The organism is Variovorax sp. 05L425 (assembly GCF_056397705.1).
Genome location: NZ_JBFTNY010000032.1, coordinates 1 through 55,754, shown reverse-complemented (window position 1 = coordinate 55,754; position 55,754 = coordinate 1). Strand labels below are relative to the sequence as shown.

Below are 55,754 nucleotides of genomic sequence, written 5' to 3'. Positions count from 1 at the left end.
GTTGGAGCGCAGGCCCAGGTCGAAGTCGAGCTCGCATTCGCCCGAGACGGCCGAGGCCAGGTGGAAGACGCCGTCGAAGGGCTCGTCGCGCAGCGCATCGGTCTGCGCGAGCAGCGGACCGGTGCGGGCCTCGACGCGCGCATCCGCGAGCAGGTCGGCGGGCGGCGGCGCGATGTCGGTCAATACGAGGCGCTCGATGCGCTCGCCGGCCAGCGTCCCTCGGGCGAGCAGCGCCCGCGCGAGGCGTGCGCCGACGAATCCACCGCCTCCGGTGATCATGAGTTTCATGCGGTCTCCTTCATTGTTTTGCCTTTCGGGCGGTCGTGGGGTCCGCGGCGCGCACGGTCTTGACCGCGGCCTGTCGACGGCGGCCGTCGATGATGCCGCCCTCGATCAGCCGCTGTTCGCCGCGGATCAGATGTTCGTTCGCGCGAAGCCGTGCCGCGACGGGATCGTGCGCCGCGATGGCCTCGAAGATGGCGCGATGCTCGCGCTGTACCTCGGTCATGAAGTCGGCGCGCCGGGCTTCGTTGCCGCGCGTGATGCGCATGCCCTCGCGCAGATACTGCTCCAGGAATCCGAGCAGAAGACGGAATTGCGGGTTACCGGTCGATTCGCCGATGACCTGATGAAAGGCGAGATCCTCGGCGACGCCGTCGCGCCCCTCGGCGACGGCCGTGTCGATCGCCGTGAGCGCCCGGCGCAAGGCGGCGATCTGGCTGCGGGTCGCGCGCTCGGCCGCGAGCGCGGCGATCTCGCCCTCGAGCACGCGCCGCACCTCGACGACGTGGACAACCGACTGCACGGAGGTCAGGACGGTGGGATCGAAGGCCAGGGGCTGGTTGACGGGCCGCGGCGCCACATAGACGCCCGAGCCTTGCCGTGACTGCACCATGCCCTTCGACTTGAGTTGGTGCACGGCCTCGCGCACGACCGTGCGCGACACGCCGTGCGCCGCAGCGATCTGCTGCTCGGTCGGGAGACGGTCGCCGGCCTGGAGGGTGCCCGATTCGATCTGTTCGCTCAGCAGCACGGCCAGCCGGTCCGACAGCCGATCGACGGTCAGCGGAAGGGGCTGGGATGGGGGAGGCGCCGGAGCCCGCCCGGCGGTGGGAGAGGTTTGCACGGTGATACGGTGATCATACAAATTTACAGGGGTAAATGCGTAACGGTTTGCCCTGATGCGCTGAGGTGGCCCAATGCCAATACTGCGCGGTTGCGATGCAGGGCGTTCATGCCTTGCGTCGTTCAGCGAACTCCGAGGACTCCAGTGCATGGCAAGTGTCACGATCCAGGCGGTCAAGAAGAATTTCGGCGATGTGCCCATCCTGCATGGCGTGGACATCGACATCCGCGACGGCTCCTTTACCGTGCTGGTGGGTCCTTCGGGCTGCGGCAAGTCGACGCTGCTGCGCATGATCGCCGGGCTGGAGGAAATCAACGCCGGTGAAATCCGCATTGGCGACCGCCGGGTCAATGACCTGCCGCCGAAGGAGCGCGACATCGCGATGGTCTTCCAGAACTACGCGCTCTATCCGCACATGACCGTGCGCGACAACATGGCCTTCGCGCTTGCGCTGGCCAAGATGGACAAGGCGACCATCGAGCAGAAGGTCGGGCGCGCGGCCGAAATCCTGGCGCTGACGCCGCTGCTCGGACGCTATCCGCGCCAGCTTTCCGGCGGACAGCGCCAGCGCGTCGCGATGGGGCGGGCGATCGTGCGCGATCCGCAGGTGTTCCTGTTCGACGAACCCTTGTCGAATCTCGACGCCAAGCTGCGCGTGGCGATGCGCAGCGAGATCAAGGAACTTCACCAGCGCCTGAAGACGACCTCCATCTACGTCACGCACGACCAGATCGAGGCAATGACCATGGGCGACAAGATCGTCGTGATGCGCGATGGTCGCATCGAGCAGACGGGTAGCCCGCTGGACCTGTACGACGATCCGGCCAACCAGTTCGTCGCCGGCTTCATCGGTTCGCCGGCGATGAACTTTCTTCCCGGCACCTTGCGTCGCAGCGGCGGCATGGCACGGGTGGAACTGACCGACGGCACGCAACTCGATGCGCCGCTGCGTTCCGGCGGCACCGACGGGCAGGCCGTGATCTACGGAACCCGACCGGAGCACCTGAGCCTGTCGGACAACGGCGGCATTCCTTCGCGCGTGGTCGTGATGGAGCCGACCGGCATGGACACCTTCGTCGCTTGCCGCCACGAAGGCAACGAGATTTCCGCCGTGTTCCGCGAGCGCTACGACTTTGCGCCGGGCACGACCATCCGTCTGCAACCCGATTTGCAGCGCGCGCACCTTTTCGATGCAGGCACCGGCCAGCGGCTGGTGGCTTGAGGTTCTTTTCTGGCCCGTTCAACACAGGAGACATGAATGAGTGACTTCAATCGCCGCGAGATTCTCAAGAGCTCGGCAGGCATCGCCGCCGCCGCTTCGCTCGGCGTCGGCACCGCGATCTTCTCACCGCTCGCGAATGCCCAATCGATCACGTTCAAGCCGGAGAAGGGCGCCAAGCTGCGGGTCTTGCGCTGGAGTCGCTTCGTCCAGGGTGACATCGACGCCTACATGGCCAACGTCAAGAGATTCAGCGACACGACCGGCATCGAAGTGCGCGTCGACAACGAAGGCTGGGAAGACGTTCGCCCCAAGGCCGCGGTGGCGGCCAACACCGGCGCCGGCCCCGACATCATCCTGTCGACCAACGACGACGCGAACCTCTATCCGGACAAGCTGCTCGACGTCACCGATCTGGCGGAGTACCTCGGCAAGAAATACGGTGGCTGGTATCCGGCCGGTGAACTCTTCATGCGGCCTGATGGCAAGAAGTGGATCGGCCTGCCGCTCGGCGCGGCCGGTTCGCTGATGGTCTACCGCGAAAGCATGCTCAAGGCGGCCGGCTTCAACACCTTCCCGAAGACCACTGACGATTTCCTGAAGCTCTACAAGGCGCTGAAGGACAAGGGCACCCCCGGCGGAATGGCGCTTGGCAATGCGACCGGCGATAGCACCTGGACCAACTGGCTGGTCTGGTCCTTCGGCGGCAAGCTGGTCGACAAGAGCAACAAGGTGGTGCTCGACAGTCCCGAGACGCTCAAGGCACTGGAGTACGCCAAGGAGCTGTATGCCAACTTCATCCCGGGCACGCTGTCGTGGCTGGATCCGAACAACAACAAGGCCTTCCTCGACGGGCAGATCAGTGTCACCAACAACGGCATCTCGATCTACTACGCGGCCAAGAACTCCCCTGATCCCAAGCTCAAGGAGATGGCGGCGGACATCAACCATGCCGTGTTCCCGATCGGGCCTGTGGGCGTGCCGACGGAGTCGCACCTGTTCTTCAATCAGATGATCATGAAGTACACCAAGTACCCGCAGGCCTCGAAAGAGTTCCTGCGCTTCATGATGGAGCGGCCACAGTTCGACGACTGGCTGACCGGCGCCGGCGGCTATGTCGCGCAGCCGTTGCGCGCCTACGAGGCCAATCCGATCTGGACCTCCGACCCGAAGAACACGCCGTACCGCGATTCCGTCAAGAACCTGCGGCCGGCCGGCTACGAAGGCAAGCTGGGCTACGCGTCGGCCGGCGTCGCGGCGGACTTCATCATTCCGAACATGGTGGCGGAAGCGGCGAGCGGTTCGAAGTCGCCGAAGGAAGCGATGGAAAGAGCCCAGAAGCGCGCCGAACGCTACTACAAAGTTTGAAGCGCGCGCCGGCTCGATGACGACGCGACTGGCCCGGCTGCAGAACAGCCGCAACGCCCTCGGCTTCATGTTCATGTTGCCCGCGGCGGTGCTGCTGCTGCTGTTCCTGACCTATCCGCTCGGGCTGGGCACCTGGCTGGGCTTCACCGACACCAAGGTCGGCCGGCCAGGGGAGTGGATCGGACTGGAGAACTACATTTTTCTCTGGAACGATGCCGTCACCCGGCTGGCGCTCTTCAACACGCTCTTCTACACGACGGTGGCGAGCGTGTTCAAGTTCTTCCTGGGGCTGTGGCTGGCGGTGCTGCTGAACAAGAACATCCGCTTCAAGACCTTCTTCCGCGCCGTCATCCTGCTGCCCTACATCGTGCCGACGGCGTTGTCGGCCATCGCGTTCTGGTGGATCTACGACTCCCAGTTCTCGATCATCAGCTGGGCGCTGGTGAAGATGGGGCTGATCGACCATTACATCGACTTCCTCGGCGACCCCTGGAACGCACGCTTTGCGGTGATCGCCGCCAACGTCTGGCGCGGCGTGCCTTTCGTGGCGATCACGCTGCTGGCGGGGCTGCAGACCATTTCGCCTTCGTACTACGAGGCGTCGGCCATCGACGGCGCGACGCCTTGGCAGCAGTTCAGGCATGTCACGATGCCGCTGCTCACGCCGATCATCGCGGTGGTCATGACGTTCTCGGTGCTGTTCACTTTCACCGATTTCCAGCTGATCTACGTCATCACCCGCGGCGGCCCGCTCAATGCGACGCACCTGATGGCGACCCTGTCCTTCCAGCGTGCGATTTCGGGCGGCGCGCTCGGCGAAGGTGCGGCGATCGCGATCGCCATGGTGCCCTTCCTGCTGGCCTGCATCATGTTCAGCTTCTTCGGCCTCCAAAGACGTGCGTGGCAACAGGGAGGTTCCGATAAATGAGCGCAAAGGCCGGTCAGATCGACGTCGTGGGCATGGGCTACCTGGAGTCGGTCCCGCGCAAGATGGTCACGGTGTATCTACCGCTGCTCGTCTTCCTCATCGTCCTGCTGTTTCCGTTCTACTGGATGGCGATCACGTCGGTGAAGCCGGACGCCGAACTGCTGTCGCGCGAAGGCAATCCGTTCTGGGTCATCGCGCCGACGATCGGGCACTTTCACAAACTGCTCTTCGAAACGTCGTACCCGCAATGGCTGTGGAACACGCTGCTGGTGTCGGTGGTTTCCACCTTCTTCTCGCTCGCCGCGTCGGTGTTCGCGGCCTACGCCATCGAACGCCTGCGCTTCCGCGGCGCGCGGCATACGGGGCTGGCGATCTTCCTGGCCTACCTGGTGCCGCCGTCGATCCTCTTCATTCCGCTGGCGAGCGTCGTCTTCAACCTCGGGCTCTTCGACACGCGCTGGGCGCTGATCCTGACCTACCCGACCTTCCTGATCCCGTTCTCCACCTGGTTGCTGATGGGCTACTTTCGCTCGATCCCGGCCGAGCTGGAGGAATGCGCGCTGATCGACGGCGCCACTCGCTGGCAGATCCTTGTCAAGATCGTGTTGCCGCTCGCGGTGCCGGGGTTGATCTCGGCGGGGATCTTCGCCTTCACGCTGTCCTGGAACGAGTTCATCTACGCGCTGACCTTCGTTTCGTCGTCCGAGATCAAGACGCTGCCGGTCGGCGTGGTGACAGAGTTGGTTCAGGGCGATGTCTACCAGTGGGGGCCGCTGATGGCGGGAGCGCTGCTGGGCTCGCTGCCGGTGGCTTTCATCTACTCATTCTTCGTCGAGTACTACGTTTCGGGGCTCACCGGTTCGGTCAAGGAATAAGTCAGATCCATCGTCGTGAGTGGTGGAATCCCGGGCTGGAAGGAATCGGAGGAAACTCCAGACTTGCTTCCGGCAGGAGGACGCCATGTTTCGTCCCTTGAATTTCGTCGTCGCCGCGACGCTCGCCCTGGGCGCATCACCGGCCATGTCGGCTGCGGATCTGACGGTTGTCTTCATTGATCCGGCGCACTACACGGACGCTGCGTACTCGAATCGGTACGGCAATGAAAAGGAACGCGCCGAGGTCATGCGCGATGTGCAGCGACACCTCCAGGGTCTGGCGGATCGCGGCCTTGCACCGGGTGAGTCGCTGCGCATCGAGGTGCTGGACATCGACTTGGCCGGATGGTTCGAGCCTTTCCCTCGTTTTCGCACCGGGGACTATTCGCGCCTCCGTATCATGCGTGACATCACCTGGCCGCGCATCCAGCTCAGGTTCGAGTTGAGCCACAACGGAGAGGTGGTGGCTCGCGGCGAAGAGCAGGCGAAGAGCATGAACTACCTCATGATCGTCAACCCCTATGGGAGCACCGACCGCCTCCGCTACGAAAAGGCGATGCTGGACGACTGGTTCGCCAGGCGCATCGTCGGGGCCCGGGAGCGCGGCTGAAGCCGTTCGAGCATCCAGAGGGAAAGCTGATCCTGAGTGACGTATGGAGTTCGTTCAGGCATTTTTTTTCGCTCCGCGGCGCGACGCAACTTGAATTTCGCTTTCCAACGCCACAAGGTCGTGCTGTGGCGCGGCCAATGTGGCGAGAGCGTCCTGACGCTGAATCAACCAGAGCGCCGTGCCATAGACCCCGACGGACACCGTCGGATCGCCTTTTTCCATCTTGGCAAGCGTGGGGACGGAGACATTCAGGCGCGTCGCCCAACTTCTCAGCGACTGCTTGCGCCGCTTGCGCGCAAGCGCCAGATCAGCGCCGAGCCGAGTCAATGCGACAGCGATAGCTGAAGGAAGTGTTTCGACAGCGTCCGATTTCCTTGGCATGAAACTATTCTTTCACAAATGCCTTCATTTCATCAACAATAAATTCCTTCTCATCGAATCATAGGCGCATCATCGGGGCCAGGGAACACGGCTGAATCCGCCTGATCCAACGTCTTGCCGGCCGGTGTTTTTCATGCTGGCAGCCGGTAGGAGGTGTGTGATGAAGCGACTCAAGCATTGGCAGGACGTGGTGAATGCGCTGCTTGGCGTTTGGCTGGTCTTGTCCCCCTGGATCGTGGGCTTCCAGGACGCAAGAACACCCACCGCGAACGCCGTCCTGGTGGGCGTGGCGCTGATTGCGGCCGCGCTGGGCGCCATGATCGTGCCGCGCGCCTGGGAAGAATGGACCGAGTGCGCGCTCGGCGCCTGGCTGGTGATATCGCCGTGGCTGCTGGGCTTCAGCACCCTGCGCGATCCGATGCTTTGCGCGGTGATCAGCGGCCTCGTGATTGCGGCCCTGGCGCTCTGGACGCTGACGACCGACAAGGACTACAGCGGCTGGCTGCACCGCGCGGCGCATTGAACTGAATGAGGCGGGCGGTCCGCGCTCAGGCTTGTTCGCAGAGCCGGCGGATCTCCGGCGGAATCGGCACCGCGCGGATGCCTCCGCCCTCGCGCTTTGCCGCGAAGATGCGCACCTCGTCGCATTCCAGGATCAAGTCTTCGCCGCGCGTCACGCGGTAGCGCTGCACGAAGCTCTTCTCCCGCCACTCCGGGATCGTGACCGCGATGCCGAGCGTGTCGCCATAGCTGGCGCTCTTGACGAAGCGCGTGTGCGTGTCGACCAGCGGCGTGCCGATGACGCCGAGCGTCCGCGCCGTTTCTTCCCAGCGCGGCACGCCGCGTTCCGCAAAGAAGTGGCGCGACGCCGCATCGATCCAGCGAAAGAAGTTCGGAAACCAGACGATGCCGGCGGGGTCGCAATCGCCGAATTCGACGCGGACGGTGTAGGTGATCTCAAGACTCATAAGCTGTCAGATTTATTTCAAGGAATACCGCGGAACCGGCTTTGCCGGGCCGCCGGTATTGCCCCCGGTAGGGGGCGGGCGGCTACACGAAGTGAGCCAACCTGGGGGCGAGTCACATCATTCTCGTGGGAAGCCACAGGGCGATGATCGGGAAGGCAATCAGGATCACCAACCGCACGATGTCCGTCAGGATGAACGGCAGCACCCCCTTGAAGATCGTCGTGAAGCTTACGTCCTTCACCACGCTCTTGATGACGAAGACATTCATCCCCACGGGTGGATGGATCAGGCCGAGTTCCACCGTCATCACGATGATCACGCCGAACCAGATCGGATCGAAGCCCAGGTGCACGATCACCGGGAAGATGATCGGCACCGTCAGGATGATCATCGCCATCGCGTCCATCAGGCAGCCGAGCACGAGATACATCAGCATGATGAGCGCCAGCACACCGTAGCGGCCGATGCCGAGGCTGGTGAGGAACTCGGTGAGCTTCTGCGGACTTTGCGTGATCGTCAGGAAGTAGCCGAACAGCAGTGCGCCGATCAGCACCGTGAAAACCGCCGCCGCCGTGCGCGTGGCCGAGAGCAGCGCTTCGCGGATCTTCGGTCCGTCGAGCTTGCGCCGCAGCACGCCGAGGATGAAGGCGCCGCTGGCGCCCACGCCGCCAGCCTCGGTCGGCGTGAAGAAGCCGCCGTAGAGTCCGCCGATCACGAAAATGAAAAGCACCAGCGGCGCCCACACGTTCTTGAGATCAGCGACGCGTTCCGGCCACGGCTTGACCTCGCCGCCCGGCAGCCATGTCGGCCTGAGGCGCACGATGAGCGCGATGGTCAGCACGTACATGGCCATCGCCAAGATGCCGGGGATGATCCCCGCCATGAACAGCTTGCCGATGTCCTGCTGCGTCAGGATGGCGTAGACCGCCAGCACCGTCGAGGGCGGCAGGATCGCGCCCAGCGTGCCGCCCGCGGCGATCACGCCGGTGGAAAACGACTGCGGATAGTTGAAGCGCCGCATCTCCGGATAGGCCACCGCCGAGAACGTGGCCGCCGTCGCCACCGACGAACCGCAGATGGCCGCGAAGCCGCCGCAGGCCAGCACGGTGGCCACGCCGAGACCGCCGCGCAGGTGGCCGATCATCGAATTGGCGGCCTTGAAGAGCTCGCGGCTCACACCGGACACCGACACGAGCGAACCCATCAGCATGAACATGGGGATCACGCCGAAGGTGTAGTCGGTCACCGTGCGCATCGAGGTCTGGCCGACCAGTTTGAGCGCCGGCCCGGGGCCGACGATCCAGGCGTAGCCCGTGACACCCACCAATCCCATCGCCATGCCGACCGGCACCCGCAACAACATCAAGCCAAAAAGAACGAAGAAGCCGAGAACGGCAATCGCGTCTGTGCTCATTCGTCCGCTTTCATTTCAGGCTTCTCGTCATGCAGCAACTCGGGATGGAAGATCAATCGGTAAGTTCGGATCGCGATCAGCACGACCGCCGAGACGTCGCCGAGCCAGGCCACCGCATAGAAGGGCCAAGTCGGGATGTTCATGTCGTAGGTCAGCACATGGTCGACATAGGTGCCGCGCACCTTGTCGAACAGCGTGCCGGTCTGCACTGCGACCACGAAAAGCAGCACCACGGTGGCAAAGATGTCGATCCAGCGCTTCATGCGCGGGCTCGCGGCCGTCCACACGAGGTCGACCGTGATGTGGCCGCCCCGGTAGCTCGTCGCCGCGATGCCCCAGAAGATCAGGATGCCCAACAGCATGCGACCGAAGTCGTAGGCGTCGGGGATCGAGGTGTCGAAGAACTTGCGCAACACCACCGCCACGAAGATGTTCAGCGCGACGATCCCCACGAACATGGCGGCCAGCCATTCGATGGCGTTGATCATCTTGTCGCTCGCCGTCCCCTTCGGCGGGGGCGGCGAGGCGATGTCGTCCCGACCCGCCATCACAACGCTGAGTTCTGTTTCGCCAGGTTGGCCTTCAAGGCGTCGAGGACTGCCTTCGGATCCTGGCCGACCTTCTTCACGCCTTCCGCCCATTGCGCCTCGACCGGTGCGACGGCCTTGCGCCACGCGTCGAGTTGCTCCGGCGTCAGCTTGTAGATCTCATGGCCCGGTTGCGAGGCAATCTTGGCGCGGCCACCGTATTCGAAGTCGGCCCACGGCGCGGCGACCTTCTCGGCCCACTCGCTGGTGCAGTGGTCGTCGATCACCTTCTTCTGCGCGGGCGACATGCTGTCGTACTTGCTCTGGTTCATGGCCCAGACGAAGGGCGTGACGTACAGCGCCACATCCATGTGATAGGTCACCACCTTGTCGATGCCGAAGAGTCCGATCGAACCCCACGGGAAGGTGATCGCATCGGCCACACCGCGCTCCAGCATGTCGCGCGATTCCGGCGCCGAGGCCTGCACGTTGGTGCCGCCGAGCGAGGTCACCATCTGGCCGATGGTGCTCGTCGCGGGGCGGATCTTCATGCCCTTGATGTCGGTCGGCAAAAGAATCTTCTTGCGCGCATGGAAGGTGCCCGGGTCGTGCACGAAGGCGAAGCAGAACTTCACGTCCTTCATTTCCTTGGCGGCGTACTGGCGGTACCACGCATCGATGGCGGCCGAGCCGCCCTTGCCGTTGGAGAACAGGAAGGGCAGCGAGGCGCCGGCCATGATCGGGAACCGGCCCGGTTGGTAGCCCGGGTTGATGTAGGCGAAGTCGGCGATGCCGTCGCGCGCCATGTCGTAGTGGTCGAAAGCCTTGCCGAGCTGCTCGGAAGGGAACAACGTGGCGGTGATCGTGCCGTTCGATGCCTTCTTGATGTCATCGGCCCATGCCTGCAGCGAAGGGTTCAGCGGATGCTGCTGCGGAACCCAACTGGACATCTTCAGGTTGACGGGCTTGTCCTGGGCCTGGACCGGCGCGGCGCCGAGCGCCAGCACGGCCGATAGCGCCAGGATCGCGCGCGTGGCGGCCGAGGTCATGAAGCGGGATGTCGACATGGATGTCTCCTTGCAGGTGTTGTTGAATCTGTCGCGGCGGGCACTGTGCTGTGCTTGTCTTTGTGCAGTGCGCAATCGGTTATTTTTTATAAGAGTCCCCGCCGACGTAAATCGGCGTTTACCTTGAGTGACCCGAGTCAGTGTGCACGAGGCGCGGTATTCGGCGTGCGCTTCATCCACCGGATCGGCTGCGCCTTGACCGGACGCGGCGCAGCGCCGTGGCGCACCAGCGTTGCATCGAGCGCGGTGCCCGCATCGTCGGCCAGTGCCGCCTCGCGGGCCGCCGCGATGGCCGTTGCTCGCGCGGGCGGAGAGCCGTCGGGCAGCGGCGCAATCGCGAGGTGCTCGATCACGTGCAGCAGGTTGTGCTTGCCGCGTTCGTTCGTGCTGCCATAGCCCTTGATGAGGCGTCCGCAGAGCGCGATCTCGTGGCCCAGGCGCCAATGCGTGCGCGTGCCGTCGGCCACGGCGCCGAGCCAGCGTTCGATGAGCGTCTGTTCTTGCGTGAATCGCTGGCCGAGTTTGCGCAGCCAACGCAGCGACGCCAGCAGTCGCAGCGAGGCCATGCCGAAGACGGAATGGCTGCCCACTTTGAGCGGCAACGCCCAAGGTGTCGACCGCCGCCGGTCCCATGCGGTCACACGATCGGCCAGCGAGGCGGGCAGCAGGGCTGCGAACTCGGGCGCGCCCGGCTTGAAGTGGTCGTAGACCTTGACGATGTCGTCCTCGCCCGCCTTGACTTCATCGCGCACGCGGCGCGAGCGGCTTGCGCGGCTCTTGAGTTCGGCCACGCGGACGATGTCGTCGAAGGCCATCCATAACGCGAGCCAGCGCGCCATCTCGCGGGTGACGGCGAACCCTTGTGCACCCGCGGGGTCGGCAACGCGCTCGGCGGAGAGAACTCGCTGAAGACGCTCGACGTACACGTCGGCGTAAGCGGCGTCCTGGTAGTCGAGCACGCGCGCATGGCCAAGGGTCAGCATGTCGTGCACGGGCGGAGGAAACAGGGCCGCCACCGCCTGAGGCAATGCTTTTACGCCGGGCGTGTCGTCGGCCGTCGAGGCCAGCAGACTCGTGACCATCGCGGCTTGCTGGCGCGGCGCGTTGATGACATCGAAAGCCTTCGCGAAGCCGCGCAGGCTGGCCGACGCCATCTTGCCGACCTTCTCGGGCGCGCTCGTGTCGCCGCCGCGCACCACGCGCTCATAGGCTTCACGCGGGAAGGGAAAGAGCCCGCTGCCTGCGATGGCGCCCAGCATCACGGCGCTCACGATGGTGCCGGCGTCGCGTGCGGCCGCTCCCATGTCGAACACGTGGTGCTCGCGGCTGAAGGCCTTCACGACATCCAGCAGGCGCTGCGCGTCGGCGCGGCCGTCGCCGGGCTGCATGCGCTCCGCGGTGGTGAGCGTGCGGCTCGACGAGGTGATGACGATGGTGCGTTCCGGCGCGCTCATGGCGTTGCTGATCTGACGCGTGGTTTCCAGCAACTCGGAAGAAATGATGGCGTCCAGCGCGCCCGGCACCGGGCTCAGGCTGAAGACCGGCCGGCGTCCTCCGAGTTCGGCCAGGGGCACCGGAAAGACTTCGACGTAGTAGGTGGTGGCGCCCGTGCGCTGCGCCACGCCGGGGATCGAGGTGCTCTGCGCGGCGTAGCCGGCATGGCGCGCCGTGTCGACCAGCCATTCGGTCAGCACGCCGCCGCCTTCGCCGCCGAGGGCGCAGATCAGGAGGGTGATGGGTTGGGTGCGGTTCATCGTGTTCATGCCGGTTGCAGTGCACGGACAACGGCGCCGCGCAATGAATGCAGCAGTCGTTCGTGCCACTTGGGGTTCTGCACCACTTCGGCGCGATAGAAGCTTGGGCACAGCGTGGCCGCGTGCGCATTGGCGCCGCACAGGCCGCAGCCCACGCAGCCGTCGATGACAACGGCGACCGGGTCGACCTTCAGCGGATCGGGGTTGTCCTTGATCGTGAGCGTCGGGCAGCCCGACAGCCGGATGCAGGCGTGATCGCCGTTGCACACATCCTCGTCGACGCCGTATTTCACGCGCACCACGCGTTCGCCCTTATTGAGCAGGCTGGCAATCCACGGCTTGATGCGCCGCTGGCGCTCCAGCTGGCATTCGCCCTCGGCGATGATGACCTTCAGCCCGTTGAAGTCGCTTGTGAAGGCGTCGTTGAGCGTCTTGCGCATCTTGTCGACGTCGTAGGTGTGGACGGTGCGCATCCACTGCACGCCGAGGCCCTTGAGCGTCGACTCGATGGTCTGGTTCTTGTCGACCAGGCTCTGCTGCTTGTCGACGGCGCGGTCTTTCACCTCGTCGTCGGGCGTGGAGATGATGTCCTGCGTGCCGGTGGCCGAGGTGTAGCCGTTCTTGAAGATCAGCAGCACCGCGTCGTCGCCGTTGAAGAGCGCGCTCTGCACGCCGGTGAGCAGCCCGTTGTGCCAGAAGCCGCCGTCTCCCATGATCGAAAGCGCCCGGCGCTGCATCATCGGCGACACCCCTGCGCGACTGGCGAGGCTCATGCCATAGCCGAGGATCGAGTGGCCCATCGAGAAAGGCTCGAAGGTGCCGAAGGCATGGCAGCCGATGTCGGCGGCGATGTGCACCGGCCCGTTGTCCTGCTGCGCCAGCTTGAGTGCGGCGAAGACGGGCCGTTCGGGGCAGCCGATGCAGAAGCTCGGCGGGCGGATGGGCAGCGGTGCGTCCAGCTTCGTCGCCACGGCCGCGCGGCGGTCGCGGTTGCCGCTGAGCCATCCCTTGGCCGACTCCTGCATGTGCTCCGGCAGGTAGCGCGCCGCGAACTGGCTCGCACCGGTCGCCAGCACTTCGACGCCGTATTCGCCGGCGGCCGGGAGCATGTCGCAGCCGTGCAGGGGCGTCTGGATGTCGCGGCGGCGAAGCAGGGTGGCGATCTCCTGTTCGATGTATTCGGGCTGGCCTTCCTCGACCACCAGCACGGCCCGCTTGCCCGCGCAGAAATCCGCGACTTCCTCGGGCACCAGCGGGTAGGCGACGTTGAGCACCAGCAAGGGAATGTCGGTCGCACCGAAGGCATCCGCCAGGCCTAGCTGCTGCAGGCTGCGGATGAGGGCGTTGTAGAGCCCACCCTGCACGACGATGCCGAGGTCGGCGTGCGTGCCGGGGATCAGCTCGTTGAGCTTGTGCTCGGCGATATAGCGGCGTGCAGCCGGCAGCCGTTCTTCGCCCTTGAGCTTCTCGTGGCGGAAGGTCACGGGCGGATGCGCGAGCCGCATGTAGTCGAAGCCGGCCGGCTCCTCGATCAGCGCGCGCGTCGAGACAGCCGGCGGCAGGTTGTCCTTGCATTCGAAGCTGCCGCGCACGTGGCAGGTGCGGATGCGCAATTCCATCATGCAGGGCATGTTGGAGTGTTCGGACAGCCGGAAGCCGTGTTCGACCATGTTCACCATCACGCCCAGATCGGGCCGCGGGTCGAGCAGGCACATGCTGGACTTGAGCGCGTAGGCATGCGTGCGCTCCTGGATGACGGAGGCGCCCTCGCCGTAGTCCTCTCCGACCACGATCAGCACGCCGCCCTTCACGCCCGGCGACGAGAGGTTGGACAGCGCATCGGCCGCCACGTTGGTGCCGACGATCGACTTCCACGTCACCGCGCCGCGCAGGGGGTAGTGGATCGATGCGCCGAGCATCGCCGCTGCCGAAGCCTCGTTGGAGCAGGCCTCCACGTGCACGCCGAGTTCGTCCATGTACGGCTTGGCCTGCACCATCACGTCGAGCAGGTGCGAAACCGGCGCGCCCTGGTAGCCGCCGACGTAGGCCACGCCCGATTGCAGGAGACCCTTGGTGATGGCGAGGATGCCCTCGCCGTGAAAGGTGTCGCCCGCACCGAGGCGCAAGGCCTCGATTTCCTTGCTGAATGAAACTTCCAAGAGACTTGACTCCGATCGCTTTGCTATTTGCTGGCCGGTTGCGTCGGCGCGCCGGGAAAGCGCGCGATGTAATAGGCGAGGGTGTCCAGGTCCTCAGGCGGAATCCGGCTGACCGCTTCGCCCATGGCCTGCGTGTAACCCGGGCGCTTGCCCGATTGGTATTCGTGAAGCGTCAGCTTCAGGTAGTCCTCGCGCTGCTGCGAGATCCGCGCCACCTGCTGGCCGCCGCTGAGATCCGCGCCGTGGCACATCACGCAGCGAAACTCCTGCGCGAGCGCTTTGCCGCGGGCCATGCGCGCCGGATCGGGCGGCGTGGCCGGCGGCGGCGCAGGCACCGGCGGCAGCGTGCCGATGAAGTCCGAGAAGCCTCGCAGGTCCTGGTCCGTCATGGTCTTCGCAATGGCCGTCATGGCTTCGTTGCCGCGCCGGCCCTCACGGAACAGGAAGAGCTGCGTGATGGCATAGAACGAATGCTGGCCCGCGAGCGCCGGCGTGCCCGGCAGGTCGCTGCGGCCGTTGGCGCCGTGGCAGGCCGCGCACACCGTCGCGAAGCGCTGTGCGTAGCTGTCCTGCGTGGCTGGTGCGCCTTTTGTGCCTTGGGCGCTCGCGGTCAGCGTCGCGAGCCCCAGGAGTGCCGCCGCCGCTGCCGTGATCGTCTGTCCCGTCAGCCTCCTCATCGGCCGCCGTAGCTGATGCGGTAGATCGCACCCGCGTGATCGTCGCTCACGAGCATCGACCCATCCTTGAGCACGAGGAAGTCCACCGGGCGACCGAGGTACTGGTTGTTCTCGACGAAGCCGGTCATGAAGGGCTCGACCTTGGCGCCGCCCTTGCCGTCAGGCCATGCCACGGCGATGTCGGCGTACTTCTTGGAACGGTTCCACGGGCCGTGGCGTGCGATGAACATCGCGCCCTGGTACTTCTGCGGGAACATCTTGCCGTTGTAGAACACCAGCCCCAGGCCGGCCGCATGCGGGCCCAGCAGCGCCGCAGGCTTCACGTAGTCGTCGCAGCTCTTGCCCCAGCCAAATTCGGCATCGAGGATGTTGCCCTGGTGGCAGTACGGGTAGCCGAAGTGCTGGCCCACCTTCGTCACATGGTTGAGCTCGTCGTTCGGCAGGTCTTCGCTGAACCAGTCGCGTCCGTTGTCGGTGAACCAGAGGTCCCCGGTCTTGGGATCGAAATCGAAGCCGACCGTGTTGCGTACGCCTTGCGCAATGGTCTCGATGTTGCTGCCGTCGAGGTTCATGCGGAAGATCCGGCCATGCTGGTCGTCGGGCTCGCAGAGATTGCAGGGCGCGCCGACCGCGTAGTAGAGCTTGTCGTTGTGCACGCGCAGGAAGCGCCAGCTGTGGTCCTGGCCGCCCGGAAGCTTGTCGTTGATCACCACCGGCGTTCCGGGGTTGTCGAGCTTGTCCTCGATGTTGTCGTAGCGGTAGATGTGCGTGTTCGTGGCCAGGTACAGCGAGCCGTTGTGGTACGCGATGCCGGTGGCGAAGGGCATCTTGTCGATGATCGTCTTGGGTTCGTGCTTGCCCTTTTCAGGGATCGCATAGACCTTGTTGCCCACGAACAGGGTGCTCACGAACACATTGCCCTTGGCGCCCTGGCGCAGTTCGCGCGCGTCGAGCACGCCCGATGCCCAGGTCTCCACCTTGAATCCCGGCGGCAGCTTGAACTTGGCCGTCGGCAACTGGTCGGCCGCGGTCGGGATCGGGAAGGCCGGCACCGGTGCCAGGCGATTGGCGGCGTCGGTCTTCGGACGCCCCTTGGCCCAACCGGGCTCGTCGGCCGGCGCTTGCTGGGACCATGCGGCGGTCGTCGCGCAAAGCAGAGCGGCAATTGCCGCGAACTGTCGGATCTTGGTCTTGGCCATGGGTCGTCTCCTTCTCGTTGTGGTCGGCTTGCGCCACCTGTCAGTTTGCGTTCGCAATGAGCGGCGTTCAATAAAATAATCGAGCTAAGCAATATGAACGCCATGCATATCGACACCATCGACCTCAACCTGCTGCGGCTGTTCGACGCCGTCTACCGCGCGCGCAGCGTCAGCCGCGCGGCCGAGTCGCTCGGGCTCACCCAGCCCGCGGCCAGCCACGGGCTGGGGCGGTTGCGGCTTCTGTTGAAGGACGCACTCTTCATCCGCGCGCCAGGCGGTGTCTCGCCGACGCCGCGTGCCGAGCGGTTGGCGCTGGCGGTGCAGTCGGCACTGGGCACGCTCGAAGACGCGCTCAACGAGCCCGACCGCTTCGAGCCCGGCGATTCGCGCAAGACTTTTCGTATCCACATGAGCGACATCGGCGAAGGCCGATTTCTTCCGGCGCTGATGGCCCGGCTGGGCGAATTGGCACCCGGCGTGCGGCTGGAGACCTTGCCGCTGCAGCCCGGCGACATCGCCCCGGCGCTCGACAGCGGCCGGGTGGATTTCGCCTTCGGCTTCCTGCCCAAGGTGCGCGATACCCAGCGCGCGGCGCTGCTGAAGGATCGCTACATCGTGCTGTTGCGCAAGGGCCATCCCTTCGCGCGCTCGCGCCGCAACGGGCATCAGATGCTGGAGGCCTTGCGCGAGCTCGAATACGTCGCCGTGCGCACGCATGCCGAGACGCTGCGCATCCTGCAGCTGCTCAACCTGGAAGATCGCGTGCGCCTGACGACCCAGCACTTCATGGTGCTTCCGGCCATCGTCCGCGCGACCGACCTGGCGGTGGTGATGCCGCGCAACATCGCGCGCGGCTTCGCGGAAGAGGGTGGGTACTCGATCATCGAGCCGGCCTTTCCGCTGCGGGACTTCACCGTCTCGCTGCACTGGAGCAAACGCTTCGAGGCAGATCCGGCGAACCGGTGGTTGAGGCAGGTGATTCAGGATCTCTTTACCGAGAACTGAGCGCGTTTTGGAGGGTTCGAGGGGTTTTTAGGGGTTAACCCACCCCTTCCATACCAACCCCCACATAGCCGATATGGGCGCGTATATATGCATAGGCCGCTCTAAAGGAATAACTTCCGGTTGACCCGATTTTTGATCGCGACAAACGCGTTTCCCCCACGAGCATGAGCATGACCCCGAGCACACAACCCATCCGCTTTTTCCATCAAGGCCGGATCGTCGACGTCAGCGGCGTGCACCCGACCCGTTCGGTGCTCGACTGGCTGCGCGAGGATGCCCGCTGCACCGGCACCAAGGAAGGGTGCAACGAGGGCGATTGCGGTGCGTGCACCGTGGTGATCGGCGAACTGGCCGAGCCCGGCGAGAAGGGAGCGATCGGCGGATTGCGGCTGCAGACCGTCAATGCCTGCATCCAGTTCCTGCCCACGCTGCACGGCAAGGCGCTGTTCACCGTCGAGGATCTCAAGACGCAATGCGGCCACAGCCATGAAGCACAGCAGCCGCACGACAAGCACCCGGTGCAGCGCCTGCATCCGGTGCAGCAGGCCTTGGTCGACTGCCACGGCTCGCAATGCGGCTTCTGCACGCCCGGCTTCGTGATGTCGCTGTGGTCCACCTACGAGCATCACCAGGCCGTCGGCACGCGGCCGACGCGGCAGCAACTGGCGGACGACCTCTCGGGCAATCTGTGCCGCTGTACCGGCTATCGGCCGATCCTCGACGCCGGCCAGCGCATGTTCGATCTGCCCGATGCAAGCCTGAACACGAAACCGGTGGTGCAGGCGCTCACCAGCCTGCGGCACGAAAGCACTTTCGAATACGCCGCGCCGCTGGGCCAGCGCATGGACCACTTTCATGCGCCCACCACGCTGGCCGAACTGGCCGCGCTGCGCATGGAGAAGCCGACCGCGCAGCTTCTGGCCGGCTCGACCGACGTCGGCCTGTGGGTCAACAAGCTGTTCCGCGACCTGGGCGACATCATCTTCGTCGGCGACGTGGCCGAGATGAAGACCGTCGAGGAGCGCGCCAACGAGCTTTATCTCGGCGCCGGCGCGTCGCTCGAATCCGCGTTCGCGGCGTTGACGCGGCGCGTTCCCAGCCTGACGGACGTGTGGCTGCGCTTTGCCTCGCCGCCCATCCGCAACGCCGGCACCATCGGCGGCAACGTTGCCAACGGGTCGCCGATCGGCGATTCGCCACCGGTGCTCATGTCGCTCGATGCCGAGATCGAACTGCGCCGCGGCGAGCACGTGCGCCGCATGCCGCTGCCGGATTTCTACGTCGACTACATGAAGAACCGCCTGGAGCCCGGCGAATTCGTTCAGGGGCTGGCGATTCCTTTGGCCGCCCTGCAACGCCAGGTCCGCGCCTACAAGATCAGCAAGCGCTTCGATTGCGACATCTCGGCCCTGTGCGGCGGATTCGCCATCGCGCTCGACGGCGACGTGGTGAAGGAAGTACGCCTGGCCTTCGGCGGCATGGCCGCGATCGTCAAGCGCGCCGCGCAGGCCGAGGCCGCGCTGGTGGGCAAGCCGTGGACGCAGGCCAGCGTGAACGCCGCCAAGCTGGCGCTCGCCCAGGATTTCAAGCCCTTGACCGACATGCGGGCAAGCGCAGACTATCGCCTCCAGGTGGCGCAGAACCTGCTGCAACGCCTTTGGCTGGAAACGCGCACGAACGACCCCTTGCCGCTCGAAGCGACCAGCGTCTGGAGCGTGATGCCGCACGTCGTGGCGGAAGGAGCCTGAGATGAACAAGCCACTCGATCCGAGCCTCTTCAAGTCCGCAGAGGCTTTCGCCGACTACCTGACCAATACCGCCGCCCGCATCGATGCGAAGGCGGAAGCCAAGGCGCACGACGATGGCGTGCGGGTGGGCATCAGCCGGCCGCACGAATCGGCGCGGCTGCACGTGGCCGGCGAGGCGACCTACATCGACGACATTCCCGAACTCGCAGGCACGCTGCACTGCGCACTGGGCCTCTCGCCCGTGGCCAACGGCCGGCTCAAGGACATGAACCTCGAAGCCATTCGCGCCATGCCGGGCGTGGTGACCGTCATCACCGCCGCCGACATCCCGGGCAGCAACGATTGCGGATCGATCGTGCACGACGACCCGATCCTGTGCAGCGGCGACATCCGCTACATGGGCCAGCCTGTGTTCGCCGTCATCGCCGAAACGCGCGACGCTGCACGCCGCGCCGCCGCGCGCGCCAAGGATGCGCTCGACATCGAGGCCGCGCCGCCCGTGCTGACGCCGCAAGAGGCGCACGCGAAAGAGCAGTACGTCGTGCCGCCGATGCATCTGGTGCGCACCACGAACGAGGGCGGCTCGAAGGCAGCCATCGCCAAGGCGCCGCACCGGCTCAAGGCCGAACTCGACGTCGGCGGGCAGGAACAGTTCTATCTCGAAGGCCAGATCAGCTACGCCATCCCGAAGGAAGGCGGCGCGATGCATGTGTATTGCTCGACCCAGCATCCGAGCGAGATGCAGCATCTGGTGGCGCATGCGCTGCACCTGCACGCCAACGAAGTGCACGTCGAATGCCGGCGCATGGGCGGCGGCTTCGGCGGCAAGGAATCGCAATCGGCGCTCTTCGCCTGTGTCGCGTCGGTTGCCGCCAACAAGCTGAAGCGCCCGGTCAAGCTGCGGCTGGACCGCGACGACGACTTCATGATCACCGGGCGGCGCCACTGCTTCTGGTACGAATACGAAGTCGGCTACGACGACGAGGGCCGCATCCTCGGCGCCGAGATCAACATGGTTTCGCGCGCGGGACATTCAGCCGACCTCTCGGGCCCGGTGATGACGCGCGCGCTGTGCCACTTCGACAACGCCTACTGGCTGCCGGATGTGTCCATGCACGGCTATTCGGGCAGGACCAACACGCAAAGCAACACGGCCTTCCGCGGTTTCGGTGGTCCGCAGGGGGCGATCGCGATCGAGAACATCCTCGACAGCGTGGCGCGCGAACTGGGCCGCGACCCGCTGGATGTGCGTCGCGTCAACTTCTACGGCAAGGGCGAGAACAACGTCACGCCCTATGGCCAGGTCGTGAACGACAACATCATTCACGAACTGGTGGAGGATCTGGAGGCCAGCAGCGACTACCGCGCTCGCCGGGAAGCCATCGCGGCTTTCAACGCCACGAGTCCGGTGCTCAAGCGCGGCATAGCGCTCGCGCCGCTCAAGTTCGGCATCTCGTTCAACGTGAAGCATTTCAACCAGGCCGGCGCGCTGGTGCACGTCTACACCGACGGATCGATCCTCGTGAACCACGGCGGTACCGAGATGGGACAGGGGCTGAACACCAAGGTGGCGCAAGTCGTCGCGCACGAACTGGGCGTGAGCTTCGAGAGCGTGAAGGTCACGGCCACCGATACGCAGAAGGTCGCCAACACCTCGGCCACCGCCGCGTCGACCGGCGCCGACCTGAACGGAAAGGCCGCGCAGGATGCGGCTCGGCAGATCCGCGAGCGGCTGGCGGCGTGCGCCGCGGCGCGCCATGGTGGTGACGCTTCCGCGGTGCGCTTTGCCAACGACAAGGTCGAAGTCAACGGCCGCACGCTGCCTTTCAGCACGCTGGTCGGCGAGGCCTACCTCGACCGCGTGCAGCTCTGGTCCGACGGCTTCTACGCCACGCCCGGCCTGAGCTGGGACAAGGACAAGATGTTCGGCCGGCCGTTCTTCTACTACGCCTACGGCGCTGCGGTGAGCGAGGTCGTCGTCGACACGCTGACCGGCGAATGGAAGCTGCTGCGCGCCGACATCCTGCACGACGCCGGCAAATCGCTGAACCCGGCGGTCGACATCGGCCAGGTCGAAGGCGCCTTCATCCAGGGCATGGGTTGGCTGACGACCGAAGAACTGGTGTGGCACCCGAAGACCGGCCTGCTGACCACGCATGCGCCCAGCACCTACAAGATCCCGACGGCCAACGACTGCCCGCCGGTGCTCAACGTGCGGCTGTTCGAAGGTCAGAACTACGAGGACTCGATCCACCGCAGCAAGGCGGTCGGCGAGCCGCCGCTGCTGCTGCCGTTCTCGGTGTTCTTCGCGATTCGCGACGCGGTGTCGGCAACGGGCGGCCATCGGGCCGATCCGCCGCTGCGCGCGCCGGCGACGAGCGAATCGATCCTGAGAGCCATCACCGCGGTGCAGAACGCCGCCGCCTGAGGTATTTCCATGTGAATGCAGCGCTGTATAACTGCCCGCACATTCCAGACCACAGTGGGCAGCTATGAGAGACCAGGCGCTACTCGACAAGATCGATCTTCATCTCATCCGGGTTCTACACACCGTGCTCACCGACCGCAGCGTTTCGCGTGCCGCCATCCGATTGGGGATGTACCAGCCCGCCGTCTCCGCAGCCCTCAAGCGGCTGCGCGAACTGTCGGGCGACCCGTTGCTGGTGCGCTCGGGTTCGGGCATGGTCCCGACCGATGCGGGCCTTCGGATGATCGAGCCGGCGGCGGCCATCCTGCGCTCGGCCGAGGTGCTGTTCAGCGATGCACGCGGCTTCGATCCGCAGACGGCCGCCACCACCTTTCGCATCGCGGCGAGCGACTACATGGACCCGCTCTTCCTGCCGCAGCTGGTGGCGCAGATCAAGAGCCAGGCACCGATGTGCCACATCGAGATCCATCCGCTGTCCTCGGACTCGGACTACCACGCGCATCTGTCGCTCGGGCAGGTCGACGTGGTGATCGGCAACTGGCTCAAGCCGCCCGAGGACCTGCACATGGCGCGGCTCTTCGGCGACGAGATCGTCTCGCTGGTCAACAAGGACCATCCGGCCGTGCGGCGCGGCTGGGACCTGGAAAGCTGGCTCGTGGCCGAGCACATCGCCCCGACGCCCATGCATCCGGGCGCGCGAGGAATCATCGACCAGATGCTCGACGAGATGGGCCGGCAGCGCAACATCACGGCACGCTGCGCGCACTTCGGGCTCATTCCCGACATCGTCGCGTCGAGCCTGCTGGTGCTGACGACCGGCCGCCAGTATTGCGAGCGCTTCCTCGACCGCCTGCCGGTCGCGATCCTCGAATGCCCCGTGCCGCTGCCGCGCCTCATGTACTACCAGCTCTGGCATGAGCGCACCCATTCATCGAGTTCGGCGCGCTGGCTGCGCGAGCGGGCCAAGTCGGTAGCGGCGACCTTGCGGCCCATGGCGGCCGCCGGCGCCGGCCCCGAATAGAACGATTTTTCGCGCCGGCGTCGCGACCAAGACAACCAACGCCATCGACTCACAAAGACTCGGAGACAAGACGATGAACCGGACAGAACAAGTGCTCGACCTCAGCGGGCAGGCCCCCCCACGGCAAGCCGCGCCGCGGCAAACCTCCGCCAAAGGCTGGGCGGAACGGATGTTCAAGCTCGAGGAGCACGGCACCACGGTGCGCACCGAAATCGTGGCGGGTCTCACGACCTTCCTCACGATGGCCTACATCATCTTCGTCAACCCCTCGATCCTCGGCGACGCAGGCATGCCGAAGGACGCGGTGTTCGTCGCCACCTGCCTGATCGCCGCGCTGGGCACGGGCATCATGGCGCTTTACGCGAACTATCCGATCGCGCTGGCGCCGGGCATGGGCCTCAACGCGTACTTCGCCTATGTGGTGGTGCTGCAAATGGGCTTCACCTGGCAGGCGGCGCTGGGGGCGGTGTTCGTCTCCGGTTGCCTGTTCCTGCTGGTGACGGTGTTCAAGGTTCGCGAGCTGATCATCAAGGGGATACCGCACTCGATCCGCATCGCGATCACGGTCGGTATCGGGCTCTTCCTCGCGATCATCGCGCTCAAGAGTGCGGGCATCGTGGCGCCGTCGAAGGCGACCTATGTCACCCTCGGCGACCTGCACACGCCGGAAGTCGTGTTGTCGACGCTGGGCTTCTTTCTGATCGTCGTGCTCGACCGGCTCAAGGTGCCCGGCGCGATCCTGATCGGGATCATCTCGGTGACCGTGCTGTCCTTCTTCTTCGGCGGCAACACCTTCCACGGCGTCTTCGCGGCGCCGCCGTCGATCGCTCCGACCTTTCTGCAGCTGGACATCAAGGCGGCGCTGTCGGGCGGCATCCTGAACGTGATCCTGGTGTTCTTCCTCGTTGAACTGTTCGACGCCACCGGCACGCTGATGGGCGTGGCCCGGCGCGCGGGCCTGCTGGTGCCGGGCAAGATGGACCGTCTGAACAAATCGCTCCTGGCCGACAGCGGCGCGATCTTCGCGGGTTCGCTGCTGGGCACGTCGAGCACCACCGCCTACGTGGAAAGCGCGGCAGGTGTGCAGGCCGGCGGCCGCACCGGGCTCACGGCCCTCACGGTGGCCGTGCTGTTCCTGGCCGCGCTGGTCATTTCGCCCCTGGCCGGCGCCGTGCCGGCCTATGCCACGGCACCCGCGTTGTTCTTTGTGGCCTGTTTGATGCTTAGGGAATTGACGGAACTGGATTGGGAAGAGACGACCGAGACGATCCCGGCTGTCGTGACGGCACTGACCATGCCGTTCACCTATTCCATCGCCAACGGCCTTGCGTTCGGCTTCATCAGCTATGCGGCCCTGAAGCTGTTTACGGGCAAGGCCAAGGAGGTGCACTGGATGGTGTGGCTCATCGGCGGCGTGTTCCTTTTCAAGTTCATCTATATCGGCGGACACTGACGACAATAAGGCGATCGCCCGAGAGGGCGGTTCAGGGCTCGAACGACAACCCACAGGCCAGGCATAGGCATGACAATCCACAGACTCCAGCTCGCGCACATCACCAAGCGCTATCCCGCGGTCGTCGCCAACAGCGATGTTTCGCTGACGGTCGAACCTGGTGAAACCCACGCGGTCCTCGGCGAAAACGGCGCCGGCAAATCCACGCTGATGAAGATCATCTACGGCTCGGTCAAGCCGGATGAAGGCAGCGTGATGTTCAACGGCCAGCCGGTCAACGTGCGCAATCCGCAGGAGGCGCGGGCGCTGGGCATCAGCATGGTGTTCCAGCACTTCAGCCTCTTCGACACCCTCACCGTCGCCGAAAACGTCTGGCTGGGCCTGGACAAGAGCCTGGCGCTGGCCGAAGTGGCGCGCCGGGTGCAGGCCAAGGCGGGCGAATACGGGCTGGACATCGACCCCTCGCGGCCGGTGCACACGCTGTCGGTCGGCGAGATGCAGCGCGTCGAGATCATCCGCGCGCTGCTGACGGACCCCAAGCTGCTGATCCTCGACGAGCCGACCTCGGTGCTGACGCCGCAGGCGGTGCAGAAGCTCTTCGTCGTGCTCAAGAAGCTGGCCTCCGAGGGCTGCAGCATCCTCTACATCAGCCACAAGCTGCACGAGATCCGAGAGCTGTGCACGGCCTGCACGGTGCTGCGCGGCGGCAAGGTCACCGGGGTGTGCAATCCGCAGAACGAATCCAACGAATCGCTCTCGCGCCTGATGATCGGCGCGGAGCCGCCGCCGCTCACGCACCGGCCGATTCACGCCGGCGCGGTGGCGCTCAAGGTCAAGGGCCTGACGCTGGCGCGCGAAGATCAATTCGGCGTCGACCTGGACGGCATCTCGCTCGACGTCCGCGCCGGCGAGGTGGTGGGCATCGCGGGCGTGTCGGGCAACGGGCAGAAGGAGCTGCTCTACGCGCTGTCGGGCGAAGACACCCGCGCCGACGCCCCGATGATCGAGGTTTTCGGCCAGGCGGCCGCGCACTTCAGGCCGCGCCGGCGGCGTGCGCTGGGCCTGCATTTCGTGCCCGAGGAGCGGCTGGGCCGCGGCGCGGTGCCGACGCTGGGGCTGGCGCACAACCTCTTGCTGACGCGCAGCAACGCGGTCGGAAAGGGCGGCTGGATTCGCACGCGGGCGCTGAACCAGCATGCCAGCGACATCATCAAGCGCTTCAACGTCAAGGCCGGCGGGCCGAACGCGGCGGCGCGCTCGCTGTCGGGCGGCAATCTGCAGAAGTTCATCGTCGGCCGTGAGATCGACGCCAACCCGAAGATCTTCATCGTCTCGCAGCCGACCTGGGGTGTCGACGTGGGCGCGGCAGCGTTGATCCGCGGCGAGATCCTCGCACTGCGCGACGCCGGTTGCGCGGTGCTCGTGGTGAGCGAGGAGCTCGACGAGCTCTTCGAAATCAGCGATCGGCTCTACGTGATCGCCAAGGGCCGGCTGTCGCCGTCGATCGACCGCTCCGCTGCCACGGTGCCGCAGATCGGCGAATGGATGAGCGGGCTCTGGGACAAGTCGCATCACGCCGCAGCGGCGTCGTCGGAGGTCGCCCATGCTTAAGCTCGAACCCCGCCCGCAACTGTCGCGCTTCTGGAGCTATGGCTCCCCGATCCTGGCGCTGCTGGTCACCGTGGTGATCGGCATGGTGCTCTTTGCGCTGCTGGGCAAGGATCCCGTCAAGGGCCTGCTGGTCTTCTTCTGGGAGCCGATCAAGAGCGGCTATGCGCTGGGCGAGTTGATGGTCAAGGCCACGCCGCTGCTGATCATCGCGCTCGGCCTGGCGGTGTGCTTCCGTGCCAATGTGTGGAACATCGGCGCCGAAGGGCAGTTCGTGTTCGGCGCGATGGCGGCCGGTGGTGTCGCGCTGCTGGCCGACAAGGACACCAGCCATTGGATCGTCGTCGGCATCCTGGTCGCAGGCATTGCGGGCGGCATGGTGTGGGCGGGCATCGTCGCTTTCCTGCGCGACAAGTTCAACGCCAACGAGATTCTCGTGAGCCTGATGCTGGTGTACGTCGCGACGCTGCTGCTGGGCTATATGGTCTATGGGCCCTGGAAGGACCCACACGGCTACAACTTCCCGCAGACGAAGACCTTCGAAGCGGTGACGCAGATCCCGCGGCTCATGAAAGGCTCGCGCGTGAGCATCGGACTCGTCATTGCGTTGATCGGCGCGGGGGCCTTGTGGGTCTTCCTGTTCCGTACGCGGGCCGGGTTCGCGCAGCAGGTCGGCGGGCTGGCCCCGGCGGCCGCGCGCTACGCCGGCTTCTCGGCACGGCGCGCGGTGTGGATCGCATTGCTCACCTCGGGCGGCGCGGCAGGTCTTGCGGGCGCGCTCGAAGTGGCGGGCCCGATCGGCCAGCTCAACCCCTATGTCCCGGCCGGCTACGGTTTTGCCGCGATCATCGTGGCCTTCGTTGGCCGGCTGCATCCGGTGGGGATGATCTTCTCGGCGATCCTGATGAGCATGTTCTATATCGGTGGTGAACTGGCGCAATCGCGGCTCGGGCTGCCGAAGTCGCTGACGGGGGTGTTCCAGGGGCTGCTGCTGTTCACGCTGCTGGCCTGCGACACGCTGATTGCCTATCGCATCCGGCGCAAGCTTGCGCCCAAGGCCGTGGTCGAGCCCGGAACGTCTTCGCTGCAAGTCAGCACGCCCTTGACCGCCCCCGTCGCCCGTCCCACAGAAGGAGCCGCATAGATGAACCCCCACGCTCATCACTTCGTGTATTCGCTGCCCCCCGAGGGGGCGCATGCCTCCCTAGGGGCGGCCCGGCGGGAGGCATGATGGAAAGCTACGCACTCCTCCTGGGGTCCACCCTGAGCGCCGGCACGGTGCTCGCCATCGCGGCGCTGGGCCTGCTGATCAACGAGAAGGCCGGCATCGTGAACCTCGGCGCCGAGGGCATGATGCTCTGCGCCGCGATCGCCGGATTCGCCACCGTGGTCACCACGCACAACACATGGCTCGGCTTCCTGGCCGGCATGGCGGCAGGCGCATTGCTGGCGTCCTTCTTCGGCGTGCTGGTGATCTGGCTCAACACCAACCAGTACGCGACCGGGCTGGCGCTCAGCCTCTTCGGCGTCGGCTTCTCGGCTTTCGCGGGCATCAACTTCGTGCAGGCCAAGTTGCCGGAGAGCGTGTCCTACGCGATCCCGGTGCTCGGCGACATCCCGCTGGTCGGGCCGGCGCTGTTCCGGCATCACCCGATGGTGTATTTAGCGGTGCTGCTGACCATCGGGCTGATCTGGTTCCTCTACCGCACGCGCGCCGGGCTGGTGCTGCGCTCGGTGGGCGAGTCGCCGGAGTCCTCGCATGCGCTGGGCTATCCGGTGCGGCGCATCCGTTTCCTGGCGGTGATCGCGGGCGGGGCACTGTGCGGACTGGCGGGCGCCTATCTCTCGACGGTCTACACGCCGCTGTGGGTCGAGGGCATGGTCGCCGGCCGGGGCTGGATTGCGCTGGCGCTGACCACATTCGCGACATGGCGACCGGTGCGCGTGCTACTCGGCGCCTACCTGTTCGGCGGCGTCTCGATGCTGGGTTTTCACCTGCAGAGCACCGGCGTCAACGTGCCGAGCCAGTTCCTGAGCATGCTGACCTACATCGCGCCGATCGTGGTGCTGGCCTTGATCTCGCGCAACCCCGCGTTCATTCGCGTGAACATGCCGGCTTCGATAGGAAAACCGTTCTACCCCGGCTCATAATCTCGCGTTTCCGTTTGTTTCTCCGCCAACCCGTCCTTTGAGGATTTCAAACAATGAATGATCTGAACAAGCGTTCCCTGCTCAAGCTGGCCGCCCTTACGGCAGTCGCTTCGGCCGCCCTCATCGGCTGCGGCAAGAAGGAAGAAGCCGCGGCACCGGCCGCCGCGCCCGCCGCCCCGGCACCCACGGCCGCCGCGCCCGCACCGGCTTCGACCGGCCCCCTCAACATTGCTTTCGCCTATGTCGGCCCGGTGGGCGACGGCGGCTGGTCCTTCGCGCACGACAACGGCCGCAAGGCGATCGAGAAGGAATTCGGCGACAAGATCAAGACCACCTTCGTTGAAAGCGTGCCCGAGGGCGCCGATGCCGAGCGTGTGTTCCGCGACATGGTGAGCCAGGGCAACAAGCTGATCTTCGGCACGACCTTCGGCTACATGGAGCCCATGCTCAAGGTTGCGGCCGACAACAAGGACGTCAAGTTCGAGCACGCCACGGGCTACAAGACGGCCGAGAACCTGCGCACCTACGACAGCCGCACGTATGAAGGCGCCTACATGGCCGGCATCGTCGCGGGTTCGATGACCAAGAGCAACACGCTGGGTGTCGTCGGCTCGGTGCCGATCCCCGAAGTGCTGCGCAACATCAACAGCTTCACGCTGGGCGCGCAGTCGGTGAACCCGAAGGTCACGACCAAGGTGGTGTGGGTCAACGAATGGTTCAGCCCGCCGAAGGAAACCGAAGCCGCCACCGCGCTCATCAACGGCGGCGCCGACGTTCTGTTCCAGAACACCGACTCGCCGGCCGTGCTCAAGACCGCGCAGGAAAAGGGCAAGCGCGCCTTCGGCTGGGATTCGGACATGACGGCCTATGGCCCGAAGGCCCACCTGGCGTCGGCGGTCATCAACTGGGGTCCTTACTACATCAAGGCCACGCAGGACGTGCTCGACGGCAAGTGGACCACCGGCCAGAGCTGGTGGGGCGTGAAGGAAGGCGCGATCGACCTCGTCTCGATCGCCGACGACGTGCCGGCCGAGGCCAAGGCCAAGGTCGACGAAGTCAAGAAGGGTCTGAAGGACGGCAGCTTCGCGATCTGGAAGGGTCCGATCGTCGACCAGGACGGCAAGGAACTGGTGGCAGCCGGCGCCGTGGCGGACGACAAGTTCCTCACGGGCATCAACTTCTACGTCAAGGGCGTGGAAGGCAAGGTGCCGGGCGGCGACAAGAAGTAATCTACGGCCCGGATTTCCGGCGCAAAGGGTTGCCCTGGGGCAGCCCTTTTTTGTTTCAAGTCTCACGATGATTGAAAGACAGATGTGGCATCCCGTGGCGCTCGTCGATGGCGTGGCGACCGCGCCGGTGGCCGCGCGACTGCTGGGCGAAAACATCGTTCTCTGGCGCGACGACAAGGCCTCCATCCACGCGTGGGCGGACCGCTGTCCGCATCGCGGCGCGCAGCTTTCGCTGGGGCGGGTGGTGAATTGCGAGGGCAGCGCGCACCTCGAATGCCCGTATCACGGTTGGCGCTTCGAGGCCGGCGGCCATTGCACGCAGGTGCCGGCCTTGCCTGGCTTCGTCCCGCCGCCGACGCACCGCGCGGTGGCGCATGGTGCGCGTGAAGGGAACGGCTTGATCTGGGTGCAGCTTGCCGCACCAGTCGAGGGTGACGACGAATCGATTCCGGCCTTCGCGTCCGAGGCCGATGCGAGTCTGCGCAAGGTCAACTGCGGACCCTACGACGTCGAGACCAGCGCTCCTCGGCTGATCGAGAACTTCCTCGACATGGCCCACTTCGGCTTCGTGCACGAAGGCTGGCTGGGTGCGCGCGACATGGCGGCGATCGACGACTACCGCGTCGAAGCCACGCCGCACGGCCTGCTCGCCACAGGGTGCAAGGCCTGGCAGCCGCAATCCACCATCAACTCGACCGCGCCCGCGCAGGTCGAATACACCTACGAGGTCACCGCGCCGTATGCGGCCGTGCTCACCAAGGTGCCCGAGGCTGCGAGCGTCGGCATCGGCGACTACCGCGAATCGATCGCGCTGTACATCTGCCCGATCGACGCGGAGCACAGCCGCGTCTGGTTCCGGTTCGCGACGGCCGACTTCGAGCGCGACGAAGCCGCGCTGCGCGCTTTCCAGGACACCATCTTCCTGCAGGACAAGCCGGTGCTCGAATCGCAAACCCCCAAGCGCCTGCCGCTCGACCTCCGGGCCGAGCTTCACACGGTGGCCGACAAGGCCTCGTCCATCTACCGCCGCCATCTCAAGGCGCGCGGCATCACCTTCGGAGTCTGCTGATGAACACGCCCATCCCCCGCCACACCGTCCGCGACGTGCCGGCCGAGCGCTTGCCGGCGCTGCTGGCCGCCATGCCCAAGGCCGAACTGCACATGCACATCGAGGGCTCGCTGGAGCCCGAGTTGATCTTCGCGCTCGCGCAGCGCAACGGTGTCGCCATTCCGTATGCGAGCGTGGAGGACCTGCGCCGCGCCTACGCCTTCACCAACCTGCAGACCTTCCTGGACATCTACTACGCCGGCGCCAGCGTGCTGCTCAAGGAGCAGGACTTCTACGACATGGCCTGGGCCTATCTGGAGCGCGCGGCGGCGGACAACGTCGTGCGCACCGAGATGTTCTTCGACCCGCAGACCCACACCGAGCGCGGCGTGTCGATGCAGACCGTGGTCGACGGGCTGCATCGTGCCTGCGTCGACGCCAAGGCCAAGCTCGGTGTCGACGCCGAACTGATCATGTGCTTCCTGCGCCATCTCAGCGAGGAAGACGCCTTCGCCACGCTCGAACAGGCATTGCCTTTCCGCGACCGCTTCATCGGCGTCGGTCTCGATTCGAGCGAACTCGGCCATCCGCCCGAGAAGTTCGCGCGCGTGTTCGCCCGTTGCCGCGAACTCGGCTTTCATCTCGTCGCGCATGCGGGCGAGGAGGGGCCACCGGCCTACGTGTGGAGCGCGCTCGACGTGCTCAAGGTCGAGCGCGTCGATCACGGCGTGCAGAGCACCAAGGACGCCGCGCTCATGAAGCGGCTCGCGCAGGACCGCATTCCGCTGACCGTGTGCCCGCTGTCGAACCTCAAGCTCTGCGTGTTTCCCGACCTGGGCCAGCACAACCTGCGCGAGTTGCTCGATGGCGGTCTGGTCGCGACGGTGAACTCGGACGATCCGGCCTATTTCGGCGGCTACATGAATCAGAACTTCGTCGAGACCTTCGCCGCCACCGGCCTCACCGCGCAGCATGCCTGGCAGCTTGCGGCGAACAGCTTCGAGGGCAGTTTTGTGGACGCGGCCGCCAAGCGGGCCTACGTCGACCGGCTCAACGCCGTGTTCGACGGCTTCGCCTGAGCCTGCGCGTTCTCGGCGCGTCGCGTCCGGGACATCCGGCTCCGTTTCGTCATCGTTCCGCCATGGATGAGGGTTAACGTGCACAGGGTTATCCCTATGCCACTCTCATCCAAAGGATTCGATATGAAGCTCTCGCAAATCGTCACCGGCGCCCTGCTCGCCGCATGCGCCATGACCACCGTCCAGGCGCAGACTGTTCAAGGCCGCAGCCGCGCTGACGTCCAGGCCGAGGCGATCGCCGCGGCCCACGCACCCAATCAGAACGTGACCCGCGGCTCGCGCGGCGCCGAGCCGTTCACGCCGATGGCCGATCCCGACAAGTTGGCGCAACAGGCCGTCGCGACGGCGCACGCGCCGGACCAGAACGTGACGCGCGGTTCGCGTGGCGCCGAGCCCTTCACGCCGATGGCTGATCCGGCGGCAGTGAACGCGCAAGCGATAGCCGCCGCCTCGGCACCGGACCAGAACGTGGTGGGTGGCTCGCGCGTCAACAGCCGCGTCATCTCGACGATGCAGAACCCGGCGACCGCGTCCAAGTAACACGTCCCCCAAGGCAAAAGAGGGGCGCGGCGTTGGCCGCGCCCCTTTTTCACTTCTGCCTCAAAGATCCGGCTTGCCGAAGGCCGGGTCGCTCACGGAATGCTTGCCGGTCTCGACGCGACCGGCGAATCTGCGCAAGTAGGCCGGGTCCGCATCGCAGGTGACGGCGAAGTCGTACCAGTAGCCGCTGTCGTCCAGATCCCAATGCAGTTCGGCGTCGTCGCCGCCCTTGACGCGAACCTGCCGCACATCGTTGCGGTAGGCCTTGGACTGGACCGTGAACTGGCAGGGCCGGTCGCCGTCGTTGCGCAGCTTCACGTAGAGGTCGCCGCGGTGCTTCTCGTAGCCGATGCGGAGCTCCGGCTGGGGTGCACCGCCCGCGCGCAGGCGGTTCAGGTCGCCCTTGAAATGCCGGTGGAAACCGTTGGGCCCGAGCACCCAGAGGTCGTAGAGGCCGGCGTTGCTGGTCATGGCGTTCCAGTCGTCTTCCAGGCGGTCGCCCTGCTCGACCATGTAGCGCCGTGGCAGGCGGTCGAGGTTGAGCTTGTCGTAGACGTGGAACACAGCCCCGGCCTCGCCGGTGTTGGCGAACACGAGCCGGACCCGGCCGTGCAGCGCATCGGCGCGCGCGCTCACGTGCAGTTCGTAGGGCAGGGCGCGCGATGGGCGCGTGCCGGTGGCCTGCTGCGGCAGCAGCGGGTTGGCCGGCGGCGTGATCGGCGCGAGCTTTTCCTGGTCCGCGCGCAGCATGTCCGCCTGGGTGCGGGTCTTGCGGCCTGCCAACGTGGGCAGCACTTCGTTGTTGGGGTTCTCGAAATTGAAGGCGCTCATCAGGTCGCCACATACCGCACGGCGGAAGCGGCTGATGTTGGGCTCCTTGACGCCGAAGCGCTTCTCGATGAAGCGGATGACCGAGGTGTGGTCGAACTCCTGCGAGTTGACCCAGCCGCCGCGGCTCCAGGGCGAGATGACATACATCGGCACCCGCATGCCGGGCCCGTACACGCGGCCGTCAGGCTGGGGCTGGTTCTGGGTGCCGGGCGGGTTGGGATGGGTGAAGCGCTCGAAGGCGACTTCGCGCTCGGGCAGCGTCGTCTTGCCCGCCGGGCTGCCGTCCGGATTGAGCGAAGGCGCAGAGGGCGACGGACAGTGGTCGAAGTAGCCGTCGTTCTCGTCGAAGTCGACGATCAGCACGGTCTTGCTCCAGACCTCGGGCACGGCGGTCAGTGCGTCAAGCGTCTCCTGGACGTACCAGGCGCCCTGCACCGGGCTGGACGGGCCGGGGTGCTCCGAATACGTCGCGCCCGCGATCAGCCATGAAACCTGCGGCAGCTTGCCGGTCTTGATGTCCTGGCGGAAGCGATCGAAGTAGGTTCCCGGATCGTTGAAATCGCCGGGCATCGTGTTGGCGATGCCCTTGTACAGTGGGTTCCCGACATCGTCGCTCGCCGGATCGTAGGCGGGCGAAAGGGCGTCGTTGCTCACCGGCTTGCCCGAGACTTCGTTGGCCACGCGGTACTGCTTGAAGCCTGCCAGCGGGTTGTCGCCGAAGTTGTCGGGCATGTTCTGGTAGACCATCCAGCTCACCTTGGCGGCCTGCAGGCGCTCGGGGTAGGTCTTCCATTCGTAGCCGAGGGTCGATGCGTCGATGGAGTCCCACTCGTTGTTCACCGAGGCGACGCCCGCGCCGGTCGGGCCGTTGGTGCCGGTCCACAGGAACATGCGGTTGGAATTGGTGCCGGTGTGCATGGCGCAGTGGTAGGCGTCGCAGATCGTGAAGGCATTGGCCAGCGCGAACTGGAAGGGCAACTCGGCTTCCTGGAAGTAGCCCATCGACGCGGCCGTCTTGTAGCGCGGCCACTGGTTGATGCGGCCTCCGTCCCACGCGTTCTGGCCGTCGACCCAGGTGTGGGGCGTGCCACTGAAGCGCTGTGCATTGCCGGTGCTGCCGTCGAGGTGGAAGGGCAGCACCTGCTTGCCGTTGGCGTCGGTCTGCTGCCAGACGTTCAGGCCCTGCGGCAGCGGGATCGTGAAACGGTCGCCGAAGCCGCGCACGCCGCGCAGCGTGCCGAAGTAGTGGTCGAAGGAGCGGTTCTCCTGCATCAGGATCACGATGTGCTCGACATCCTTGAGGGTGCCCGTCTTGTTGTGCGCGGGAATCGCGAGGGCGCGTCGGATGCTCGGCGGAAAGGCGGCGAGCGTGGCAGCGGCAATGCCGGTGGTGGCGGTGCCCTGGATGAATTTGCGGCGCGAGTTCATGGGTCGGTTCTCCTCCGGGAGTGGGGGTCGTTGGGTGGGATGAACGGGCGCAAGACTAGGGAGAGGGCGTGACATCGCCGTGAAGCGCGCGTGACAGGGGCCCGCTATGCACGTGGTGCGCGGGTAAAATGCCGGCCCGGCGTTGCTGCCCCGTAGCGCCGTTTTTTTTCTTTTGGGGCCATGTAGAGGACCACCATGTACAAAAACCTCGCAGCCGCGCTCGCGGCCGCCTGTTTTTTTCTCCCCGCTTTTTCGCAACCCTCGCAACCTGCACAGAAGGCCGATCCGCTCAAGATCGGCTTCGTCTATGTCGCGCCTGTCACCGACGCCGGCTGGGTTCGCCAGCATGAAAACGGACGCAAGACCGTGGAGGCCGTGCTGGACGGCAAGGTGAAGACCACCTACGTCGAGAACGTCGCCGAAGGCGCCGACGCCGAGCGCGTCATCCGCGACCTTGCGCAGCAGGGCAACAAGCTCATCTTCACGTCAAGCTTCGGCTACATGGAGCCGACGCTGAAGGTGGCGCGCGACTTTCCCGACGTGAAATTCGAGTCGATCACCGGCTACAAGACCGCGCCCAACGTCGCGACCGCCAATGCGCGCTACTACGAAGGCCGCTACCTCGCAGGCGTCGCGGCGGGCCGCATGACGAAGACCAATGTCGCCGGCTACGTCGCGGGCTTTCCGATCCCCGAGGTGCTGCAGGGCATCAACGCCTTCACGCTGGGCATGCGCTCGGTCAACCCGAAGGCGCAGGTCAAGGTCGTGTGGCTCGACGTGTGGTTCGACCCGCCCAAGGAACGCGAAGCGGCGATGGCCCTGTTCAACCAGAACGTCGACGTGATCGCCTTCCACACCGGCTCGACCGCCGTGATGGCTGCGGCGCAGGAGCGCGGCAAGTTGGCCGTGGCCTATCACTCCGACATGCGCAAGGTCGCGCCCGATGCGCAGATCGTCGCCGTCACCCATCAGTGGGGCGACTACTACACGAAGCGCGCGCGTGCCGTGCTCGACGGCACGTGGAAGAGCGGCAACGTGTGGGGCGGCGTCAAGGAAGGAATGATCCGTGTGGGCGATTTCGGCTCGAAGGTGCCCAAGGCCGTGCAGGACGAGGTGCTGCTGCGCCAGCAGGACATCGCATCCGGCAAGCTGCAACCGTTCCGCGCCGTTGCCGACGTGCGCAACAACGAGGGCCACGTCGTCATCCCCAAGGGCCAGAGCCTGAGCGACGAGCAGATCCTCCACATGAACTGGCTGGTCGAAGGGGTGCAAGGGAAGGCAGGCTGACCCCTCGCGGCAGCACTGGAATTTAGTGGACGAAGCCGCTTTCGCGGTGGAAGTAGGCGCCTTCGGGGTCGAGGGCCTTCACCTTGGCAGCGGGCTGCCCTGCGTATACGGCGTATTCCTCGGTGTGGACCTTGTTGAGCACCGAACCGGCGCCGAGCACCGAATGGTCCGGCAACGCCGCGCCGCCCAGCACCGTGACGCGCGTGCCGACCAGGCAATAGGCGCCGATGCGGATCGGCTTGCAGTCCTGCCGGCCTTCGACCACGTTGATCCCATGCGTGATCAGCTGCGAGTGATAGCCCGCGATGGTCGTGAAGGGGCCGATCTCGATCTTGTCCGTGCAGTCGATGATGTGCGACTTGGTGATGGCCGCGTGGTCGCCGAGCAGCAGCGCCGGATCGCGCTGCGTGCGTTGCGTGAAGTGGGCGCCGCCTGGCGGATGGCCGGTGATCCAGTTGGAGCGATCGATGATCGAATGCGCGCCGCACTCCAGCCGGCCCAGGTGGATGGCGACGTTCAAGTGCCCGATGTAGGCGCCTTCGCCCATCACCAGTCGACCCGGAAAGATGTACGAGAGGCCGATGCGCGCGTCGTCGGCGATCTGGTAGCCCCAGAAGCGCCGCAGGACCCAGCGCTTGACGGCCCAGGGGAGAAACACGACGCCCAGCGCCAGCAGCTTTCTCATGGGGCCTTCCGCTCGCTGATCGCCCGTCGGTAGGCGGAGACATAGTTGGCCGCCATCCGTTCGGCGGTGTAGTGCGCTGCGTTCTCGAGCCCCAGGCGGCGCATCTCGTCCAGGCGCGGTGTTGCCTGTTCGATGGCCGCGGCCATGGCGATCGGATCGGTCGGGTCGACGTAGACCGCGCCGGGGCCGCCGATTTCGTTCATGGGCGCCCGGTCGGACGTGAAGACGGGGCAACCGCAGGCCTGAGCCTCGATCACCGGCCAGCCGAAGCCTTCCTGGAGCGACGGAAAGAGCAGCGCCACGGCGCTCGAATACAGCGCGCGAAGCTCTTCGTGCGAGATGTTCCTGACTGTCTGGACCTGGTCCGCGACGCCGTGCCGGCGCGCCAGTTCCATCAGTTCGGCCGACAGCTGGGGGCCGACGAGCACCAGCCGCCGTGCCACGGCCTGCTTGCCGGCCGCCGCCGCGCGCTCCTGCAGCGCGATGAAGGCTCCGAGCACGCCCGGCCGGTTCTTGCGGTCGAGATCCACGCCCACGTGGATGAGGTACCTGTCGTCAGGCGAGAGGCCGAATCGCGCGATGAGCCGCTTCGCTTCGTCCGGCGGCACAGGAGCGAAGTTGTCGTTCAGGCCGTTGAGCACGGTCGTGACCTTGCGCTCGTCTGCCAGGCCCAGCGCCAGCAGGTCGCGCCGGGTCAGGTCCGACACGCAGGCGACGAGATCGGCCTTGGCCAGCCCTTTGGAAATCAGCTGTTGCAGCAGCCGCCCGAACCGGCCCACCCTCCAGCCGTCGACCATGCCCTTGGCCGCCTGCACGGCGATCACGTCGTGGCAGGTCACGACATTGGGCTTGGCTTTCACCCATGGGACGTAGATGCTGTTGGAGTGGTCGACGACGTGGACCACGTCGGCCCAGCGCACGGAGCGCGCCATCGAGGGAATGAACAGGATGAACTTGTCGACATAGGCCGGCCACTTCCACCAGCGCGAGGTCTCGAAGTACCGCAGCAGCCGCATCGTGGGGGCGATCACGCGGACCTCGCACCCGAGATGGGGGAGTTCACGTTCCAGGACGCGCCTGAAGGCCAGCATGCTGGCCTGTCCGTCGGGCTCGTAGTTCGCGATCAGCAGCACCTTCATCGGCTGCGGGCGCTCTTGGCGGCGTCACGTGAATTCATCGATCTTCCTGGAAGGAGTTGCGGAATTATGGTCGAGCGTGCTGCCTGCGCGGCGCGTACCATCGGCCGGGAAGCGCCAGTATTGCCGCCGTATAGCGCCCATATGCGCTAGCACATCGTGTACCCGCATTGCTGACTTACCCTCCGTGCCCATGCAAGCGTACCGTGCCTCCCTTTTGCGATTCGATCCCGACGGCCAGCCGGTCTTCGACGAAGACGGCCTGCTGGTCGTCGGTCCCGATGCCCATGGGCGGCAACGCGTCCAGGATGCGGGCGCTTACGCCGCCGTCGCGCAGCGGTATCCGCAGGTGCCCGTCACGCACTGGCCCGGACGCATTCTGGCGCCGGGGTTCATCGACATGCACGTTCACTTTCCGCAGACCGACATCATCGGGGCTCCGGCGGACGGGCTGCTTCCCTGGCTCGAAAACTACACCTTTCCGGCAGAAAGCCGCTTCGCCGATCCGGCCCATGCGGCCGAGGTGGCGGAGTTCTTCCTCGACGAATTGATGCGCAACGGGGTGACGACCTCGCTGACCTTCGCCACCTCGCACCCCGCGTCCGTCGATGCCTTCTTCGACGCTGCGCAACGACGCCGGCTGCGCATGATCACGGGGAAGGTGCTGCAGGATCGCCATTCGCCGGACGGCGTGCGTGACGAAGCTGAACAAAGCCTGATCGACTCCGAGGCGCTCATCCGCCGCTGGCACAACGTGGATCGCCTGGGCTATGCCATCACGCCGCGCTTCGCGCCCACGAGCACCGATGCCCAGCTGCGCGGCGCCGGCGAACTGGCTGCCAAATACCCCGACACCTGGATTCACTCGCACGTCGCGGAGAACAAGGACGAGGTGAAGTGGGCCCGCGAGCTCTTTCCCCACGCCCGTTCGTACCTCGACGTGTACGCGGGCTTCGGCCTGATGCGTGAGCGCGCCGTGTACGCCCATTGCATCCACTTCGACGACGACGATCGCCGCCTGATGCGCGAGACCGGTACAGCAACGGCCGTGAGTCCGACCAGCAACCTCTTTCTCGGCAGCGGCTTCTTCGATTTCGAAGGTGCCGACCGCATCGGCTACCCGTACGGGCTGGCCAGCGACGTCGGCGGCGGTACCAGCTTCAGCCCTTTCGCCACGATGCTGGCGGCCTACTACGCCGGCCGCGAGGGCCAGACCAAGCCCGGCATCAGCATTCCGCCGTCGCAGCTCTGGTGGCGCCACACGGCTGGGGCGGCGCGGGCGCTCGGGTTGGATGGGGTCGTCGGAAACCTGCAGCCGGGTTGCGAGGCCGACTTCGTGGTGATCAACCCGAAGGCCACCCCCCTGCTCGCGCGCAAGACGTCGCTGGCGAACACGCTGGAAGAACTGCTGTTTGCCCTGATCGTGCTGGGCGACGACCGGCTGATCGAGCGCACCGTGGTCTCGCAGGCCCTGGCCGGCTGAGCCAGGGGGAGGGCGCCGCTGCCTAGAATAGCGGCCCCAAGGAAGGACCTCCCATATGGAAATGCCCCCACGCTCATCACTTCGTGTATCGCTGCCCCCCGAGGGGGCGCTCAACGCCCTTCGGGCGGCCGGGCGGGCGTTGCCATGAGCATCAAGAGCGACAAGTGGATCCGGCGCATGGCCGAGAAGAACGGGATGATCGAACCCTTCGAGCCCCGCCAGATCCGGGAGCAGGATGGTCACAAGATCATCAGCTACGGCACCTCGAGCTACGGCTACGACATCCGCTGCGCACCCGAGTTCAAGGTCTTCACGAACATCCACAGCACGGTGGTCGACCCCAAGAACTTCGACGAGAAGAGCTTCGTCGACTTCCATGGCGACAGCTGCATCATCCCGCCCAACAGCTTCGCGCTGGCGCGCACGGTCGAGTATTTCCGCATCCCGCGCAATGTTCTGACCATCTGCCTGGGCAAGAGCACGTACGCACGCTGCGGGATCATCGTCAACGTGACACCCTTCGAGCCGGAGTGGGAGGGCTACGTCACCCTTGAATTCAGCAACACCACGCCGCTGCCGGCCAAGATCTACGCAGGCGAGGGCTGCGCGCAGGTGCTCTTCTTCGAGAGCGACGAGGTTTGCGAAACGAGCTACAAGGACCGCGGCGGCAAGTACCAGGGCCAGCGCGGCGTGACCCTGCCGAAGGCCTGATCAGCGCGTACCATCCCCCAAGCGCCGCACGGATGCCGGCGGCAAGGAGAGCGTCATGAGATGGGAAGGCAACGAACAATCAGACAACGTCGAGGACCGGCGCGATGAAGGCGGTGGCGGCGGTGGGTTCGGCCTGCCGATCGGCGGGCGCGGTATCGGCATCGGCACCATTGCCGTGGCCTTGATCGCCGGCTGGATCTTCGGCATCAATCCCCTGACGGTGCTGGGCCTCCTGAGCGGCGGCGAGCCGGCGCCCCAGGTGCAGCAGCAAGGGCCGGCGCACAAGCCGCCGCCCAATGACAAGGATGCGGCCTTCGTCTCGACCGTTCTGAAGAACACCGAGGTGGTGTGGGGCGACATCTTCCGCCAGCGAGGCGGCACTTACACGGCCCCCAAGCTGGTGCTCTTCCGCGGCGCCACGCCGACCGCCTGCGGCACCGGCCAGTCGGCCATGGGCCCCTTCTATTGCCCTGGCGACCAGAAGGTCTATATTGACCTCGGCTTCTATGACACGCTCAGGAACCAGCTTGGTGCACCGGGCATCTTTGCGCAGGCCTACGTCATCGCGCACGAAGTCGGGCACCACGTGCAGGACGAACTCGGAATCACCGGCAAGGTCGACCAGATGCGCAGCCGCCTCAGTCCGACCCAGAACAACGCGGTGAGCGTCCGCGTCGAGCTGCAGGCCGATTGCTTCGCCGGCGTCTGGTCCCACCACTCCCAGGAATCCAAGCAGTGGCTGGACCCGGGCGATATCGAATCCGCCATGAACGCCGCCCAGAAGATCGGCGACGACGCCCTCCAGCGCTCCGCCGGCCGCGCCGTCGTCCCCGACAGCTTCACCCACGGCACCAGCGCCCAGCGGCAGCGCTGGTTCATGACCGGCTTCAAGAGCGGCAACATGGAAGACTGCGACACTTTTGCAACAAAAAGTCTCTAGGTCTGGGCCCTAACGGCCCCCTTCCAAGAAACCCCGCGGAACCGGCTTAGCCGGGCCGCAGGGGTTGCCCCCGGTAGGGGGTGGGCGCCCGACACGAAGTGCGGGCAACCTGGGGGCGAGCAACAATTTGCCGCGGTGCGACAATACGGAGCTTCATGACAAGCTCCTTCTCCAATCTTTCCCTGGCCGAACCGCTGGCGCGTGCCGTAGCCGAAATGGGCTACGAGACCATGACGCCCATCCAGGAACAGGCCATTCCGGTGGTCCTGGCGGGCCAGGACGTGATGGGCGCCGCCCAAACCGGCACCGGCAAGACGGCAGCGTTCTCGCTGCCGTTGCTGCAACGGATGCTCAAGCACGAGAACAGCTCGACCTCCCCAGCTCGCCATCCCGTCCGCGCCCTGGTGCTGCTGCCGACCCGCGAACTCGCCGATCAGGTCGCACAGCAGGTCAAGCTCTATGCCAAGTACACGAGCCTGCGCAGCACGGTCGTGTTCGGCGGCATCGACATGAAGCCCCAGACGCTGGAACTCAAGAAGGGCGTCGAAGTGCTGGTGGCCACGCCCGGCCGCCTGCTCGACCACATCGAGGCCAAGAACGCGGTGCTCAACCAGGTGGAGTACGTGGTGCTCGACGAGGCCGACCGCATGCTCGACATCGGCTTCCTGCCCGATCTGCAGCGCATCCTCTCCTACCTGCCGAAGCAGCGCACCACGCTGCTGTTCTCCGCAACCTTCTCACCCGAAATCAAGCGACTGGCCGGCAGCTACCTGCAGAACCCGGTGACGATCGAGGTCGCGCGGCCGAACGAGACGGCCTCGACGGTCGAGCAGCGCTTCTACAGCGTGAGCGACGACGACAAGCGCCGCGCGCTGAAGCAGATCGTTCGCCAGCGCGGCATCACGCAGGCCTTCGTGTTCGTCAACAGCAAGCTGGGTTGCGCGCGGCTCGCGCGTTCGCTCGAACGCGAAGGGCTCAAGACCACGGCACTGCATGGCGACAAGAGCCAGGACGAGCGCCTCAAGGCGCTCGCCGCGTTCAAGGCCGGCGAGGTCGACTTGCTGGTCGCGACCGACGTTGCCGCGCGCGGGCTTGACATCAAGGATGTGCCGGCCGTCTTCAATTTCGACATTCCGTTCAATGCCGAAGACTACGTGCACCGCATCGGACGCACCGGCCGCGCCGGAGCGTCGGGCTTGGCGGTGAGCTTTGCGAGCGGCGGGAATGATGTCCGGCTGGTGGCCGACATCGAGAAGCTGATCAAGATCAAGATCGAACTCGAGCCGATCGAATTCGAGGAAGACCGTCCGCGCGGCCGCATCAACGACGGCCGCCGCCACTGGCGGGAAGAGGGCGAGGCCGGCGATGCGCGCGACGTGCTCGACACGCTGGACCGCCCGCGCGACCGTGGCGACGCCCGTTCCGCAAGAGGCGGTCGTCCGCACCGCGCCCCCGCCGCGCCGCGAGATCCATTCTTCGAGCAGCCCTACGAGGCTCCGGTGGAGCGCGAAGCCGCCCCCGCATGGGAGGCCGCCGCCAAGGCCGCGCCGGCACGCGGCATCTCCAGCAACATCAAGACCAAGCGCAAGGTCGCCGCCCTCTTCAAGTCGGTGGTGGAGTAAGGCTCCCCCCCAGGTTGCCCGCACTTCGTGTCGGGCGCCCACCCCCTGCCGGGGGCAACCCCAGCGGCCCGGCTAAGCCGGTTCCGCGGTGTTTCCCGAGGGAGGCTGATCGATGCTCAGCCTGGTTTTTGGGCTTGGGGGCATTTCACCTGGATCAACTCTCGTTCCTGCGTTGATGCGCCGAAGCGGACGGCGCTGAGGCAGCCGCCCCAGACGCAGCCGGTGTCGGTCGAGATCAGGTCCGGGCGTGAGAGCCAGCCCAGTGTCGACCAGTGGCCGAAAGCGACCGTGGCGGTGGCCGTCTTCCGGTCGGGTATGTCGAACCAGGGCATGTAGCCCTTGGGTGCTGTGTCGGCGGCGTCCTTACTTTCGAATTCCATCACGCCCTCAGCTGTGCAGAAGCGCATTCGCGTGAGCGCATTGACGATGACGCGAAGCCGTTCGGTGCCTGTCAGCGCGTCATTCCACTGGGCGGGCTGGTTGCCGTACATCAACGGCAGAAAGTGGGCGATGGTCGGCCCGCGCAGCACCGATTGAAGCTCCGACGCCAGCGAGAGAGTGTCTTCGACGGTCCATTGCGGCAGGACGCCTGCGTGCACCATCAGCAGGTCTTCGCCGCCAAGGCTTTGATGGAGCGCCATGTGCTGGTGGCGCAGCCAATCGAGCATCGGGTCGCGGTCCGGCGCAGCCAGCACGTCGGAGAGCGTGTCCTTGCGACCCGCCTTTCGGGCGCCGTAGGCAACGCCGAGCAGGTGCAGGTCATGGTTGCCGAGCAGGCTGCGCGCCGAGGCGCCGTAGCGCTGCATGCGTCGCAGCACCTGGGCCGAGTCAAGCCCACGGTTGACTAGGTCGCCGAGAACGACCAGCGTGTCGCGGCTCGGCGAGAAGGCGATGAGGTCGAGCAGGCGCTGCAGCGGCTCGTCGCAGCCCTGCACATCGCCGATCAAGTAAAGTGCCATGTCCCCATTCTCTCCCGCGTTCATGGATGTTCTCCTACTGGCTTTGCTGACCACGCTCAACGCGTTGTTCGCAATGTCCGAAATGGCCCTTTCCACCAGCCGCCGCGCGCGCCTCGCAGCGCTGGCCGAGACAGGGGATGCGGGTGCCGCCGCGGCGCTCAAGCTGATGGCGGATCCGACGCAGTTCCTCTCCAGCGTTCAGATCGGCATCACCTCGATCGGCATGCTGAGCGGCATCGTGGGCGAGGCGGCCTTTGCGGCACCGCTCGCCGATTGGATGGAAAAGGTGGGCATGGGGCGGGGCACGGCCAGCATTGCGTCGACGGCGGTGGTTGTGAGCTGCATCACCTTCTTCACGATCATCTTTGGCGAACTGGTGCCGAAGCGCATCGGCCAGCTCTATCCAGAGCCTGTGGCGCGCTTCGTGGCGCGTCCCATGCGCGGTCTCGCCACCGCGGCCAAGCCTTTCGTGCTGCTGCTGTCGGGCGCCACCGCCGCCACGCTCAAGCTGCTGCGCATCGATTCGAACGCAGCGCGCGTGGTGACCGAGGAGGAAATCTCCGCCAGCCTGGCGGAGGGTGTCGATGCCGGCGTGATCGAGATGCACGAGCACCAGATGGTGCGCAACGTGTTTCATCTCGACGACCGGCGGCTCGCGTCGCTGATGGTTCCGCGCGCGGACATCGAGTGGCTCGAAGCCTCCTTCACCATCGCGCAGTGCTTGCGGAAGGTGTCCGAAGCGGGCGCGCTCGACCTCGTCCACTCGTGGTACCCGGTGTGCCGAAATTCGCTGGATGACGTCGTCGGCGTGATCAGCGTCGCGCATCTGTTGCGGCTTGGACCCGAGCATGAAGGCACGGTCGAGCAGGCGGCACAGCCGGCCGTGTTCGTGCCCGAAACGCTGACCGGCATGGAGTTGCTCGAGCAGTTCCGTTCACGGGTCGGCCGGCTGGTGTTCGTGGTTGATGAATACGGCGTTGTCCAGGGCCTGATGACGCCGCGCGACCTGCTGGAGGCGATCACCGGCGAACTGCAGGTGCCGACGCACGAGGAAGCCTGGGCACGGGAGCGTCCTGATGGCGTGTGGGAGCTCGACGGCCTGATGCCCGTGTCCGAACTCCGCGCGCGGCTCGGCATTCGCGAGCTGCCGGACGAGGATCGTGGTCGCTACAACACCGTGGCCGGCTTGCTGATGTTCGTTTCGGGACAGTTGCCGGAAGTCGGCGAGCGTATGGAATGCGCGGGCTGGTGCTTCGAGGTCGCGGCGCTGGATGGCAAACGGATCGATCGTGTGCTGGCTTACCCGGACGCGAGTGCGGATGATCTGGCGCCTTGATGCTGCGTGACCCCTCCGATCTACCGTTGTACGAAGTCGATACCGAAGGCCGGGCCGAAGCCATCTCGCTGCTGACGCCAGTCTCGCCGCAAGGCACCTTGATGAACCTTGCGGAGGCTGGCTGGCCCTTGGACGATTCGTCGCGTGATGGCTGGTGGGACGGCCTTCCCTATCCGCTCTACGACATGCGTCCGCAGGGCTACATGGGCCGCCAGTTCGCGAGGGCGGAGCATCGCCAGCTCGCAGTGGCTGCGGACCCGACCGAATGGTCGGACGACGACATTCTCTTCGTGCTGAGCCGTGCTGGCTCGGACGCAAGCGGCAGCCTCATCCTTGGCGATCCCGCTTACGAACGCTGGCAGCAACACAAGCTGGCGCCGCCCGAGCCGTTGAACGGCGCCCGCGTTGGTCGTGCCTATGCGCGTTTGGCGGAACAGGCCATTGCGGCCGGCGTGCCGGGTTCGAGCGCCGCGGGCGAATTCCCCAAGTTCCCGGCGCTGCGCACGCTGGGTGAGCAGGCGACACCGCATGTGCTGGTGAAGTTCTCCGGTTCGGACAGTTCGCCCGCGGTCCGGCGCTGGGCGGATCTGCTGGTGGCGGAACATCTGGCGCTGGAGTGCGCTGAAATGCTGCCCGGCATCGAGGGCGCGCGAAGCCGCATCGTCGTGCACGACGGCCGGACCTTTCTCGAAGTCGAGCGCTTTGACCGTATCGGCATGTTCGGGCGGAGTCGCCTGTGCAGCCTCGAGGTGATCAATGCCGCGTTGGTTGGCGAGAGTGCGATGGATTGGACGCGGATCGCGACCCGGCTCGTCAGCACCGGGCTGCTGTCGGCGGACGACGAAATTCGCATTCGGCATCTGTGGTGGTTCGGCCGATTGATCGCCAACACGGACATGCATCTTGGCAATCTCAGCTTCAAGCCCCAGGGATCCCTGTTGCTCGCACCGGTCTACGACATGTTGCCGATGCTCTATGCGCCTTTGCCGGGTGGCGAGGTGCCGCCCCGGGTCTTCGAGGCGCCGCTGCCGCTGCCCGCTCAACGCGCCGTCTGGACGACTGCATGCCTCGTCGCCATCGAATTCTGGCGTCGCGTTTCCACAGATGCGCGCGTCAGCGAACCTTTCAGGACGATCGCCGCGGCCAATGCGCAGCACCTGCAGGACCGGGCCGAGCACGCCTGATCCCCGGCTCCTATACTGGCCGGCCTCAATTCGGAGACCCGCCATGCTCGTGCCCAAGACCACCCTGCAACTTCGTTCGCTGATCCGTCGTAACGGCGAACTGGAACTCTCGCTCGCCGAGGAAGCGCTGCCGCAACCGGCGGCCAACGAAGTCGTCGTTCGCGTCGAGGCGGCGCCCATGAATCCCTCGGACCTCGGGCTGCTGTTCGGCGCGGCGGACATGCGCACTGCCAAGGCCGGCGGCACGCCGGACCGGCCGGTGGTGACCGCGACCGTCCCCGAACTCGGAATGAAGAGCATGGCCGCTCGCCTGGACCAGTCCATGCAGGTCGGCAACGAGGGCGCAGGCGTCGTCGTGGCGGCAGGCAGTTCGCCCGAGGCGCAAGCCCTCATGGGCAAGACCGTGGCGGTGCTCGGCGGTGCGATGTACACGCAATACCGCTGCATCCCCGCCGCGCAATGCATGGAACTGCCAGAGGGTGCCACGCCGCCCGAAGGCGCATCGTCGTTCGTCAATCCGCTCACGGCGCTGGGCATGGTCGAGACGATGCGGCGCGAAGGCCACAAGGCGCTGGTGCACACGGCGGCGGCGTCGAACCTCGGGCAGATGCTCAACCGGATCTGCATCCAGGACGGCATCGGGCTGGTGAACATCGTGCGCAAGAAGGAGCAGGAAGACATCCTTCGCGGCATCGGCGCCAAGTACGTCTGCAATGCCACCTCGCCCACCTTCATGCAGGACTTGACGGAGGCACTGGTCTCCACCGGCGCCACGCTGGCATTCGACGCGATCGGCGGCGGCAAGCTGGCCGGCCAGATCCTGACCTGCATGGAAGCGGCGCTGACCAGGAACGCCACCGAATACAGCCGCTACGGCTCGACGACCCTCAAGCAGGTCTACATCTATGGCGGCCTCGACCGCGGGCCGACCGAGTTCACGCGCGGCTTCGGCATGACGTGGGGGATGGGGGGCTGGCTGCTGTTCCCGTTCCTGCAGAAGATCGGTCCCGAAGGGGCGCAGAAGCTGAAGGCGCGTGTGGCGAAGGAACTCAAGACGACCTTCGCGAGCCGCTACACCAAGGAGGTGTCGCTGGTCGAGGCGCTGCGGCTGGACGAGATCGCGGTGTATTCGAAACACGCGACGGGCGAGAAATACCTGCTCAATCCGAGCAAGTAGCAGGGCGCCGCGCTGGCGTCAAAGGCGCGATCAGCCCAGTGCCAGGCGCGTGCCGGCGCCTGCGGCCGTCTTGCGGGCACCGTCCGGTCCATAGAAGAGCTGCACGCTCGACTGCAGGAAGTGCAGGGCCTTCTGCGTGAAATCGAGGTGCGTGTAGACGATCGATCCATTGCGCAGGTTGTGCATCCGGGCCTGCTCGGCCATTGCCAGTAGCGCTGCCCAGGCCTGCTGGGTGTTTTCGCCGCCGGCCGCTGCCGCGGCATCCGCGCCGGCGCGGCCCGGTTCGAATCCGAGCGCGGCCTGTGCGGCTTCGCGCTGGCGGTCGAGTTCGGCCAGGCGCTCCAGCAACTGGACCTTCTGTTCCGTGATGTGATCGAGCTCCGCGAAGCGGCGGTTCGTCATGGCCTGCTCTTCCTGCGACAGGATGGCCAGAAATTCCTCCACGCAGGATTTTTCGGCGTGCAGGTAGAGCAGCATGGTGTTCATTTGTTCTTCTCGGCGCCGAGGAGGTCGCGCACGCTGTCGAGCAGGCCGCTGGCGATCCGCTCGGGGTTGACCTGGTAACGGCCGGCGCGGATGTCCTCGCGGATCGCCGCGACGCGGGCCGCGTCGAATTCACCGCCCGGGGCATCGGGCATGGCATGGATTTGTCCGGACACCTGCACCACCTCCTTGGAGCGGCTCGCGGCGTCGGCGGCGGACGCGGGGGCAGAGCCCGGCTTGGTGGGACGGGAAAGGGGCGTGGCCGAAGGCGCGGGTTGATCGATTTTCAAGATGATTCCTCAAAGGGCTGGCCCGTATATCGGCGGATGGGTCAGGAACTTTAGGCCGGATCGCAACGAATGGCGAGCCTTGGCTACTGGGCGAGCCGGATCTGGCCGTCTTCGTCGGCGATGCCACTCACCAGCCGGCCGTCCCGCGTCTTGGCCTGCACGCTGGCGCCGACTTCGGCGCGTGTCATGGCCTTGCCTTCGGTGCTGACGACGTAGCCCTGGCCTTGGGCCACCAGTTGCACGGTCTGTCCTTGCTGGATCACGACCACGCCGCGCATCAGTTCCTTGCGCAACGGCGCGCCCGCGGCGATGCGATGCGTGCTCGTGACGCCCCGCAGGGCCGAAACGTCGGTGACGACGGAGCGCGGCAGTGCGCTGAGGTCGCCCTTGCGTTCGACGACGTCGCCGGCATCCAGCGTCTCCCCGGGCTCGATCGAGCGTGCGGCGACGAAATAGGTGCCTTCCACGGCCACTTGCGCCGACATGAAGCGGCTCCAAGGCTTGTCGCCGCGGCAGCGCAGGCCGATCGACACGCGCCCCCAGAGCGTGGTGCCGGTCGGCATGAAGGCCTCGAAGTCGTCGCACGGCGGAAGAGGCGAGCCCGTGAGGTTGAAAGTGACCGTCGCCTTGCCGGGCAGGCCGGCGGTCTGCGCCTGCACAAGCCTGTCGATGGCCGCGCGCGCCGCATCGGGTAATGGCGTGGCCGCGAGCGAGGCCGTGCCCATGCAGGCCATCCATGCCGGCAGCACGAGGCGCAGGAGTCGGTTCCGGGTCTTGCGTTGTTCCATGGTGATCGAGGAGTTGCCGAGTGATTCTAGGAAGACACCCCCTGTGTCGAAGTCGCGAAGTGCCGCTGAAAACCCCCTTTGTTCGACCCATTGCAAAAGCGGCGCGTGCCTAGACTCGCTTTCCATCTGTCGCCATGCCCAGTGCGGACGCGATGCCACCAAGGATGGAAAGAATGATCGACAAGCTGGATGCAGCGCTTCGTTTCAACCGCGAGGCACTCAATCTCCGGGCGCAGCGCCAGGAAGTGCTGGCGGCCAACATCGCCCAGGCCGACACGCCCAACTACAAGGCCCGCGATTTCGATTTCAGCAGCAGGCTCTCGCAAGCGGTGGAGCAGGGACGCCAGTCGCAATCGTTCGCGATGGTCACGACATCGTCGCGCCATCTCGCGGGCGAAGCGACGGCCATGCCCGACCAGGACTTGCTCTACCGCGTGCCGACCCAGTCGAGCATCGACGGCAACACCGTCGACATGGATGTCGAGCGCATCAACTTCGCGGACAACGCACTGCGCTACGAATCCAACCTCACGGTCATCGGGGCCAAGATCAAGACGCTGCTGTCCGCGGTGCAGCAATAAGCGGAAGGAACTCGCATGCCCATCTCCAGCGGCTCCATGAACATCTTCAGCGTGGCGGGCTCCGCCATGACCGCGCAATCGCAGCGCATGAACGTCACCGCGAGCAACCTCGCCAACGCGGAAAGCGTGGCCGGTCCCGACGGCGAACCCTATCACGCCAAGCAGGTCGTCTTCGAACTGGCGCCATCGGGGCAGCAGGACATCGGCGGCGTCCGGGTCTCCGGCGTGATCGAGGACACATCGCCCGCAAAGATGGTCTTCGATCCGAAGAACCCCCATGCCAATTCCGACGGCTACGTGGCCATGCCGAACGTGAATGTGGTCGAAGAGATGACCAACATGATTTCCGCGTCGCGCAGCTACCAGGCGAACGTCGAAGTGCTCAACACAGCCAAGGCGCTGATGGTCAAGACGCTGACCATCGGCCAGTAACTCCACTCACCAGAAAGCATCCATGGCCATCGCCGACACGTCTTCCATCACCGGGCTGAACGCAGCCAGCGCCGCAGCGAGCACCGCCAGCGTCTCGAACGACGACAGCGAGCAGCGCTTCCTCAAGCTGCTGGTCACGCAGCTCAACAACCAGGACCCGCTCAATCCGATGGAGAACGCGGAGCTCACCTCGCAGCTCGCGCAGATGAGCACCGTGAGCGGCATCGAGAAGCTCAACAGCACGCTGTCGGGCCTGGTGAACCAGACGGGGTCGAACCAGGTGCTCCAGGCCGCCTCGCTCATCGGCTATCACGTGCTGTCGCCCGGCAACTCGCTGACCACCACTGCGCCCGAGGACGGCAAGGACCCGGCCGTGCAGGCCTTCGCGGTGCAGCTGCCCAACACGGCAGCAGATGTGCAGATCAAGATCGTCGATGCGAGCGGCAAGACCGTGCGCACCATCGACGCCGGCGCCATGACCGACGGCGTCAACCCGGTGACCTGGGACGGCAAGGACGACCAGGGCAACGCGGTGCCGGCCGGCAGCTACCAGTTCACGGTGGCCGCGACCAACGGCAGTGCGGCCGTGGACGCTACCGCGCTCACCTTCGCGCAGGTGGCCGCGGTCAAGCAAGGTGCGAGCGGCGTCACGCTCGAGCTCGCATCGGGCCAGAGCATCAACCTCTCCGACGTGCGCATGTTCCTCTGAAACAAGACAAGGCACGCCTTCCGTCTCCCTACCGCATCAACCAAGGATTCATCATGAGTTTCTCCCAAGGCATCAGCGGCCTGAGCGTCTCCGCCGCGAACCTCGACGTCATCGGCAACAACATCGCGAACTCGGGCACCGTGGGCTTCAAGTCCGCTGCCGCCACCTTCCAGGACGTCTATGCCGGCTCGCGCGTCGGGTTGGGCGCGTCGGTGTCGGGCGTGGTGCAGAACTTCACGCAAGGCGTGACGCAGACCAGCAGCCGCCCGCTGGACGTGGCGATCCTCAACGGCGACGGCTTCTTCCGCATGGCGAGCGCCAGCGGCGAAGTCATGTATTCGCGCAACGGCCAGTTCACCAAGGACAAGGACGGCTACATCGTCAACGCGTCCGGCCTGCGGCTCACCGGCTACGGCGTCAACGCCGGAGGCGGCATCAACGGCGGCACGCCGGCCGCGATCCAGATTCCGACCGCCGCCATGACGCCGAATGCCACCACTGGCGTCGACGCGGAATTCAATCTCGATTCGCGCAGCACGGCACCCGCCAAGACGCCTTTCAGCGCCACGGACTCGGACACCTTCAACTACTCCAACGCGATTGGCCCGGTGTATGACTCGCTGGGCAATCCGCATGACCTTGCGGTCTACTTCGTCAAGACGGGTGCCGGCACATGGGATACCTATGGCACCGTCGACGGCACTCCGCTCAACGGCGGCGCCAAGCTCGCCGGCGGTTCGTTGACCTTCGATACCAACGGCAACCTCACGGCGCCGGCAGGCGGCAAGATCACGCTGCCGACCATGAACTTCCCGAACGGCTCGGCGGCGCTGAACATCGCGGTCGACCTCAGCGGCACCACGCAGTTCGGCGCCACGAACGCAATGAGCAAGCTCAACCAGGACGGCTACACCTCGGGCGAGCTGACGTCCTTCTCGATCAATGCGGACGGCACCATCACCGGCAAGTTCTCCAACGAGCAGACCAAGCTGCTGGGCCAGGTCGTGCTCTCGTCATTCGCCAATCCCAACGGACTGGAGCCCAAGGGCGAGAACATGTATGCCGAGACGCTGGCCTCGGGCCAGGCCCTCACCGGTACGCCGGGCGAAGGCACCAAGCTCGGTTCGCTCGAGTCCGGCGCGCTGGAGTCCTCCAACGTCGACCTGACCTCCGAGCTCGTCAACCTCATCGTCGCGCAGCGCAACTACCAGGCCAATGCACAGACGGTGAAGACACAGGATCAGGTCATGCAGACGCTGATCAACATGCGCTGACGCGGAGCCAGCCGTGGATCGAATGTTGTACGTCGCCATGAGCGGCGCCAAGCAGGCCATGGAGCAGCAGGCCTCGGTCGCCAACAACATGGCGAACGTCTCGACGCCGGGCTTCCGCGCGCAGGTGAATGCCTTTCGCGCCGTGCCTGTGGTCGGCGAGGAAGCGCAGACGCGCGCCTTCGTGGCCGCGACCACGCCCGGTGCCGACTTCTCGCACGGGCCGATCACCGAGACCGGGCGCGATCTCGACGTCGCGGTGAAAGGTGACGGCTGGCTCGTGATCCAGACACCGAGCGGCGAGGCCTACACGCGCGTTGGCAATCTCCAGGTCGGTGCCGACGGGCAGGTGATGACGATGGGCTCGCGCCCCGTGGTCGGCGATGGCGGCCCGCTCGTGATTCCGCCCGGCTCGACCGTCACGATTGCATCGGATGGCGCCATCGCTGCGCGCGGTCCCGGCGATCCGTTGACGGGCGTGTCCGAGGTCGGCCGGCTGAAGCTGGTCAATCCGCCCACGGCCGATCTGGTTCGCGGCGACGACGGCCTGTTCCGCATGCGCCAGGGCCTGCCGCCGGCCGAGGCCGATCCTGCGGTGACCGTCACTGCCGGCGCGGTGGAGGGCAGCAACGTCAATCCGGTCGAAGCCATGGTCGCAATGATCGCCAACGGACGCAGCTTCGAGATGCATATGAAGTCCATCCAGTCCGCAGACACCAACGCGCAGTCGGCCAACAAGCTGCTTGCCTACAACTGAGCCGCATTGCCCGACAACACCCCGGCAACCCCGCAGGAGAAATTCAATGATTCGTTCCCTTTACGTCGCCAAGACCGGCCTCGAAGCACAGCAGACGCAACTCGACGTGGTGTCCAACAATCTGGCCAACGTCGCCACCACCGGCTTCAAGAAGAGCCGCGCGGTCTTCGAGGACCTGCTCTACCAGAACCTGCGCCAGGTCGGCGGCCAGACCTCCGACCAGACGCGCCTGCCTTCCGGCCTGCAAGTCGGCACCGGCGTGCGCGTGGTTGCGACCGAGCGCATGCACTCGCAGGGCAACCTGACGAAGACGGACAACCCGAAGGATGTCGGCATCAACGGCGCGGGCTTCTTCCAGGTGCTGATGCCGGACGGCACGACTTCGTACACGCGCGACGGATCGTTCCAGACCGACAAGGATGGTCAGCTCGTGACCGCGAGCGGCTTCACGATCCAGCCGGCCATCACGATTCCGCAGAACGCCACGAGCCTGACGATCGGCCGCGACGGCATCGTGTCGGTCACGCAGGCAGGCAGCACGGCGACCGTGCAGGTCGGCCAGCTCCAGCTCGCCACCTTCCTGAACCCGGCCGGGCTGCAGAGCATGGGCGAGAACCTCTACACGGAATCCGATTCGTCCGGTTCGCCGAACCTGGTGAACCCCGGTGTCGATGGCGCCGGCATCCTGAGTCAGGGCTACACCGAGGCGTCCAACGTCAATGTGGTGGAAGAGCTGGTGAACATGATCGCGACGCAGCGCGGGTACGAGATCAACAGCAAGGCGATCCAGACCTCTGACCAGATGCTGCAACGGCTTGCGCAGCTATGACCTCCCCCAGGTTGGCCCACTTCGTGTGGCCGCCCACCCCCTCGCCGGGGGCGACACCGGCGGCCCGGCGGAGCCGGTTCCGCGGTGTCTCTGGCATGGGGCTGTGGGCGCTTATGGGTGTTGTGGTGTTGGGCTCGGGGTGCGCGCAGTTGCCTCGGGAGCCGCTGGTGCATCAGCCGATGACGGCTCGGGCGGACACGATGGGGTCGATGCAGAGGCGGCCGGCGACGGGGGCGATCTTTCAGGAGAGCATTGGCGTTGCCTTGTTCGAGGACCGCAGGCCGCGCTACATCGGGGACATCCTGACCATCGTCATCAGCGAAAAGCTGAACGCCAGCAAGAACTCTGGCGCCAATGCCAGCCGCGATGGCAGCGTGGGCGCGGCCTTCGCCACCATTCCAAAGTTCCTTGTCGGACTGCTTGACGGGCAGGACGCCAAGCTGTCCGGGTCCAACGCGCTCACCGCGAAGGGCGGGGCCAATGCGGCCAACACCTTCAACGGTGTGATCACCGTGACGGTGACCGACGTGCTTCCTAACGGCAACCTGCTGGTGAGTGGGGAGAAGCAGATGGGCATCAACCAAGGGACCGAGTTCATTCGATTCTCCGGGGTGGTGAATCCACGCACCGTGACCGGCCAGAACACCGTGCTGTCGACCCAGGTCGCCGACGCGCGCATCGAATATACGGCCAAGGGCTACATCGACGAGGCCCAGAACATGGGCTGGATGCAGCGCATCTTCCTGAACGTGTCGCCATTCTGATCTGATCATGATCCGCAAACGCTTGATCCTCTCCGCCGCGCTGGGCGCGCTTTGCGCCCTGTGCATCAATCCGCACGTGCATGCAGAACGCCTCAAGGAGCTCGCGAGCATCCAGGGCGTGCGCGACAACCCGCTGATCGGCTACGGCCTCATGGTGGGTCTCGATGGCACGGGCGACCAGACGATGCAGACACCGTTCACGACGCAAAGTCTGAACAACATGCTGCAGCAGCTCGGCATCACCGTGCCGCAGGGCGTGAACATGCAACTCAAGAACGTCGCGGCGGTGATGGTCACGGCGACCTTGCCTTCGTTCGCGCGGCCGGGCCAGAGCATCGACGTGACGGTGTCGTCCATGGGCAATGCCAAGAGCCTGCGCGGCGGCACCTTGCTGATGACGCCGCTCAAGGGCGCCGACGGCGCCGTGTATGCCATTGCGCAAGGGAACATGGTCGTCGGCGGCGCGGGCGCGTCGGCCAACGGCAGCAAGGTGCAGATCAACCAGTTGAGCTCCGGACGCATTCCGGCGGGCGCCATCGTGGAGCGCATGGTCGAGTCCACCATCGGCGGCGAAGGCATGCTGACGATCGAACTTTCGCGCTCCGATTTCGGTACGGTGCAGAAGGCGGTCGATGCGATCAACCGGCAGTTCGGCTCTGGCGTCGCGGACGCGGTCGACGCACGCGTGATCCGCGTCCGCGCGCCCGAATCGCCGCAGGAACGCGTCAGCTTCCTCGCGCGTCTCGAAAGCCTCGAAGTCACACCGGCGCAGGCCGGGGCCCGTGTCGTGGTGAATGCGCGCACCGGCTCGGTCGTCATGAACCAGGCGGTTCGCGTCAACGACTGCGCTGTTGCGCACGGCAATCTGTCGGTGGTCATCAACACCGAGCCGGTCGTGAGCCAGCCGGGGCCGTTCTCGAACGGTCGCACGGTCGAATCGCAGGTCTCGCAGATCTCGGTCAACCAGGGCGGCGGCGCGCTGCAGATGGTGCGCAGCGGCGCCTCGCTGGCCGATGTGGTGAAGGGCCTCAATGCCCTGGGCGCCAATCCGCAGGACCTGGTGTCCATCCTTCAAGCCATGAAATCGGCCGGCGCCCTGCGCGCCGAGCTCGAGATCATCTGAGGCCGGACATGGCGATCTCCGCAGCCAATTCGTGGACCGGCGCCGAGGCGGCCAGCCGTGCCGGCGCGCTGGACCAGCGTTTCGCACTCGATGTCCAGGGCGTCGATGCGCTGCGCCGCACCGTCCGCAACTCGCCGGAAGAAGGCCTCAGACAAGTCTCGCGCCAGTTCGAGGCCATGTTCATGAACATGGTGCTCAAGAGCATGCGCGAGGCGACGCCATCCAGCGGTCTGCTCGACGGCGGCCAGAACGAGAAGATCTACACCTCGATGCTCGACCAGCAGCTCTCGCAGAACCTGTCGGGGCGCGGAGTGGGGCTGGCCGAGGCCATGCTGGCGCAGCTCCAGCGCAGCGTGGCGTCGGGCTCGACCAATATGGACGTCGATGTGGGGCCGATGTCGCTTGCGCCGCGCGGCGGCATGCCGCTGAAGTCGGAAGCAGGCATCCCGTTGGGTTCCTCGCCGTCGTCCGGGGCTCGGGTGGACCTCAGTGCCTACCAGGTCAACAACGACCGGTCGGGTGGCGGATCAGCGGCCACCGCGTCGCTCCAGGGCCACGTCGACAGCTTCGTGAATCGAATGGGCGCTTCTGCGCAGGCGGCGAGCGATGCCAGCGGCGTGCCGGCGCCGTTGATCCTGGCGCAGGCCGCACTCGAATCCGGCTGGGGCAAGCGCGAGATCCGCGCGGACGACGGCACGCAGAGCTTCAATCTCTTCGGCATCAAGGCCGATCGCAGCTGGAAGGGCCCGGTGGTCGAAACGACCACGACCGAGTACGTCGACGGCGAACCGCAGCGCGTGCGCGCGAAGTTCAGGGCCTATGCCTCGTACGACGAAGCCTTCACCGATTACGCGCGATTCATGACGCGGAACCCGCGTTACGCCAACGTGCTGGCCACCGACGACCCGACCGAGGCCGCGCACGGATTGCAGCGCGCAGGCTACGCGACCGATCCGCAATACGGTCAGAAGCTGGTTCGCATCATGCAGAAGTTCGGGTGATCGGCGATGTCGCCGAGCCCGCTCTCCATCCACCCGTCACAGCCAACGCCAACGCAAAGGAACCCCATGGCAGAGATCACGAGCATTCAGCAGCACAAGGGCAGCGCGGCGCCCGCGGCCCTTGCGAATGCAAGCCGGCTGGAGGTCGTCACCTTCACGCTCGGCGAGGAAGAGTACGGCATCGACATCCAGAAGGTGCAGGAGTTGCGGGGCTATGACGCGGTGACGCGGATCGCGAACGCGCCGGAGTACATCAAGGGGGTGGTGAACCTGCGCGGGATCATCGTTCCGATCATCGACATGCGGATCAAGTTTGCGCTGGGCACGCCGAGCTACGACCAGTTCACGGTGGTGATCGTGCTGAA

Annotated in this window: 54 protein-coding genes (1 of these 54 running past the window's edge); 36 read left to right on the top strand and 18 right to left on the bottom strand. The window is 65.7% G+C overall.

Going from position 1 to position 55,754, the window contains the following annotated elements; all coding sequences use genetic code 11:
* Positions 1-288, bottom strand: the beginning of a protein-coding gene (denD, locus tag AC1DN9_RS26795) for a D-erythronate dehydrogenase (protein WP_478105013.1). The gene continues 729 nt to the left of window position 1, outside the view; the window shows 288 of its 1,017 coding nt (coding positions 1-288); the start codon lies at positions 286-288; its stop codon lies beyond the left edge, outside the window.
* 10 nt (positions 289-298) lie between these two features.
* Positions 299-1,126, bottom strand: a complete 828-nt coding sequence (locus AC1DN9_RS26790; protein WP_478105012.1) for a FadR/GntR family transcriptional regulator — start codon at positions 1,124-1,126, stop codon at positions 299-301.
* A gap of 148 nt (positions 1,127-1,274) precedes the next feature.
* On the opposite strand from AC1DN9_RS26790, the gene AC1DN9_RS26785 reads away from it, so the two are divergent.
* The 5 genes from AC1DN9_RS26785 to AC1DN9_RS26765 all read left to right on the top strand — a co-directional run bounded on the left by AC1DN9_RS26785 (position 1,275) and on the right by AC1DN9_RS26765 (position 6,126).
* The gene (locus AC1DN9_RS26785) at positions 1,275-2,348 is read left to right on the top strand and encodes an ABC transporter ATP-binding protein (protein WP_478105011.1); all 1,074 of its coding nucleotides are present in this window, start codon (positions 1,275-1,277) and stop codon (positions 2,346-2,348) included.
* 36 nt (positions 2,349-2,384) lie between these two features.
* Positions 2,385-3,713, top strand: a complete 1,329-nt coding sequence (locus AC1DN9_RS26780; RefSeq protein ID WP_478105009.1) for an ABC transporter substrate-binding protein — start codon at positions 2,385-2,387, stop codon at positions 3,711-3,713.
* A 16-nt stretch (positions 3,714-3,729) separates the two neighbouring features.
* Positions 3,730-4,641, top strand: coding sequence for a carbohydrate ABC transporter permease (locus AC1DN9_RS26775; protein ID WP_478105008.1), 912 nt, complete (start codon positions 3,730-3,732; stop codon positions 4,639-4,641).
* Positions 4,638-5,516, top strand: a complete 879-nt coding sequence (locus tag AC1DN9_RS26770) for a carbohydrate ABC transporter permease (protein WP_478105006.1) — start codon at positions 4,638-4,640, stop codon at positions 5,514-5,516. Before AC1DN9_RS26775 ends, AC1DN9_RS26770 begins: the two co-directional genes overlap by 4 nt.
* Positions 5,517-5,601: 85 nt before the next feature.
* Positions 5,602-6,126 carry a DUF3016 domain-containing protein gene (locus tag AC1DN9_RS26765; RefSeq protein ID WP_478105005.1) on the top strand — a complete coding sequence of 175 codons (525 nt, stop codon included), beginning with the start codon at positions 5,602-5,604 and terminating at the stop codon, positions 6,124-6,126.
* Positions 6,127-6,180: 54 nt separating this feature from the next.
* Here the strand turns inward: AC1DN9_RS26765 and AC1DN9_RS26760 are convergent, their stop codons facing one another.
* Positions 6,181-6,507 carry a RodZ family helix-turn-helix domain-containing protein gene (locus AC1DN9_RS26760; protein WP_478105004.1) on the bottom strand — a complete coding sequence of 109 codons (327 nt, stop codon included), beginning with the start codon at positions 6,505-6,507 and terminating at the stop codon, positions 6,181-6,183.
* A gap of 160 nt (positions 6,508-6,667) precedes the next feature.
* Between AC1DN9_RS26760 and AC1DN9_RS26755 the strand changes: the two genes are divergently transcribed.
* Positions 6,668-7,030 carry an SPW repeat protein gene (locus AC1DN9_RS26755; RefSeq protein WP_478105002.1) on the top strand — a complete coding sequence of 121 codons (363 nt, stop codon included), beginning with the start codon at positions 6,668-6,670 and terminating at the stop codon, positions 7,028-7,030.
* 25 nt (positions 7,031-7,055) lie between these two features.
* Here the strand turns inward: AC1DN9_RS26755 and AC1DN9_RS26750 are convergent, their stop codons facing one another.
* From AC1DN9_RS26750 to AC1DN9_RS26715, 8 genes are all read right to left on the bottom strand, one after another.
* Positions 7,056-7,475, bottom strand: a complete 420-nt coding sequence (locus tag AC1DN9_RS26750) for an acyl-CoA thioesterase (RefSeq protein WP_478105001.1) — start codon at positions 7,473-7,475, stop codon at positions 7,056-7,058.
* Between the two features lie 112 nt (positions 7,476-7,587).
* Positions 7,588-8,889, bottom strand: a complete 1,302-nt coding sequence (locus AC1DN9_RS26745) for a TRAP transporter large permease (RefSeq protein WP_478104999.1) — start codon at positions 8,887-8,889, stop codon at positions 7,588-7,590.
* Positions 8,886-9,377 (bottom strand): TRAP transporter small permease, encoded by a 492-nt coding sequence (locus AC1DN9_RS26740; protein ID WP_478104998.1) that lies wholly within the window; start codon positions 9,375-9,377, stop codon positions 8,886-8,888. Before AC1DN9_RS26740 ends, AC1DN9_RS26745 begins: the two co-directional genes overlap by 4 nt.
* 59 nt (positions 9,378-9,436) lie before the next feature.
* On the bottom strand, positions 9,437-10,483 hold the full coding sequence (locus AC1DN9_RS26735; RefSeq protein ID WP_478104996.1) for a TRAP transporter substrate-binding protein: 1,047 nt from the start codon (positions 10,481-10,483) through the stop codon (positions 9,437-9,439).
* Positions 10,484-10,620: 137 nt separating this feature from the next.
* On the bottom strand, positions 10,621-12,237 hold the full coding sequence (locus AC1DN9_RS26730) for an indolepyruvate oxidoreductase subunit beta family protein (RefSeq protein ID WP_478105020.1): 1,617 nt from the start codon (positions 12,235-12,237) through the stop codon (positions 10,621-10,623).
* Positions 12,238-12,242: 5 nt separating this feature from the next.
* A complete protein-coding gene (locus AC1DN9_RS26725) occupies positions 12,243-14,396 on the bottom strand; it encodes a thiamine pyrophosphate-dependent enzyme (protein ID WP_478104995.1) in 2,154 nt (717 codons plus the stop codon).
* 23 nt (positions 14,397-14,419) lie between these two features.
* Complete coding sequence (locus AC1DN9_RS26720) at positions 14,420-15,073, bottom strand: c-type cytochrome (RefSeq protein ID WP_478104994.1); 654 nt, start codon at positions 15,071-15,073, stop codon at positions 14,420-14,422.
* Positions 15,070-16,272 carry a PQQ-dependent sugar dehydrogenase gene (locus AC1DN9_RS26715; RefSeq protein ID WP_478104992.1) on the bottom strand — a complete coding sequence of 401 codons (1,203 nt, stop codon included), beginning with the start codon at positions 16,270-16,272 and terminating at the stop codon, positions 15,070-15,072. Before AC1DN9_RS26715 ends, AC1DN9_RS26720 begins: the two co-directional genes overlap by 4 nt.
* 93 nt (positions 16,273-16,365) lie before the next feature.
* Here AC1DN9_RS26715 and AC1DN9_RS26710 point away from each other — a divergent pair, with 93 nt between their 5' ends.
* The 12 genes from AC1DN9_RS26710 (at position 16,366) to AC1DN9_RS26655 (ending at position 31,582) form a co-directional block, all read left to right on the top strand.
* Complete coding sequence (locus tag AC1DN9_RS26710; RefSeq protein WP_478104991.1) at positions 16,366-17,277, top strand: LysR family transcriptional regulator; 912 nt, start codon at positions 16,366-16,368, stop codon at positions 17,275-17,277.
* Between the two features lie 164 nt (positions 17,278-17,441).
* Positions 17,442-19,025, top strand: coding sequence for a xanthine dehydrogenase small subunit (gene xdhA / locus AC1DN9_RS26705; RefSeq protein WP_478104990.1), 1,584 nt, complete (start codon positions 17,442-17,444; stop codon positions 19,023-19,025).
* 1 nt (position 19,026) lies between these two features.
* A complete protein-coding gene (xdhB, locus tag AC1DN9_RS26700; protein ID WP_478104988.1) occupies positions 19,027-21,453 on the top strand; it encodes a xanthine dehydrogenase molybdopterin binding subunit in 2,427 nt (808 codons plus the stop codon).
* A 64-nt stretch (positions 21,454-21,517) separates the two neighbouring features.
* Positions 21,518-22,474 carry a LysR family transcriptional regulator gene (locus tag AC1DN9_RS26695; RefSeq protein ID WP_478104987.1) on the top strand — a complete coding sequence of 319 codons (957 nt, stop codon included), beginning with the start codon at positions 21,518-21,520 and terminating at the stop codon, positions 22,472-22,474.
* A 169-nt stretch (positions 22,475-22,643) separates the two neighbouring features.
* Positions 22,644-23,927, top strand: coding sequence for an NCS2 family permease (locus AC1DN9_RS26690; protein WP_478105019.1), 1,284 nt, complete (start codon positions 22,644-22,646; stop codon positions 23,925-23,927).
* Positions 23,928-23,996: 69 nt separating this feature from the next.
* A complete protein-coding gene (locus tag AC1DN9_RS26685) occupies positions 23,997-25,538 on the top strand; it encodes an ABC transporter ATP-binding protein (RefSeq protein ID WP_478104985.1) in 1,542 nt (513 codons plus the stop codon).
* Positions 25,531-26,679: an ABC transporter permease gene (locus tag AC1DN9_RS26680; RefSeq protein WP_478104984.1), complete on the top strand. Its 1,149-nt coding sequence runs from the start codon at positions 25,531-25,533 to the stop codon at positions 26,677-26,679. The genes AC1DN9_RS26685 and AC1DN9_RS26680 overlap by 8 nt, the downstream gene beginning before the upstream one ends.
* An 86-nt stretch (positions 26,680-26,765) precedes the next feature.
* Entirely contained in the window at positions 26,766-27,686 is a 921-nt protein-coding gene (locus tag AC1DN9_RS26675; RefSeq protein WP_478104982.1) for an ABC transporter permease, read from the top strand.
* 53 nt (positions 27,687-27,739) lie between these two features.
* The gene (locus AC1DN9_RS26670; protein ID WP_478104981.1) at positions 27,740-28,915 is read left to right on the top strand and encodes a BMP family ABC transporter substrate-binding protein; all 1,176 of its coding nucleotides are present in this window, start codon (positions 27,740-27,742) and stop codon (positions 28,913-28,915) included.
* 67 nt (positions 28,916-28,982) lie between these two features.
* The gene (locus tag AC1DN9_RS26665; protein ID WP_478104980.1) at positions 28,983-29,984 is read left to right on the top strand and encodes an aromatic ring-hydroxylating dioxygenase subunit alpha; all 1,002 of its coding nucleotides are present in this window, start codon (positions 28,983-28,985) and stop codon (positions 29,982-29,984) included.
* Positions 29,984-31,042 carry an adenosine deaminase gene (locus tag AC1DN9_RS26660; RefSeq protein ID WP_478104978.1) on the top strand — a complete coding sequence of 353 codons (1,059 nt, stop codon included), beginning with the start codon at positions 29,984-29,986 and terminating at the stop codon, positions 31,040-31,042. Before AC1DN9_RS26665 ends, AC1DN9_RS26660 begins: the two co-directional genes overlap by 1 nt.
* Positions 31,043-31,165: 123 nt before the next feature.
* Positions 31,166-31,582 (top strand): hypothetical protein, encoded by a 417-nt coding sequence (locus tag AC1DN9_RS26655; RefSeq protein WP_478104977.1) that lies wholly within the window; start codon positions 31,166-31,168, stop codon positions 31,580-31,582.
* Positions 31,583-31,642: 60 nt separating this feature from the next.
* Here the strand turns inward: AC1DN9_RS26655 and AC1DN9_RS26650 are convergent, their stop codons facing one another.
* Positions 31,643-33,841: a phosphocholine-specific phospholipase C gene (locus tag AC1DN9_RS26650; protein ID WP_478104974.1), complete on the bottom strand. Its 2,199-nt coding sequence runs from the start codon at positions 33,839-33,841 to the stop codon at positions 31,643-31,645.
* Positions 33,842-34,036: 195 nt separating this feature from the next.
* Between AC1DN9_RS26650 and AC1DN9_RS26645 the strand changes: the two genes are divergently transcribed.
* On the top strand, positions 34,037-35,128 hold the full coding sequence (locus tag AC1DN9_RS26645; protein WP_478104973.1) for a BMP family ABC transporter substrate-binding protein: 1,092 nt from the start codon (positions 34,037-34,039) through the stop codon (positions 35,126-35,128).
* A 22-nt stretch (positions 35,129-35,150) separates the two neighbouring features.
* On the opposite strand, the gene AC1DN9_RS26640 is transcribed toward AC1DN9_RS26645, so the two are convergent.
* Together AC1DN9_RS26640 and AC1DN9_RS26635 are read right to left on the bottom strand one after the other, a co-directional pair.
* Positions 35,151-35,813 (bottom strand): acyltransferase, encoded by a 663-nt coding sequence (locus tag AC1DN9_RS26640; protein ID WP_478104972.1) that lies wholly within the window; start codon positions 35,811-35,813, stop codon positions 35,151-35,153.
* Positions 35,810-36,952 carry a glycosyltransferase family 4 protein gene (locus AC1DN9_RS26635; protein WP_478104971.1) on the bottom strand — a complete coding sequence of 381 codons (1,143 nt, stop codon included), beginning with the start codon at positions 36,950-36,952 and terminating at the stop codon, positions 35,810-35,812. The genes AC1DN9_RS26640 and AC1DN9_RS26635 overlap by 4 nt, the downstream gene beginning before the upstream one ends.
* Before the next feature lie 190 nt (positions 36,953-37,142).
* Here AC1DN9_RS26635 and guaD point away from each other — a divergent pair, with 190 nt between their 5' ends.
* The 4 genes from guaD (at position 37,143) to AC1DN9_RS26615 (ending at position 41,705) form a co-directional block, all read left to right on the top strand.
* The gene (guaD, locus tag AC1DN9_RS26630; RefSeq protein ID WP_478104970.1) at positions 37,143-38,432 is read left to right on the top strand and encodes a guanine deaminase; all 1,290 of its coding nucleotides are present in this window, start codon (positions 37,143-37,145) and stop codon (positions 38,430-38,432) included.
* Between the two features lie 144 nt (positions 38,433-38,576).
* Positions 38,577-39,143: a dCTP deaminase gene (dcd, locus tag AC1DN9_RS26625; protein WP_478104969.1), complete on the top strand. Its 567-nt coding sequence runs from the start codon at positions 38,577-38,579 to the stop codon at positions 39,141-39,143.
* A gap of 55 nt (positions 39,144-39,198) precedes the next feature.
* Positions 39,199-40,083, top strand: coding sequence for a KPN_02809 family neutral zinc metallopeptidase (gene ypfJ, locus AC1DN9_RS26620; RefSeq protein ID WP_478104968.1), 885 nt, complete (start codon positions 39,199-39,201; stop codon positions 40,081-40,083).
* A 155-nt stretch (positions 40,084-40,238) separates the two neighbouring features.
* Positions 40,239-41,705, top strand: a complete 1,467-nt coding sequence (locus AC1DN9_RS26615) for a DEAD/DEAH box helicase (RefSeq protein ID WP_478104966.1) — start codon at positions 40,239-40,241, stop codon at positions 41,703-41,705.
* Between the two features lie 116 nt (positions 41,706-41,821).
* Here AC1DN9_RS26615 and AC1DN9_RS26610 read toward each other — a convergent pair whose 3' ends face one another.
* A complete protein-coding gene (locus AC1DN9_RS26610; RefSeq protein ID WP_478104964.1) occupies positions 41,822-42,664 on the bottom strand; it encodes a symmetrical bis(5'-nucleosyl)-tetraphosphatase in 843 nt (280 codons plus the stop codon).
* A 22-nt stretch (positions 42,665-42,686) separates the two neighbouring features.
* Here AC1DN9_RS26610 and AC1DN9_RS26605 point away from each other — a divergent pair, with 22 nt between their 5' ends.
* The 3 genes from AC1DN9_RS26605 to AC1DN9_RS26595 are packed head-to-tail and all read left to right on the top strand — an operon-like array spanning position 42,687 to position 46,361.
* Entirely contained in the window at positions 42,687-44,000 is a 1,314-nt protein-coding gene (locus tag AC1DN9_RS26605) for a hemolysin family protein (RefSeq protein ID WP_478104963.1), read from the top strand.
* Positions 44,000-45,184 carry a type II toxin-antitoxin system HipA family toxin YjjJ gene (gene yjjJ / locus AC1DN9_RS26600; RefSeq protein ID WP_478104961.1) on the top strand — a complete coding sequence of 395 codons (1,185 nt, stop codon included), beginning with the start codon at positions 44,000-44,002 and terminating at the stop codon, positions 45,182-45,184. The genes AC1DN9_RS26605 and yjjJ overlap by 1 nt, the downstream gene beginning before the upstream one ends.
* Before the next feature lie 43 nt (positions 45,185-45,227).
* Positions 45,228-46,361: a zinc-binding dehydrogenase gene (locus AC1DN9_RS26595; protein WP_478104960.1), complete on the top strand. Its 1,134-nt coding sequence runs from the start codon at positions 45,228-45,230 to the stop codon at positions 46,359-46,361.
* Between the two features lie 30 nt (positions 46,362-46,391).
* Here the strand turns inward: AC1DN9_RS26595 and AC1DN9_RS26590 are convergent, their stop codons facing one another.
* The 3 genes from AC1DN9_RS26590 to flgA all read right to left on the bottom strand — a co-directional run bounded on the left by AC1DN9_RS26590 (position 46,392) and on the right by flgA (position 47,922).
* Positions 46,392-46,847 carry a flagella synthesis protein FlgN gene (locus AC1DN9_RS26590; RefSeq protein WP_478104958.1) on the bottom strand — a complete coding sequence of 152 codons (456 nt, stop codon included), beginning with the start codon at positions 46,845-46,847 and terminating at the stop codon, positions 46,392-46,394.
* The gene (gene flgM, locus AC1DN9_RS26585) at positions 46,844-47,134 is read right to left on the bottom strand and encodes a flagellar biosynthesis anti-sigma factor FlgM (RefSeq protein ID WP_478104957.1); all 291 of its coding nucleotides are present in this window, start codon (positions 47,132-47,134) and stop codon (positions 46,844-46,846) included. Before flgM ends, AC1DN9_RS26590 begins: the two co-directional genes overlap by 4 nt.
* Positions 47,135-47,217: 83 nt before the next feature.
* Positions 47,218-47,922: a flagellar basal body P-ring formation chaperone FlgA gene (gene flgA / locus AC1DN9_RS26580; protein ID WP_478104955.1), complete on the bottom strand. Its 705-nt coding sequence runs from the start codon at positions 47,920-47,922 to the stop codon at positions 47,218-47,220.
* A gap of 173 nt (positions 47,923-48,095) precedes the next feature.
* Here flgA and flgB point away from each other — a divergent pair, with 173 nt between their 5' ends.
* The 10 genes from flgB to AC1DN9_RS26530 form a co-directional block, all read left to right on the top strand.
* Positions 48,096-48,503 carry a flagellar basal body rod protein FlgB gene (gene flgB / locus AC1DN9_RS26575; RefSeq protein WP_478104954.1) on the top strand — a complete coding sequence of 136 codons (408 nt, stop codon included), beginning with the start codon at positions 48,096-48,098 and terminating at the stop codon, positions 48,501-48,503.
* A gap of 36 nt (positions 48,504-48,539) precedes the next feature.
* Positions 48,540-48,935 carry a flagellar basal body rod protein FlgC gene (gene flgC, locus AC1DN9_RS26570; RefSeq protein ID WP_478105018.1) on the top strand — a complete coding sequence of 132 codons (396 nt, stop codon included), beginning with the start codon at positions 48,540-48,542 and terminating at the stop codon, positions 48,933-48,935.
* 22 nt (positions 48,936-48,957) lie between these two features.
* Complete coding sequence (locus tag AC1DN9_RS26565; RefSeq protein ID WP_478104953.1) at positions 48,958-49,644, top strand: flagellar hook assembly protein FlgD; 687 nt, start codon at positions 48,958-48,960, stop codon at positions 49,642-49,644.
* Between the two features lie 53 nt (positions 49,645-49,697).
* The gene (flgE, locus tag AC1DN9_RS26560) at positions 49,698-50,918 is read left to right on the top strand and encodes a flagellar hook protein FlgE (RefSeq protein WP_478104951.1); all 1,221 of its coding nucleotides are present in this window, start codon (positions 49,698-49,700) and stop codon (positions 50,916-50,918) included.
* A 13-nt stretch (positions 50,919-50,931) separates the two neighbouring features.
* Positions 50,932-51,672: a flagellar basal-body rod protein FlgF gene (gene flgF, locus AC1DN9_RS26555; protein WP_478104949.1), complete on the top strand. Its 741-nt coding sequence runs from the start codon at positions 50,932-50,934 to the stop codon at positions 51,670-51,672.
* Positions 51,673-51,718: 46 nt separating this feature from the next.
* Positions 51,719-52,501: a flagellar basal-body rod protein FlgG gene (gene flgG, locus AC1DN9_RS26550; RefSeq protein ID WP_478104948.1), complete on the top strand. Its 783-nt coding sequence runs from the start codon at positions 51,719-51,721 to the stop codon at positions 52,499-52,501.
* A gap of 95 nt (positions 52,502-52,596) precedes the next feature.
* A complete protein-coding gene (locus AC1DN9_RS26545; protein WP_478105016.1) occupies positions 52,597-53,265 on the top strand; it encodes a flagellar basal body L-ring protein FlgH in 669 nt (222 codons plus the stop codon).
* A gap of 7 nt (positions 53,266-53,272) precedes the next feature.
* Positions 53,273-54,388 (top strand): flagellar basal body P-ring protein FlgI, encoded by a 1,116-nt coding sequence (locus AC1DN9_RS26540; RefSeq protein ID WP_478104946.1) that lies wholly within the window; start codon positions 53,273-53,275, stop codon positions 54,386-54,388.
* A gap of 8 nt (positions 54,389-54,396) precedes the next feature.
* Entirely contained in the window at positions 54,397-55,389 is a 993-nt protein-coding gene (gene flgJ / locus AC1DN9_RS26535; RefSeq protein WP_478104944.1) for a flagellar assembly peptidoglycan hydrolase FlgJ, read from the top strand.
* 66 nt (positions 55,390-55,455) lie between these two features.
* Positions 55,456-55,754 (top strand): chemotaxis protein CheW (locus AC1DN9_RS26530; protein ID WP_478104942.1); only part of this gene is annotated, 299 nt, incomplete at its 3' end.

Excerpts from the sequence above, each read along its gene's own strand:
- AC1DN9_RS26640 (WP_478104972.1), bottom strand. The coding sequence starts at position 35,813 with ATGAGAAAGCTGCTGGCGCTGGGCGTCGTGTTTCTCCCCTGGGCCGTC.
- flgJ (WP_478104944.1), top strand. The coding sequence starts at position 54,397 with ATGGCGATCTCCGCAGCCAATTCGTGGACCGGCGCCGAGGCGGCCAGC.
- guaD (WP_478104970.1), top strand. The coding sequence starts at position 37,143 with ATGCAAGCGTACCGTGCCTCCCTTTTGCGATTCGATCCCGACGGCCAG.
- flgG (WP_478104948.1), top strand. The coding sequence starts at position 51,719 with ATGATTCGTTCCCTTTACGTCGCCAAGACCGGCCTCGAAGCACAGCAG.
- flgC (WP_478105018.1), top strand. The coding sequence starts at position 48,540 with ATGAACATCTTCAGCGTGGCGGGCTCCGCCATGACCGCGCAATCGCAG.
- AC1DN9_RS26685 (WP_478104985.1), top strand. The coding sequence starts at position 23,997 with ATGACAATCCACAGACTCCAGCTCGCGCACATCACCAAGCGCTATCCC.
- AC1DN9_RS26540 (WP_478104946.1), top strand. The coding sequence starts at position 53,273 with ATGATCCGCAAACGCTTGATCCTCTCCGCCGCGCTGGGCGCGCTTTGC.
- AC1DN9_RS26695 (WP_478104987.1), top strand. The coding sequence starts at position 21,518 with ATGAGAGACCAGGCGCTACTCGACAAGATCGATCTTCATCTCATCCGG.
- AC1DN9_RS26680 (WP_478104984.1), top strand. The coding sequence starts at position 25,531 with ATGCTTAAGCTCGAACCCCGCCCGCAACTGTCGCGCTTCTGGAGCTAT.
- AC1DN9_RS26775 (WP_478105008.1), top strand. The coding sequence starts at position 3,730 with ATGACGACGCGACTGGCCCGGCTGCAGAACAGCCGCAACGCCCTCGGC.
- AC1DN9_RS26635 (WP_478104971.1), bottom strand. The coding sequence starts at position 36,952 with ATGAAGGTGCTGCTGATCGCGAACTACGAGCCCGACGGACAGGCCAGC.
- AC1DN9_RS26765 (WP_478105005.1), top strand. The coding sequence starts at position 5,602 with ATGTTTCGTCCCTTGAATTTCGTCGTCGCCGCGACGCTCGCCCTGGGC.
- AC1DN9_RS26760 (WP_478105004.1), bottom strand. The coding sequence starts at position 6,507 with ATGCCAAGGAAATCGGACGCTGTCGAAACACTTCCTTCAGCTATCGCT.
- yjjJ (WP_478104961.1), top strand. The coding sequence starts at position 44,000 with ATGCTGCGTGACCCCTCCGATCTACCGTTGTACGAAGTCGATACCGAA.
- AC1DN9_RS26565 (WP_478104953.1), top strand. The coding sequence starts at position 48,958 with ATGGCCATCGCCGACACGTCTTCCATCACCGGGCTGAACGCAGCCAGC.
- AC1DN9_RS26710 (WP_478104991.1), top strand. The coding sequence starts at position 16,366 with ATGAACGCCATGCATATCGACACCATCGACCTCAACCTGCTGCGGCTG.
- AC1DN9_RS26720 (WP_478104994.1), bottom strand. The coding sequence starts at position 15,073 with ATGAGGAGGCTGACGGGACAGACGATCACGGCAGCGGCGGCGGCACTC.
- AC1DN9_RS26755 (WP_478105002.1), top strand. The coding sequence starts at position 6,668 with ATGAAGCGACTCAAGCATTGGCAGGACGTGGTGAATGCGCTGCTTGGC.
- AC1DN9_RS26675 (WP_478104982.1), top strand. The coding sequence starts at position 26,766 with ATGGAAAGCTACGCACTCCTCCTGGGGTCCACCCTGAGCGCCGGCACG.
- AC1DN9_RS26665 (WP_478104980.1), top strand. The coding sequence starts at position 28,983 with ATGATTGAAAGACAGATGTGGCATCCCGTGGCGCTCGTCGATGGCGTG.
- AC1DN9_RS26690 (WP_478105019.1), top strand. The coding sequence starts at position 22,644 with ATGTTCAAGCTCGAGGAGCACGGCACCACGGTGCGCACCGAAATCGTG.
- AC1DN9_RS26670 (WP_478104981.1), top strand. The coding sequence starts at position 27,740 with ATGAATGATCTGAACAAGCGTTCCCTGCTCAAGCTGGCCGCCCTTACG.
- ypfJ (WP_478104968.1), top strand. The coding sequence starts at position 39,199 with ATGAGATGGGAAGGCAACGAACAATCAGACAACGTCGAGGACCGGCGC.
- AC1DN9_RS26650 (WP_478104974.1), bottom strand. The coding sequence starts at position 33,841 with ATGAACTCGCGCCGCAAATTCATCCAGGGCACCGCCACCACCGGCATT.
- flgB (WP_478104954.1), top strand. The coding sequence starts at position 48,096 with ATGATCGACAAGCTGGATGCAGCGCTTCGTTTCAACCGCGAGGCACTC.
- AC1DN9_RS26715 (WP_478104992.1), bottom strand. The coding sequence starts at position 16,272 with ATGGCCAAGACCAAGATCCGACAGTTCGCGGCAATTGCCGCTCTGCTT.
- AC1DN9_RS26605 (WP_478104963.1), top strand. The coding sequence starts at position 42,687 with ATGGATGTTCTCCTACTGGCTTTGCTGACCACGCTCAACGCGTTGTTC.
- AC1DN9_RS26750 (WP_478105001.1), bottom strand. The coding sequence starts at position 7,475 with ATGAGTCTTGAGATCACCTACACCGTCCGCGTCGAATTCGGCGATTGC.
- AC1DN9_RS26655 (WP_478104977.1), top strand. The coding sequence starts at position 31,166 with ATGAAGCTCTCGCAAATCGTCACCGGCGCCCTGCTCGCCGCATGCGCC.
- AC1DN9_RS26745 (WP_478104999.1), bottom strand. The coding sequence starts at position 8,889 with ATGAGCACAGACGCGATTGCCGTTCTCGGCTTCTTCGTTCTTTTTGGC.
- AC1DN9_RS26545 (WP_478105016.1), top strand. The coding sequence starts at position 52,597 with ATGGGGCTGTGGGCGCTTATGGGTGTTGTGGTGTTGGGCTCGGGGTGC.
- AC1DN9_RS26785 (WP_478105011.1), top strand. The coding sequence starts at position 1,275 with ATGGCAAGTGTCACGATCCAGGCGGTCAAGAAGAATTTCGGCGATGTG.
- flgE (WP_478104951.1), top strand. The coding sequence starts at position 49,698 with ATGAGTTTCTCCCAAGGCATCAGCGGCCTGAGCGTCTCCGCCGCGAAC.
- dcd (WP_478104969.1), top strand. The coding sequence starts at position 38,577 with ATGAGCATCAAGAGCGACAAGTGGATCCGGCGCATGGCCGAGAAGAAC.
- AC1DN9_RS26595 (WP_478104960.1), top strand. The coding sequence starts at position 45,228 with ATGCTCGTGCCCAAGACCACCCTGCAACTTCGTTCGCTGATCCGTCGT.
- AC1DN9_RS26610 (WP_478104964.1), bottom strand. The coding sequence starts at position 42,664 with ATGGCACTTTACTTGATCGGCGATGTGCAGGGCTGCGACGAGCCGCTG.
- AC1DN9_RS26660 (WP_478104978.1), top strand. The coding sequence starts at position 29,984 with ATGAACACGCCCATCCCCCGCCACACCGTCCGCGACGTGCCGGCCGAG.
- AC1DN9_RS26615 (WP_478104966.1), top strand. The coding sequence starts at position 40,239 with ATGACAAGCTCCTTCTCCAATCTTTCCCTGGCCGAACCGCTGGCGCGT.
- flgA (WP_478104955.1), bottom strand. The coding sequence starts at position 47,922 with ATGGAACAACGCAAGACCCGGAACCGACTCCTGCGCCTCGTGCTGCCG.
- xdhB (WP_478104988.1), top strand. The coding sequence starts at position 19,027 with ATGAACAAGCCACTCGATCCGAGCCTCTTCAAGTCCGCAGAGGCTTTC.
- AC1DN9_RS26730 (WP_478105020.1), bottom strand. The coding sequence starts at position 12,237 with ATGAACCGCACCCAACCCATCACCCTCCTGATCTGCGCCCTCGGCGGC.
- AC1DN9_RS26770 (WP_478105006.1), top strand. The coding sequence starts at position 4,638 with ATGAGCGCAAAGGCCGGTCAGATCGACGTCGTGGGCATGGGCTACCTG.
- AC1DN9_RS26740 (WP_478104998.1), bottom strand. The coding sequence starts at position 9,377 with ATGATCAACGCCATCGAATGGCTGGCCGCCATGTTCGTGGGGATCGTC.
- AC1DN9_RS26780 (WP_478105009.1), top strand. The coding sequence starts at position 2,385 with ATGAGTGACTTCAATCGCCGCGAGATTCTCAAGAGCTCGGCAGGCATC.
- AC1DN9_RS26590 (WP_478104958.1), bottom strand. The coding sequence starts at position 46,847 with ATGAACACCATGCTGCTCTACCTGCACGCCGAAAAATCCTGCGTGGAG.
- xdhA (WP_478104990.1), top strand. The coding sequence starts at position 17,442 with ATGAGCATGACCCCGAGCACACAACCCATCCGCTTTTTCCATCAAGGC.
- AC1DN9_RS26645 (WP_478104973.1), top strand. The coding sequence starts at position 34,037 with ATGTACAAAAACCTCGCAGCCGCGCTCGCGGCCGCCTGTTTTTTTCTC.
- AC1DN9_RS26735 (WP_478104996.1), bottom strand. The coding sequence starts at position 10,483 with ATGTCGACATCCCGCTTCATGACCTCGGCCGCCACGCGCGCGATCCTG.